The sequence below is a fragment of the Rhodococcus sp. TAF43 genome (assembly GCF_052113525.1).
Lineage (GTDB): Bacteria > Actinomycetota > Actinomycetes > Mycobacteriales > Mycobacteriaceae > Prescottella.
In genome coordinates this window covers 1-53,349 of sequence record NZ_JBFRDL010000032.1, presented here as the reverse complement: position 1 = coordinate 53,349, position 53,349 = coordinate 1, and the positions used below count along the sequence as shown (strand labels likewise).

Below are 53,349 nucleotides of genomic sequence, written 5' to 3'. Positions count from 1 at the left end.
GTCGCTACGGCCCTCGAAGCCGCACCTTTCTCGAACAACACTACTGCTGCGATGCGCTGCTCTTGCGTCAGCGAACTTCGTCTATCCAAAACACTGACCCCCGGGAGTCTGAACTGATTTCTCAGTCCAACTCCCGGGGGTCAGTTCAGCGAACGGTGGGGGCGCTTGTCGTCAGGCGACTACTTCTTGCGGCCCGGTGCCTTGGCGCCGGCCTTGAAGCCCAGCGCGCCGGGCTTGGCCTGCGGAGGCGGAGGCGTGTTCGACGCATCCTGCTGGGGCGCGGCCTCGGCCTGCGGCTCGGCAGGTGCCTCGGGCTCAGGCTCCGCGACTGGCTCCGGGGCAGCAGGTGCCGCCGGTGCCGGTGCGGCGGCCGGGGCGGCCTTGCGGGCGCCCGGTGCCTTCGCGCCGGCCTTGAAGCCCAGTCCGCCCGCCTTGGGCTGCGGTGCCGGCTTGGCCTCGGCAGCCGGTGCGGCCGGAGCCTCGGGTGCGGTAGCCGCGGGAGCCTCGGCTACGGGCGCAGCCGGTGCCGGTGTGGCGGCCTTGGCGCCGGGAGCCTTGGCGGCGCCCTTCATCTGCAGGCCCTTGCCGCCGGGCGCCTTGGCGCCGGACTTCATGCCGAGTCCGCCGGGCTTGGCGGTCGGTGCGGTGGGAGCCGCCGGTGCCGCCGGTGCCTCCGCAGCCGGAGAAGCCGGAGAAGCCGGAGAAGCCGGAGCGGCCGAATCGGCAGGAGCGGAGGGTGCCGGTGCGGCAGCCTTCGCGCCGGGTGCCTTCGCGGCGCCCTTCATCTGCAGGCCCTTGCCGCCCGGTGCCTTGGCCCCGCCCTTCATGCCCAGGCCGCCGGGCTTGGCGACCGGCGCCGCAGGTGCCTCGGCAGCCGGTGCAGCAGCCTCGGCGGCCGGAGCGGCGGCCTCGGCCTTGGCGCCGGGTGCCTTGGCGGCGCCCTTCATCTGCAGACCCTTGCCGCCGGGAGCCTTCGCGCCCGGTGCCTTACCGAGACCCTTCATCTGCAGGCCCTTACCGGCCGCGGGAGCGGCGGCGGCAGCAGCGGCCGGTGCCGTCTCGGCGGCTGGAGCCTCGGGTTCGGCGGCGGGAGCAGCAGCGGCGGCCGCGGGTACAGCGACAGCCTCGGCGGCGACCGGCATCTTCTCGCGCGGCTCGACCTTGATGTTCGCGGTGAGCTGTGCGGGATCGAGTCGCGTGACCGAGCTCAGCATCAGCTGTGCGACGTCGACGACCTCGACGCCCTCGCCCTGGCCCTGCTCCTGTCGGGCGGTGACGCCGTCGGTGAGCATGACGCGGCAGAACGGGCAGCCCGTCGCGATCTTCTTGGGCGAGGTGGTGAGGGCCTCGTCGACGCGATCGATGTTGATGCGCTTGCCGAGCTGCTCCTCCATCCACATGCGGGCACCACCGGCGCCACAGCACATGGACCGCTCGCCGTGACGCGGCATCTCCTTGAGATTCGCGCCCGACGCCTCCATCAGCTCACGCGGTGCGTCGTACACCTTGTTGTGACGGCCCAAGTAGCACGGGTCGTGGTAGGTGACGTCCTCGTCGAGCTTGGCGACGGGGATCAGCTTCTTCGCGCGCACCAGGCGGTTGAGCAGCTGCGTGTGGTGGACCACCTCGTAGACGCCGCCGACCTGCGGGTACTCGTTACCCAGCGCGTTGAAGCAGTGCGCACACGTGACGACGATCTTGCGCTTGTTGTCCGGGGTGCCGTCGAAGACCGTGTTCAGCAGCTCGATGTTCTGCATCGCGAGCTGCTGGAACAGGAACTCGTTGCCCGCGCGGCGAGCCGAGTCGCCGGTGCAGGTCTCCTCGGCGCCGAGGACCATGAACTTCACGCCGGCGGTCGCGAGCAGCTCGGCGACGGCCTTGGTGGTCTTCTTCGCGCGGTCCTCGTAGGCGCCGGCGCAGCCGACCCAGAACAGGTACTCGTAGTCCTCGAAGGAGTCCGCGTCCTGGCCGTAGACCGGGATCTCGAAGTCCATCTCGTTGATCCAGTTGAGCCGGTCCTTGGAGTTCTGGCCCCACGGGTTGCCCTTGTTCTCGAGGTTCTTGAACAGACCCGCGAGCTCGGACGGGAACTCCGACTCGATCAGCACCTGGTAGCGGCGCATGTCGATGATGTGGTCGACGTGCTCGATGTCCACCGGGCACTGCTCGACGCACGCGCCACACGTGGTGCACGACCACAGGGTCTCGGGGTCGATGATGCCGCCCAGTTCACCCTCGACCGTCTCGCCGACGAGCGGGCGCTCGGCCTCGGCACGCGCGGCTTCGGGGATCTTCGCGAGGGCAGCCTCGTTCGGCTTGCCGTCGGCGTCGACCAGGCCGACCTCGTCGCCACCCATGTCCTTGCGGCCACCGGCCAGCAGGTACGGGGCCTTGGTGTAGCCGTGGTCGCGCAGCGACATGATCAGCAGCTTCGGCGAGAGCGGCTTGCCGGTGTTCCACGCGGGGCACTGGCTCTGGCAGCGGCCACACTCGGTACAGGTCGTGAAATCCAGCCAGCCCTTCCAGGAGAAGTCCTCGATCCGGCCGGCGCCGAGGGTGTCGGTGTCCGGGTCGACGTTCTCCATGTCCAGGGCGCGACCCTTCGACATCATCGGCTTGGCGGCACCGAGAGCGACGTCGCCGTCGTCCTCACGCTTGAAGTAGATGTTCGGGAAGGCCGAGAAGCGGTGCCAGGCGACGCCCCACGTGATGTTGCGGCCGACCACGAAGAGCCAGATCATGCCGGACATCAGCTTGACGAACGCGAAGATCGAGACCATGACGGCGCTCGCGGGCAGCAGCTTGGCGACGTTCATGGTGAAGAAGTCGGTCCACGGGTTGGCATGCCCGTAGGTGGCGATCTTGCCGGCCTTCACCATGATCATGCCGAGGCCCTCGACCAGGACGACGATCTCGACGAAATAGGCGGGGCCGAACTTGGAGCCACTGAAACGGGAGAGGCGCGCCGGGATCCGCGGGTGGTTGAGCTGGCGGATCACGATCAGCGTCAGGATGCCGACGACGGTGCCGATGCCCAGGATCTCGTCCCACAGGTGCCACACCCAGGTGTTGCCGAACAGCGGCCAGTGGAACTCGGGGTTGAACGTCTGGCCGTAGGCCTCGAACCACAGCAGCGCACCGCCGAGGAAGCCGATCATCACCAGCCAGTGCGCCCAGCCCACGGTGCGGAACTTCTGCATCCGGGTGTGCGCGATGAACTCGACGATCATCTGCTTGAAGCGAGGGAAGAAGGGTCGCCAGCGGTCGGGCGCCGGCTGACCGATCTGCACGGTCTTCGCCATGGTCCAGGCCCCACTCAGGAATGAGGCCCAGCAGACAAGGCTCAGCAGCGCGCCGACGGTGCCCAACGTAATCGTCAGGGCATTCATGTCGATGCCTTTCGTTTCGGGGCAGCACGCGTGCCGCCTGGGGTCAGCCCACAGATCCTAGCGCCCGACAAGTTACCCGCTGGTAACTTGCGAGTACTACCTGTCGGTAACATAGCGCGTACCGTCGTTTCCTGCATCTTTGTCCGTGAAGAACCTTCCCGGGGGCACGCAGACGTCCGGCTCGAAGGGGTGCGGGGCGGGCTGGGCCCCGCCCGTTCGGGTCGGATTCAGTTAACGGTATGCGGTGCCGGTGTGACGTATGTCGTGTAGGTAGACCTAACTCGCGCGGGTGGGTGTGAATCCCAAAAGCAATTTGGACGTTTGTTCATTTAATATTCGATATGAATTAGTGACAATTCCGTGTTGTGTCGGGTTATGATTCGCCGCGAATCGGAGGGCTTCTCGCGGCTCATTTGCGCAGGTGGGAGAGCGCCGGGAGCGCTTCGAGGGTTCGAATACCTATTCGGTCGGAGAGCCACTCGTGGCAGTCACAGAACGGAAATGACAGCCTTATGAAGTTCACGAAGCTTGCCGCAACGTCGGCATTGGTGATCGCCGCAATGGGCGTCGGTGCGGGCACGTCGTACGCCGCACCTGCGCAGGACGCGGTCGGGTACGAGGCACACATCGATGGCCGCTCTGTCGTCACCGTCCTCGACGCCGGCGGATTCCACGTGACGTCCGACGGAAAGTTCGTCGAGATCAAGAACGACGCCGGCACCGTCCTGCAGGCGCTGCCGCTGTCGTACCGGATCGGCGATCGCGAGTTCTCGATCGCACCCGTGATCGAGGGCCGGCAGTTGRCCCTCACTCCCGAGACCGATCCGGCGAAGTCCACGCCGGTCGATGTCGCGGGTCCGGCACTGCCGCCGATGCCGATCGACCTCTCGATACTCGACAAGTTGGCTGACGGAGTCGACTCGGCGGTCACCGTCGGCACCTTGGTCGGCACGATCGTCGGGGCGCTTGTCGGATGCGTCGCGGGCGGCTCCACCGGTCCGGCCGCGTGTTTCGCCGGCCTCGCGACGGGCGCCGGTGTCGGCGGGGTCATCGGCACGATCCTCGCCGCCGGGCCCGTACTCGCCTACAACGGATGGCAGGTGTTCCAGACGATGAACCCCGCTCCGGCGCCGGCGGCGTGACCTGACGCACCGGGACAGAGGAGAAGGAGCCCACTTCCGTGAGGAAGTGGGCTCCTTCTCTATGTGCGTTCGGACGGGCTACGACGTCCGGATGCGGAGGCCGGGGTTGTCGCGGAGGATCGCGTTGATCGGGGTGGCGAACAGTTCCGGGGTCTGGCCCATGACGGAGCTGACGAAGCCCGCGACCTCGCACAGGCCGTACTCGCCGACGGTCGACGCGCTCGAGATGCCGAGGGCGAGAGTGCCGGTGACGATGGTGCCGCCGCTGTCACCCTGGAGTGCGCAGAGGTTGGTGGCGAACCCGCCGGCGAGCATGCGGGCACCGACCTTGACGTTCTGGTTGGTTTCGGTGACGACCCCGCAGTTGAAGCCCGAGGTGTTGCCGGCCTTGCAGACGGGGGCGCCGACGACCGGGTCGGCGGTGCCGGTGATGGCGACCGGGGCCGCTCCGGGAACCCGCACGCCGTTGTTCTCGAACCGCTGCGCGGATTCGGGGGTGGGGCGGATCACCGAGTAGTCGAGGCGGTCGAGGCTGGTCTTCTCGAAGGTTCCGATCATGGGCCCGGCCGAACCGCCCGCCGACGCATACGCCGTCGACGCGTCCGCCGTTCCGGCGACGTCGCGGCTGGGGTCGCAGTGTCCGGCGCTGATGTTGACGGGTGCACCGTTGCGGTCGATCGCGTTGAATCCGAGCGAGCAACGCAGCCCGATGCCGCCGCCGGCCGCCACATACGGGTCGCCGCCGAGGAAGGCGTCGGGCGCGTACTGGCCAGCGGCCGGTCCCGGTGCCGGCGGCTGCAGCGAACCCAGTGCGGGACCGAGCGCGACCCGTGCAGCACCCTGCAGGAACGGGGGCAGGAGGTCGAACAGGTCGCCTGCGGCGTCATCGGCGCGCAGCACCAGGGTGTTGCCGGCGATGTCCACGGTGATACCGCGCACCAGATCGGCGATCTCCTGCGGCAGCGTGTCGATCCACTTGCTCAGCGCGGCGCGGTCGGACTGCAGTTGGATCTCGCTGCGGTCGACGTCCCTGCTCGTGAACCCGGCCTGCTCGACGGCTGCCCGCGCGGCGTCGCGGCCCTCGCCGGCGAGTCCGACGATCGGAGTGCCGGACGGGTCGATCCACGCGCCCGCGAACGCGTCGGGGAACTCGTAGCGGGCGAGCGCGGCGAACTCCGCGAGCTTCTGCCCGAGCTCGGACCGGTCGAGGTACTGATCCGGGGTGAGCTGCAGATCTCGCTGCAGCGCGTCGACGAGTTCGATCGGGAGATGCGCCGCCTGATCCGATACGCCCGACGTGGACGACGATTCGGCTGGATCGGCCTGGGCGGCCGCGGTTGCGGGGCCGAGGAGTAGGAGCGCGGCAGAACCGAACACCGCGGCGCGACGTGCGAGCGAGCTTCGCATGTGGGCCTTTCTATTGTGTGCCCTGCGCGCAGGATCCAGACGCGCGCAGAGATGAGCGCCCGGTGTCAGTGGATGCCCCCGAGCCGCGTACGACTATATGGGTTCGGTACTGCCGTGCCCATACGATCTGCGTAATTCGTGGTGGGTCGTTCGTCAGTGGTCGGCGGCGCCGGTGCGCACGGACAGCCCCGCGCCGAGACCTCCGCCCGAGGACGCATTCGCCGAGTCGAGCACGTTCCGAATCGGAATCCCGAGGTTCGATGTGCCGCCGTCGAATGCGAGGACGAGGTTGGCCTCGGCGCAGTTCGGGGCGTCGGTGCTGTTGGATCCGCTCGTGATGCCCAGTGCGAGCGTGCCGGTGACGATTGCTCCGCCGCTGTCACCCGCGAGTGTGCAGGCGGTGCCGGCGAAGCCGCGCACGATCCGACTGTCGTTGGTATCTGTCACCAGCTCGGCCTGGACGTGGTCGGCCGAGACGACGCCGCACGTGAACGACGACGTCTGCCCGGACTTGCAGATCGGCGCGCCCACGACGGGGACGGCTGTGCCGGTCACGGTGAGGGTGCTGCCGCCGGCGCCGCGGACGACCGGGCGGTCCAGTCCGGCCTTGACGCCGGCGTCGTTGATGCGGATCAGGGAGTAGTCGAGTGCGTCCGCGTTCCCGACCTCGGAGCGCGCGAAGTCGCCTACCCGAAGGCTGTCCTTCATGTTCGCGCGGTTCGGCAGGTACACGCCCGCTCCGGCGCCCGGTGCCGGGTCGCAGTGGCCTGCGCTGATGTTGATCGCGTTGCCGTTCCGGTCGACACCGTTGAATCCGAAGGAGCAGACCCCGATTTCGCCCGGCCCCGCGTTCGCGAGCGGCCCGGAAGATGTCACGTAGGTGTCGCCACCCATCGGTGCGCGCTCGACCGGAACGGGTCCGAATGCCTTGAGTTGGACCTTGACGTTCGCGATGTGGGTCGGCAGGTCGAGGGCCCGCCCGGCGGGGCTGTTCGCGATGTCGACGACGATCTGGTTGTTCAGGACATCGATCGACGCGGCACCGATCTGCGACGCGATCTCGCGGGGCAGATCCGAGACCCACCGGTTGAAGTCGGCGAGGGAACTCTCGAGCCCCTCTGCGGAGACGGGTGCCAGGCGTGTGCGATAGCCGTCGCGCGCCGCGATCTGCGCCGCCTCGGTCGTGGTGACGGCGAGGATGGGGTGGCCGTCGAGTCCCATCCATGCGCCCGCGAAGTCGTGGGGACGCTCGGCGCGGAAGTCCTCGGCATACGAACCGAGTTCCTGCGCGCGGGCGGCGCGGTCCAGGTACTCCTGCGGGCTGATCTTCAGGTCTCGTGTGATCGCCTCGACCAGTTCGGCGGGCAGTTCGTCGGCCGACAACTGTGTCACCGAGGACGTGGGGGAGGCCGCCCCGGGGGCGGCCTGCGCGGCCGCGGTGAAGGGTCCGAGAAGCAGTAGCGCAGACGATCCTGCGACGGCGACGCGGCGGGCCAACGAATGGACTGCGGCGCGCGGCGCCAGCGAGGTACGCATTGAATTCCTTCGGGGTCTTCGGGATCAGCCACCAACAATAGGGCAAGTTGCGGTGGGAGCGCCCGGGAACAAAGTCCCGAAGTTCACGATCCCGACGACTCGGAGACTCCGTGGCCGAGTGCACGCAACATCGACAGCAGCTCCGAGCGGGAGTGGGCCCCGAGCCGCCGCCGGATCCGCGCCACGTGGTGTTCCACAGTCTTGGGGGCGATGTAGAGGCGCGCCCCGATCTCGCGGTGGGTCAGCCCCAGCAGCAGCAGTTCGGCCACGTCGGCCTCGCGATCGGTGAGGGCACCGGTGGCGGGCTCGGGGGTGCTCGGCTCGGCGCCGACGGGTGGCGCCGCCGACGCGTCCCGGAGCGACCGGGCCACCTGCAGCAGCGTCGTCGCCCCCCGGGTGTCCGAGACCCGCAGCGCGGCTTCGCCCGCCAGCCGTGCGCCGTCCCACGGCAGCCCGATCCGCTCGAGCGCCCGCGCCGCGGATTCGACCTCCGCCGCCTCTGCCTCTTCGCGGAGCACGCGGAGCCAGACGCGCCCTGCCGCCGCGAGTCCCGCGGCGTACGAACTCACCTCGGCCGACGCGGCGAGGGCCCGCGCGTGCGGCAGCAGCTTCGCCGGGTTCTCGCCGAGAATCGCGGCCTGCACGCCGTACCAGTGCAGCGCCGCTCCCCACAGTGCGGGCTCTCCGAGGCGGGCCAGTAGTTCCTGTGCTTGTTCGACGAGGTGCGTGATGCGCGGCTCGTCGCCGAGTCGTACTGCCGCGAGCCAGAGTTCACCGAGCGGCAGAAGGCTCAACAGGTCCACCGAGTATCCCGCCACGACCGGCTGGGCGTCCGCCCACTGACGTTGCAGCGCACCGAGATCGCCGTGTCGCCGGGCGAGTCCCACTCGGAGTCCGTGGACGAACAGGGCCTCCCGATGGTGCAGGGGCCGGTCGGTCGGCAGCGTGTCGACGAGCGCGGCGGCACCGGCGAGATCGCCTCCGACCATCGCCGTCCACGCGGCCAGCACACGATGCCGGAGTTGGGTGACACTGCCCGGCGGATCGGACTCCAGGGCCCGACCGAGTACGGACTCCGCGTGTGCGAGTTCGCCGGAGTGCAGGCACAGCAGGGCGGTGACCGCGGTCGCGCTGTCGGGCAGCAGTCGGGTGTGCGCGCTGGTGGACAGCAGCGACATCGCGCGGGTCAACGAGTTCATCGCGACCGCACCGGAACCCGCGATCGACTGCGCGAGCCCCTCCGCGACAAGGGCGATGCCCGCGGCTCCCGACGTGGGCGGACCCTGCGACCCGACGGCGAGGGCGGCGGCGGCCGCGTCGGGTCGCCCGGCCGCGAGGAGCACCGCCGCGGAGACCGCGGTGTCGGCGCCGACCCGCGTCGGCCCCAACCATTCGTAGAGGTCGGCGCTGCGGCCGATCGCACCACGGTAGGCGGCGACGCTGGCGGAGATGCGAACGGCAGCAGTCAGTTCCGGAGGATCGAGGGAATCGGCGCGGGTCAGCAGCGAGTCCGCGATCCGTTCCGCGGTGTCGAGGTCTCCGCTCAGGGCACTGACCTCGCAGTGGCGCACCGCGAGGCGGCCGGCGTCGGCGCCGGCTCTGACGGCGGCGGTGTACAGGTCGGCCGCCGCGGTCGGCTCCGCGGCATCGGCACAGGTGCACACGAACTCGGCCAGTCGTAGATCCTCGAGCCCGGCCTCGACGAGGGCCACGGCGGTCTCCGCGTCCAGCGTCCCGGCGTCCAGTCGGGTGGCGAGCAGACGCAGCTGCAGATCGCGCACCCGGGTGACCCCGGTCGCGATGGCGATGTGTGGGCGCACGAAGGGCAGTACGGAGCCGGCCCGGGTGACGAAGGCGCTCGCTCGGATGCGGTCGGCAAGGTCCTGTCCCCGCCGCGGATCGACCTCGAGGGCGGTGCCGATGTCGCTCGCGTCGATCCCGGAACTGTACGAACACAGGGCAAGTGCGGCGAGCATTTCGGCATCGAGGTGGCGCAGTGTGGTCTGCAGGTGTGTGGCCGCTGCGGCGCGGACGACGTCGTCGTCGCCCGGGGCGGTTGCCGCGGCGGACAACCCGGCGTCGACGCCCGCGAGCACGCCGCCTGTCGAATCGTCCAGCGTTCGGGTGAGCGTCGGGGTGGGCGAGATGCCTCGCCGTCGGGCGCGTTCGGAGATCTCGAACGTGGTCAGTGCGCGCAGGTCGACCACCGCACCGAGGGACTGCACAGCCGTGACGAGCGAGCGCAGGATCGGGTCGTGGGGGCGCGGTTCGGTCGCGACGACGATGGTGCGGTCGCCGCGTCGCACGAGCTCGAGCAGGGCGGCGCGCTCGTCGTCGGGCAGCATGTGCGCACCGTCGAGCAGTAATGYGCCGCTGTGAAGTTCGGCTGCGGCCACGGTGGCATGCACGTCACCGCCGCGGGTGTCCAGCAGTGTTCGGGCTGCGGCGAGGAGGAGCGACTTTCCGCTGCCCGAGTTACCTCGGAGCAGGACGCAGCCGGGAGCCGCGACATCGACGGCGTCGAGGAATTCGCGGGCGCCGGGGACACCCGCGACGAGGTCGTCCGGCGCCGTGTCGACGGCCTGTACGGTCCGCATCGACTACTTTCCGATCAGTGTGCCGGTCAACGGATCGACGACCGCTCCGACGAGGCCGCCCACGCCGGTCCCGATGCCGGTCACGGCAGCGCCGAGTCCTTGTCCGATTCCATTGGCCGCCTTGGCGAATCCCTCGCCCACCTCGCCGGGGGTGGGGGCGTTGATTCCGGGATTCGGCGGGACGAATTCGGGAGCGGGGGGTGTGTAGGCGGGCGGAGCCGCGGTGTCTCCGGTGCCGGTGTTTTCCGGAGCAGGGGTTCCCGGTGCTGCCGCCGGTGAGTTAGGGGCCGAGGACCGGGCGGCGGGCTGCCCGTCGGTGGCGCCGCCGACGACGCCGGCTCGATTCGCACTGGCGGTTGCCGTTGTCGCACCGCCGTTCCCGCCGCCGATGGCGCTGACGGTCGACACCTCCGATGGGGTTCCGCCGTTCGCCACGCCGTCCGCTGTCAGGGCGCCACCGTTCGGCGTGGACGCCGGTGCGCCCGGGGTGGACGTCACCACTGGCGTCGGCGACGTGTTCGCCGCCGTGCCGATCGACAGGCCGCCGGCGGTGAGGATTCCCACCGCGGCTGCCGCCGATGCGATGATCGCGATGCGGCGTCGGGTGCTCGATCCGTTGGGGGCGGAGTGCATTCGCGACGGGAAGCTCGCCGTGACGGGTGCGCGGTAGACGCCGTCGGCGGCACGATTGTCCCGGTCCACGGGGGTCGGAACGGTTGCGGCACCCGACGACGCGGTGTCGCCTGCCAGATACGCGGCACCGATCGCCGCGGTGAGCGCGGGGACCGGGGCGGCGACCACGGTGAGCCCCAGCTCGGACGACACGAGTTCCGCCGCCAGCGGGATCGCGCCACCGCCACCCGCGAGCAGGACGTGGGTGACGTCGGAGACCTCGATCTCGGCCGAGCGGAGGGCCTCCCGGATCAGCTCGACCGAACTCGACAGGGGTCGGCGGATCAGATCCTCGAGCTCGGACCGGACGAGTCGTACGTCGGTCGTGACGCCGGGCAGGGCGACCGGGATGGCCGTCTCGGTGTCGGTGGACAGCTTTTCCTTGGCCGTGGCGCAGTCGGCCCGCAGCACCGACAGGGCGGCGATGGTCGCGGGGTCGAAGGGGTCGAGGTCGCCCGTCTTGTCCGCGATCGCGTCGAGCACGTAGCGGGTGATCAGCTGGTCGAAGTGGGCGCAGCTGAAGTCTTCCGAGCGGAGCGGCTTGCCGAGGATCGCCGACTCGGCGCCGGTGCGCACCACCGTGATGTCGAGCGCGGAGGCGCCCAGGTCGAAGACGACGATCACTCCGTCGTCCGGGCGCCCACGTGAGGCTTCGAGCCACCGCGCGCAGGCTGCGGCCTCCGAGACCAGTCCGGCCGTGGACAGCCCGGAACGGTCGAGCGCCGATTCGAGGGCCCGGACGGTGTACTTACTCCATGCCGTCGGATGGGTGACCACCACCGTCGCGGGGGATTCCGGTGCGGCCAGGCACGCCACGGCGGACGCGAAGAGATCCGCCCCGGCATGGATGCGGCCGGCATCGTCGAGCAGCCCGACCGGGTCGCCGACCCGCTCGACGAAACCCGACAGATGTGCTCGTCCGGCGTCGTCGCCCGGCTCCGGGAACACGGCCGTTCCGTCCGACAACAGGTGCAGGATCGTCGGTCGGGACGACGTGACGGCGTCCGCCTCATCGGTGAAGGTTCCGTCCGCTGTGATCGATGCAGTGCCCGAATTGGTCGTTCCGACAGCAATTCCGAGCACGGCGCCCATGCGCTTCTCCCATACGTTCGGGGCGGATTGCGGCACCGCCGGTGGTATGGCGATTGTCGGCGCGAGCACGACGATCGTTACGGGAACCCCGCGATCTCGCCCCAGGTCGAGGGCGATCCCCCTAATCGTCCACAATCCCCTAGGGTGGGCTGTTCGAATCCCCCTGTCCGCGTTCGGGGGGATGCGCCCCGTTCCCGTTCGTCTCCCGGATTCGTAGCGTGTTAACCAATCTCGCCGCAGTGTCCGTTCCGGAACCGCGGTGGCCGGCCTACCGACCGTCAGGAGTTACCTCATGGCCAGCAACGCAGTTCTCGACTTCATCCTCCGGCTTCTCCGCGACGAGGACGCCGCCGCCGCCTACTGCGCGAACCCCCAGGCCGCGCTCAGTGCGGCGGGACTCGGCGATGTGTGCCACGCCGACATCGTCGCCGTCGCCCCGATGGCGGCCGAGTCCGGTCTGTTCGGCAGTGCGGGCGCCGATCTGGGTGCGATCCTGGCGGCCGGAACGGGCGCGGCGGGCTCGCTCGGCGCGGCCGCCGGCGGCGGACTAGGCCCGGGAGGTGGTCTGGGTCTGGGTGGTGGCGCGGGCCTCGGTCTCGGCGCCGGTGCGGGACTGGGCCTCGGCGCGGCGGTGGGCGGCGGATTCGCCGGTGACCTCGACCTCGGCGGCGACCTGGTGGCGGCGCTGGGTGCCGCCCTTGCCGTCGGCGGATCGATCGGCGCGCAGCTCGGTGCGGCTCTCGGCGCCGCGTTGGAAGCCGCCGTCGGCCTCGGTGGCGGGCTGGGCGGCGGTCTGGACCTCGGCAGCCTGACGAATGTCGGCGGCTCGCTGGATCTGGGTGGTGCGCTGGCGGCCGCTCTGAATGGGGCGCTCGGTGGCGTCGTGGATGTGAACGGGTCGCTGGTGACCGACCTCGGTGCGGCCCTGGGTGCCGCGCTCGAGGGCGTGACCAGCTTCGACCTCGGTGGACTCCTGTCGGTGGACGGCGGGTTGAGCGCCGCGCTGGAGAGTGCTTTCGCGATCGGCGGCGAGCTCGGTGGGGAGCTGGGTGCCGCCCTCGGCGGACTCTTCGGTGCGGCAATCGAGGCCGGTGCCGAGCTCGGTGGGGGGCTCGGTGCCGGCTTCGAGAGCGCGCTCGAGGCGGCGCTGTCGCTCGGCGGCAGCCTGGGCGGCGCACTGGACGGTGACATCGCCGGCCAGTTGGGCGCGGCGCTGAGCGGACTGCTCGAGTCGGCCCTGTCGATCGGGGGATCCGTCGGCGGCGACCTGGGAGCGGCCCTGGGCGGTGCGCTGGAACTCGGCGGCGCGCTGGATATCGCGAGCGCCCTGAATCTCGACAGCTTCCTCGATCTCGGCGCGTCGCTCGGCAGCGTGATCGGTGGCTCGCTGGGCGTGGACGGTGCGCTGACCGCGGACCTCGGTGCCGCGCTGGGCGCCGCGCTGGCCGGTGCCGGCAGCGTGGACCTCGGTGGTCCGCTCGAGGTCGGCGGCCTGACGGCGGCGCTCGAGAGTGCCTTCGGGATCGGTGGAGCGATCGGTGCCGACCTGGGTGCCGCCCTCGGCGGGGCCCTCGACGGTGGACTCGGCGGCGGCATCGACCTCGGCAGCCTGATCGGGTCCGGTGGGGACCTGGGTGCCGCGATCAGCGGGGCCCTGGGCGGTGCGCTCGACGTCGACGGTGCCCTCACCGCGGCGCTCGGGACCGCGCTCAACAGTGCCCTGGCCCTCGGCGGCAGCCTGGAAATCGGCGCCGAGGCGGACCTCGGTGGGCTGCTCGAGGGCGCGTTCGGTGYCGGCGGCTCGGCGGGCGCCGATCTCGGTGCAGCGCTCGGTGGTCTGCTCGGCGGTGGGCTCGAGTCGGGCGGCTCGCTCGAGGGTTTGCTAGGTGCCGGAAGCTCGGCCGGTGGCGATCTGGGTGCGGACCTCGGAGCTGGGCTCGGTGCCGGCCTCGGGGGTGACCTGGGGGCGAGCCTGTCGGGCGCGCTCGGATCGGTTTCGGATCTGGGTGAGCAGGTCGGTTCCGGTCTCGGCGCCACGGGACAGATCGACGGCGGCTTCGGCTCGACCGGTAACGCCGACGGTGGACTCGGTGCCGGTCTTGCCGGCGCCTCCGACATCGCGGGCAATCTCACGACGGACCTCGACTCGGCACTGCAGGGCGCGCTCGACGCGGCCGGCAGCCTCACCGGTGGTCTGTCCGAAGCGGTGACGGGCAATGCGTGGTCGTCGATCGACACCGACGCGTTCGGCTCGGCCCACTCGGATGCCGGACTGTTCGCGAACGGTGTCGGTGAGGTGGAGGGCCAGGCGGGCTCCGTCGCCGATCCGACACCCGCGCACGTCGATCTCGGAGACCATCTGCTGCCGTGACGCCCGGACACGACCTGTAACGAACGGGGCCCCGTACGCGCTAATGCGAACGGGGCCCCGGTTCGTATCCAGCGGAGCGGCGGATCAGTCAGCGCGTGCACAGCGGTGCGGGCGTAGGTCGGAACACAGAAGCGGGGCAGCGAAACCCATGGACAACGCGACCTCGGACACGGCGGAATCGGCGAAGTCGCCGACGCGGAACCGCGCGGTGCCGGCGCACGAGGCCGCGCTGACGGCACTGCTGGACCGCACCACCGGGATCGCGGCGGCCGCGGGCCGGACGGATCTGGTGGATCGTCTGGACCTGGTACGCACGCGGGTGGTCGACCCCCGGTTCCGCGTCGTGGTGGTGGGACAGCTCAAACAGGGCAAGAGCCAGTTCGTCAACTCGCTGCTCAACCTCGCGGTGTGCTCGGTGGGGGACGACGAGACCACCGCGGTACCGACGGTCGTGCAGAACTCCGAGCGGGCCTTCGCCGAGCTTGTCGTGGCCGAGCCCGGTGGCGAGCCGCGGCGGGTCGAGGTTCCACTCGCGGAACTGGATTCGGTCGGTCCGTCGACTCCGCGCGCGGAGGGACGTGAGGTGCTGCGTCTCGAGGTCAACGTGCCGAGCCCGCTGCTGGCGGACGGTCTGGTGTTCGTCGACACCCCCGGCGTCGGTGGGCACGGAAATCCGCACGCGGCAGCCACTCTGGGACTGTTGCCGGCCGCCGACGCGGTTCTCGTACTCTCCGACGCGAGCCAGGAGTTCACCGAGCCGGAGCTCGCGTTCCTGCGCCAGGTGACCGGGCTGTGTCCCGCGGTCGCGTGCCTGATCACCAAGACTGATCTGTATCCGCACTGGCGGCGGATCGTCGACGCCGACCGAGCGCACCTGCAGCGCGCGGGCATCGACGTCCCGCTGGTGCCGATCTCGTCGGTGCTGCGTTCGCACGCCCTGCGCCTCGACGACCGATCCCTGCACGACGAGTCCGGCTTCGACGCCCTGTACGCGTTCCTGCGGGGGCGGGTGATCGAGCACGCCGAGGGCGGGTTGCGTCGCGCGGTGTCTCACGACGTCCACTCCGTGGTCGAGCACCTCATGCTCGCACTCGGCAGCGAGCTTGCCGCGCTGCGTGATCCGGCGAAGGGCGCGGCCGCGGTGGCCGAACTGCAGCGAGCCAAGACGGCCACCGAGGAGCTGCACAAGAAGACGTCGCGATGGCAGCAGACCCTCGCCGACGGGATCGCGGATCTGGCGTCGGATATCGACCACGACCTGCGGGACCGGCTGCGGCAGGTGACCCGTGAGGCCGAACGTGCGGTCGACGAGGGCGATCCCGGCAAGGAGTGGGGCGAGCTGGGCGAGTGGCTCGAGGAGCAGATCGCGCAGTCGGTGGGCGACAACTTCGTGTGGGCGCACGACCGTGCCCTGTGGCTCGCGGAGGTGGTGGCCGAGCACTTCGCGGACGCGGGTGCGGTGGAGATGCCGCAGCTCGACGTCGCCGATCTCGACGGTGTGCTCGAACCGGTGGTCGCGCTGTCGGACCTCGAGTCGGGCCGGAKCGGCATCACCCAGAAGGTGCTGGTCGGAATGCGCGGATCGTACGGTGGCGTACTGATGTTCGGCCTCATCACGACGCTGATGGGGATGACGCTGCTCAACCCCATCTCGGTGGGTGCCGGAGTTCTGCTCGGCACCAAGGCATATCGCGACGACCGTGACGCCCGGGTCGTCAAGCGCCGCGCCGACGCGAAGGTGGCGATCCGACGGTTCACCGACGACGTCAGCTTCCAGGTGGGTAAGGAGTCGAAGGATCGGCTCCGGCTGATCCAGCGGTTGCTGCGTGACCACTTCACGGCGATCGCGGAGCAGACGCTGCGGTCGCTCGGTGATTCGTTGCGCGCGGCACAGGACGCGGACACCGTCGAGTCGACCGAGCGGGCCGGCCGCGCCGCCGAGGTGGAGCGGCAGATGCAGGTGCTCGCCGAGCTGAAGGATCGTGCGGCACAGTTGCTTCCCGTCGAGGCCGGGGTGGACGAGGAGGTGCCGGCGTGACGGCGTCGATGTCGTTCGAGCGGGCGCGCGCCCTCATCGTGTCGGCACGCGAGATCTACGCAGACAACCCCGTCGCGCGGGCGCAACTGAACGAGTGCGCGTCCCGGCTCGAGCAGCCGTTGCGCGTCGCGCTCGCCGGTTCCGTCAAGGCGGGCAAGTCCACGCTGCTCAATGCGTTTGTCGGACAGGACATCGCCCCGACCGACGCGACGGAGTGCACCCGCGTCGTCACCTGGTATCGCGGCGGCACGACGCCGACGGTCACCGCCCGCTACGACGGCGCCGAATCCGCCAATGTGGCCGTGCAGCGGCACGCGGGACGCCTGACGTTCGACCTCGGCGACCTCACGGCGGACCGTGTCGACCGCCTCGACGTGGAATGGCCGGCCAGCGCGCTCGCCCAGACGACGATCATCGACACCCCAGGTACGTCGTCGCTGTCGAAGGACGTCTCAGCCCGCACCCTCGAGATGCTGACCCCCGAGAACGCGGTGTCCGGCGCCGACGCGGTGGTGTACCTGCTGCGCAGCCTCAGTGCGTCGGATGTCCAGTTCCTGGGCCGGATCGGTGCCCACGTGGGCGGCGAGTCCGGGCCGCTCGGCGTCGTCGGGGTGGTCTCGCGCGCCGACGAGGTGGGGGCGGGCCGGGCCGACGCGATGCTGTCCGCGAAGGAGATGGCGGCCCGGTTCACGGCGGAACTCGAGCTCACCGGACTGTGTCAGGCGGTCGTTCCGGTGGCGGGCCTCTTGGCGCTGGGCGCGCGGACGTTGCGGCAGAGCGAGTTCGCGGCATTCGAGGCGCTCGCGCGGGTGCCGGGGGAGGATCTGCAGCTGGCGATGCTGTCCGCCGACCGGTTCGTCCGCGACGACGCCCCGCTGCCCGTGGACGCGGCGATGCGCCGTCAGCTCGCGGACCGGTTCGGCCTGTTCGGGATTCGGCTCGCGGTGATGCTGATCCGGCTCGGGGTGCAGGATTCGCCCAGCCTCGCCGCCGAGTTGGTGGCCCGCAGCGGGCTCGACGAACTGCGACAGGTGATCGACGTGCAGTTCGGCCAGCGAGCCGATCAACTCAAGACGCACTCCGCGCTCGTCGCGCTCGAACGGGTCCTCGAAGCGCACCCCACCCCGCAGACCCCGCGCATGATCGACGAGGCCGGACGGCTGCTCGCGGACGTCCACGGCTTCCAGGAGTTGCGCATGCTCGGCCGGCTCCGCAGCGCCGAAACCGGCCTGTCGGGCGACGATCTGACCGAACTGCAGCGGCTCATCGGTGGTTTCGGCATCGATCCCGCAACGCGGCTCGGGCTGGCGGCCGACGCCTCGATCGAGGAGGCGCGGGTCGTGGCGCTCGCAGCGGTGCACAAGTGGCGTGAGCGGGCGGCGCATCCCCTGGTCGACCAGTTCACCGCCCGGGCCTGTCGCGTCGCCGCCCGCAGTGCGGAGGGAGTGCTGACCGAACTGGGCGGGACCGGCGGGGTCGGTGGATTCGCCGGGGCGATGCGGCTCGACATCGACGCGGGGGCGGTGCGCGTGGCGCCTGTTGCGTCTACTCCTCGTCGCTGATCGGTCGCAGGAAGCTGCCGGCGATGTCGAGCGCGGGGCCGGAACTCTCGCCCGAGACCACCAGCACCGCGAACGCGACGTTGCCGCGGATCCCGACGAACCATCCGTGGGCGTGCGTGCCGTCGCCGAATTCGGCGGTCCCGGTCTTGCCCATGAGCCCGGAGATGTCGGAGAGGCTCGTGGCGGTGCCGCTGCGCACCGTCTCGGTCATCATTGATTTCAGGTCCCGCACATGGTCGGGGTCGAGCGGCCCCGGTGTGTGGTCGGCGGTCGCGGGCTCCCCGCCGATCAACTGGGGTAGAGGGGCCCGGCCCCCGGCGATCGCCGCCGCGACCATCGCCATCCCGAAGGGACTCGCCAGGTCCTCGCCCTGGCCGATCGCGGCCTCGACGCGCTGCGCGGGCGTCTGCGCCGACGGCACCGAACCGGTGACGGTCGTCAGTCCCGGTGTCAGGTAGTCGACGCCCAGCCCGAACTCGCGTGCCTGCACCTGAAGCGCGTCGGCGGGCAGTCCGACGGCCAGTCTGCCCATCGTCGTGTTGCACGAGTGGGCGAACGCCGAGTGCAGCGGGACGCGGCCCAGGTCGAACTCGTTCTCGTTGGGGATGACGCGGCCCTCGATATTCGCGGTGCCCGGGCAGTCGACGGTGCTGTCGGCGTTGACCGCGCCGCTCTGCAACGCAGCCATCGTCGTGACGGTCTTGAATGTCGAGCCCGGCGGATACAGGCCGGTCAGGGCGATGGGGCCGGACTTGTCGGCGGCCCCGTTCTGCGCGACCGCCAGCACCTGGCCGTTCGTGGCATCGAGCGCGACCAGCGCGGCCGCGCGGGGTTCGGTGTTCACGGCCTGCTGGGCGAGATGCTGGATGCGGGGATCCAGCGTCGTGCGCAGCGCCGTGCCGTCCGGCGGGTCGCCGCCGGTGAGGGTGCCGGCGACGTCGCCGTCGCGCTCGACGGCCTGCACCCGCCAGCCCGCCGAATCCTGTTGTCGCGATTCCCAGGTCGCCCGCAGCTCGGCGACCACCGGTGACGTCAGCGCCCGGTCGACGGTGAGTAGCCGCATCTGATCGGAGAGATGGATGCCGGGGATCTTCCCGAGTTCGGCGCGGATCGGCGCGGCGTCCTGCTGCCGCAGGCTCACCAGGTTCACCCGCTCGCCCGGCTTCGCCGCCGCGCCGGGATTCGGTGGGGCGACTTCGAACCCCGGTACCGCGCGCGACAGCAGACGCGACAGTTGCGCCCGCACCGCAGAATCGGTTGCCAGCGTGTTCGATTCGATGTCGACGACCGTGACCGTCTGCGGCTCCAGCAGTGCCATCCCGTTGGCGTCGAGGACGGCCCGTGTGTCGGCGACCGGTGTGTACTGCAGGGCCTGGCCGGGCTGGAGTCGTTCGTTGACCACCGCGGAGGACCACGACACCCGGCGGGTGCCGTCGGTGTACGTCAACGGCACCGCCGTGGTGTAACTCCAGGACCGTCCGCCGCCGAAATCCCAGTCCGACCGGTAGGTGAACCTTGAGTCGTCGGCGCGTTCGACGGTGAACTCGGCCTCGGCGCCGTCGCCCACACCGTCGAAGGTGCGGCGCAGCACGTCGCTCGCGCCGTCGGGGTCGTCGGTGAGCGATGCGGCGGTCGCCACGTCCCCGCTGCCGAGGGCGTCGACGAACTTGCGCGCCACCTTCTCGCCGGAGTCGGGACCACCCAGCACGCCGCACGACGTCAGCGCCACCGCCGCCGCGAGTGTCAGTGCGCCGCGCTTCCACAACTCCCGCTTGGTCCCGTCGGCCATCATCACTCCGCTCGTTCGATTGGATGTCGATTGGCAGCGAAGCATCGAGGACTCAGGCGAGTCCAATATGCTATTGACGTGAGACCGATACTCGATACGAATAAGGCCAGTTCAAGGCCGTCGTGAACCTTCTGCTGCACCTCGAATTCTTCATCGCCGTGGCCGAGGAACAGCACTTCGGCCGCGCTGCCGCCCGCCTCGGGATGACCCAGCCGCCGCTGAGTCAGGGCGTGAAGAAGCTCGAGCGTGAACTCGGCGTCACGCTGTTCCACCGCGGATCGAAGGGCGTCGTGCTCACCGCGAGCGGGCAGGCGCTGCTGCCGGACGCGATCGACCTGATCGGACAGGCCCAGCGCTTCACCGACACCGCGCGCCGGCGGCAGGCGCACGAGCGCACCCTCCGCGTCGGCGTCATGCCGAAGGTGCCGACCGCGCTGGTCGCGGACCTCGCGGCGACGGTCCGGTCGTTCGCCGGGTCGGGCCGCGTCGAGGTGAGCATCGCCCCGAGTGCCGATCTCGTCGACCAATTGGGTTCCGGCGCACTCGATCTCGGTGTCATCGAGCATCCCGCGCTGGTGGACCCGCTCACCGGCACCGACGTGGTGCCACTGCCGCTGACCCTGCTGGTGCCGGCCTCGCACCCGGCGGCGGCGCAGGACCCGTGCGGGCTGTCCCGCCTGACCGGTCTGCGGTTCGCGTCGCCGCCACGCTCCGACGGCCCGGCGGCGTACGACCTGCTGGGCGACGCATTTGCCCGGGTCGGGACCGACCTGGACGTCATCAACGCACCTGACGACCGGTGGGCCCTCGCGCTCGTGGCGGCCGGCCAGGCCTTCGCCCTCACCGCGGACCACACGCTGTCGGCTCCCGGGGTGGGCCGGGTCCGGCCGGGCGACGAGTCGATCCGCCTGCGCCTGCGGTGCCTGCGGTCGGCGTCGGCCGACGTGCCGGACCGGGTACTCGACGCGATGGCCGCGCGGATCGCCGGCTACGCGGCGGCCGGGCAGGTGACGTCGTGACGGGTACGACTGGACTGTCGGACGTGTTCGTCGACGCCGCCGTGCGCGGATGTCTGCACGCGATCCCGGTGTCGGACCGACGCGCGGGTATCGAGGTCGGGGCATCGCCGGACCAGCCGGTGGTCATGGCCTCGGTGTACAAACTGCCGCTGCTCGTCACGTTCTGCCGCCTCGTCGACGCCGGTGATCTGGACCCGCGCCGGCAGGTGACCCTCGACCCGTCCACCCGCACCACCGGGCCGACCGGTGTCTCGCAGATGTCGGATCCGGTACGAATGTCGCTGCGCGACATGGCGCGCTCGATGATGGCGGTGTCCGACAACGCCGCCGCCGACGAACTGCTCCGGCGCGTGGGTGTGGACCGGGTGAACGAGACGATGGGCGGCCTGGGGCTCTCGTCGACGCGGATCGTCGGTGGCACCGCGGACAGCCTGGAATCGCTGGTGGCGGACACGGGCACGCGCTCGCCCGCCGAGGCGTTCGCCCGGATCGGCGACAACGACACCGTCGTGTTCCCGAGCGGCTACGACCCGGTGCTGTCGAGCGCGACCACCCCGCGGGACATGACGACGCTGCTGTCGGCGGTGTGGACCGGGGCCGTCCTGTCCGCGGATCAGACGGCATTCGTCCGCGCCCTGATGTCGAGCCAGGTCTTCACCGCGCGCTTGCGCTCGGGATTCCCGTTCGCAGACGTCGTCGTCGCCGGGAAGACCGGAACGCTCGGTGCGGTACGCAACGAGGTGGGAGTGATCGAGTTTCCCGACGGTGACGCGTTCGCGGTCGCGGTCTTCACCCGGGCGGCGCGCGCGGATGCGCTGTTGCCCAGGGCGGATGCGGCGATCGGTCTCGCCGCGCGTGCGGCGATCGCGGACTTGCGCCGGCTGGGCTGATCCGGCCGTTCCGTCGGTTCCGTGCACCGCCCGCGGGTGTCGGCGATACTCGAAGGAGGTGTCGGTGCTCCGACGCCACGAGGACCGAGGGGGCCCTTCGTGCTTCTCCGATTACCCGGTGTTTATCGTCCGCAAACCGACAGTTTCCTTCTGGCGCAGGCCCTGAGCTCCGAGCCCGTGGGTGCCCGCACTCGGATCCTGGACCTGTGCGCGGGCACCGGGATGCTCAGCGCGCGTGCCGCGGCGGCGGGCTCGGAGGACATCACGGCAGTCGACATCGGCCGTAGAGCGGTGGTGAACACGCGAATCAACGCGTGGCTCAACCGCGCTCACGTACGGGTGGTGCGGGGTGATCTCACGGTGCCGGTGGACGGCGAGCGGTTCGACCTCGTGCTGTCCAATCCGCCCTACGTGCCTTCGGCGACCGACCGGTTGCCGGCACGCGGCGCGGCCCGCGCGTGGGATGCGGGATCGAACGGTCGATCGCTGCTCGATCGCATCTGCACCGAGGTGCCCGACGTCCTGACCGACGGGGGAGTGATGTTGCTGCTGCAATCCGCACTGAGCGGTCTCGAGAAGACGCAGGTGATGCTCGAGGAGCGGGGGTTGGAAGTCGACATCGTTCGCAGCGTGGACATACCGTTCGGTCCGATAACCGCTGCGCGCGAGGGCATGCTTCGGCGTCGCGGGTTGGTCGAGGCGGGGCAGGACCGCGAAAGGCTGGTCGTGTTCCGTGCCGGGTGGAGGGAGGCGGTCCGTCGTGGCTGACGGCGCGGGAGCCGAGGTGGTCGTCACGGTGTGCCCCGACGGGCCGCTGCTGATCCGCGGCCCGGTGAGTCTCGTCGACGGCGCCGGTGTCCCGATCGTCAACGAACGCGCGACGATTGCGTTGTGCCGCTGCGGGAGGACGGGCCGGTCGCCCTTCTGTGACAGCTCGCACAAACGGAAGAAACAGCAGAATCCGTGAAATCTTCTCTGCGTCAACTCGAGTGACCTAGCGGTTCTCGAGTCATCGTCGAGTCCGCCCCTGGCGGTGAATCATTCACAGGGCTGTCCACAGGTGTGAGTTCTTTCCTCCACAGGTGGCGTGGCCGAAATCCTGTCCAGCAGAACGATCCGGACACGGGCAGTATGAGAGTCAGTGCCCGGAAACCTTGCGAACGACGACAAGACGGAAACGGGGTTGAGAACGGATGACAACTGGAGGAACAGCCGGTCGAACCGATGCGGACCGACAGAAGCTGAACGAGATCGCCGCCAATCTGGACGCGATGATCGGAAGCGGTGTGAGCCCGAAGACGTCGGGTCCCTCGCGCGCCGAGTTGGGGCGCGACTTCGGTCTGGTGCACAAGTTCCTGACCGCACTGGACATCGGACAGCCCGGCCTGGTCGACAGCGAGGAGTTCGACCGGCTCGTGGCGCAGTACACCTAGGCGCTGCACGGAGCGGAACGGAGGAACGAGACGAATGACCACCGCAGGTGACCGCTACTGATCGGGGAAGCCGATGCCGATGCCGATTCCCGAACCACGCGGTCCCGTGAGCGCCGCAGTCGTCGCGGTGCTGTCCGGCGCGGACGACCCGGCGACCGTGAACACCGCGGCCCGTGGATACAGGTCGGAGTCGTCGAACGGCATGATCGACGACGACGACGCGCAGCTGGCCTTGGCGCTGTTGTACGAGCTGCATCTACACGGCGTCGACGGAGCGGACGACCGGCTCGAGTGGGCCCCGGAGCTGATCGCCGCGCGTGCCGAGCTGGAGGCACCGTTCGAGGCGGCGGTCCGCGAGCTCGCGCGCCCGCGGGTGGAGGACGTCGACCCGTCCGATGTCGTGGCAGCGCTCTGGGAGATGACCGCGCCCACGGTGGGTCCCGGGTTGGCGGGCTTCATGGCCACGGACGCGACCGCGGACCAGTTCCGGGAGCTGCTGATCCACCGATCGCTCAACCAGCTGCGCGAGGCCGACGTCCACACGATCGGCATCCCGAGACTCGTCGGGCGGCCGAAGGCGGCGCTCGTCGAGGTGCAGGCCGACGAGTACGGCGGCGGGCGTCTCGAGCGGATGCACTCGCAGCTGTTCGCGACGACGATGCGCGAGCTGGGGCTGTCCGACGGGTACGCCCACTATCTCGACGACGTCCCGGCGGTCACGCTCGCATCGCTCAACGCGCTGTCCCTCTTCGGGCTGCACCGCCGTCTGCGGGCCGCGCTCGCCGGACACCTGTGCGCGGTGGAGACCACCTCCGCGCTGCCGAGCAAGAAGTACGCCGCCGGGCTGCGTCGGCTCGGCTTCGGCGCCGCGGCCACCCTGTTCTTCGACGAACACGTCGAGGCCGACTCCGTGCACGAGCAGATCGTCGTCCGCGACCTCGCGGGCGGTCTGGTCGCGCAGCGCCCGGACTGTGCCGGCGACGTCCTGTTCGGCGCGGCCGCGTGCCTCGCGTTCGACGACCTGGTGGGCGAGCACATGGCGAACTCGTGGGCCCGCGGCGCGAGTTCGCTGCGATCCCGCGCGGGCTGAGATCTGGACAGGCGGGCGCGACACCGACCGACACTGACGCGTATGGGTCTGCTGTGGGCGATGACGCTTCCCGGCCTGGCGTGCTTGCTGATACTGCTGGCATTCGTCGAGGTGGTGTTCAGCCGGATCACCGGTCGAGGCCTGCTGCCGTTGATCCGGGTGGATCTGGCGTCCGGGTCCATCCGTGTCGATCGACCGGAATCCGGATCCGACGCCTGACCTTTGCGGGCAATGACCCGGCCGGCGGCCCGGGAGATCACCCGATGTGCGATCGATCGGTTGTCGAGGGGCGCTGTGGAAGCGATCGTGCCGCACGGTGCAATTCGTCGCTCACGGCGGCGAATGGCGGCCGGAACCGACTTCCGAGCCGGTAGGCGATCCGGGTCCGCCTGTGGATCGGGAGAGTCGTGAGCACTACCCCCTCCGGGACGTCGGTCGCTCCGAGTTGGGGAACCAACGCCACGCCGTCTCCCGCGGCGACGAGTCGCAGGACCGTCGCGAAGTCATCGACCCGATGGGCTATGTGCGGTTCGAAGCCCTGGGACTGACAGGTACGTACGGCCATCGTGTGGCAGAGGGTGCCGGTGTTGCCGACTATCCAGCGGCTTCCGGCGTGCCGGCGGACCACCGTCATGTCGACCCCCTCCGCCGGTTCCGTTGACGCGAGGTACACGACCTCGTCGAGGATCGGTTCGGTCTCGATGCCTGGCCCCATGGTGGAGGGCACGTTGTCGTATTCATGAACCAACGCGATGTCCAGTCGACCGCCGCGAAGAAGATCCGGCACGGCGGCGGGATCCACCTCGGTCACCGTCAGTTCCAAACCCTTCTCGGCGCGGCCGATCTCCAGCATTGCGGGCAGCACGATCGTCCGTAGGGCAGTCGGAAACGCCCCCAGGCGAACCGAACCCGACAGGCCCTTCTCGCTCGCGGCGAGCGCGGCCTCGGCTCGTTCCAGGTCGGCGAGCACGACCTCCGTGTGCTCGACCAGCATCGTCCCGGCCGGCGTGAGACTCACCCGACGGCCCGTGCGTGTCAACAGCGGGCGACCGGCCTCGCGCTCGAGGGCCGCAAGCTGCTGTGACACCGCCGAGGGCGTGTACGACAGTGCCTCTGCGACCGACGCGATGGTGCCTCGGTGGGCGAGTTCGCGCAGAAGTCTGAGCTTGCGGATGTCGAGCATCAGTTCAGCTTACGGATAGCGCCATGAACAGTAACTGGATCTTGATTATGTGCGCGGTGAGACTGGGTGCATGACCTTCCACCCGTCAGGAATTCTCGTCCCGCTCGTCACTCCGTTCGCGGACGACGGTGAGCTCGCCGCTGCCGAGCTGGAACTCCTCGCGCACGCCGTGATCGACGAGGGAGCGGCCGGGATCGTCGCGTTGGGGACCACCGCGGAGCCGGCGACGCTGAGCCCACCGGAACGCCGCGATGTCGTGCGGATCTGCGGCAGGGTGTGCCGCGAGCGCGGGGTTCCTCTGCTCGTCGGGGCCGGCTCCAACGACACGGTCGGCACCGTGCGGGCGATCGAGGCGCTGAATGCGGAAGCCGATGTCACGGGCGTATTGGTAGTGGTCCCGTACTACACGCGACCGTCCGAGGCGGGGGTCGTGGCGCACTTCGAGTACGTCGCCGATCGGAGTCCGCTTCCGCTCGTTCTGTACAACGTTCCGTACCGCACCGGCCAGTATCTGGGTTGGGAGTCCGTTGTGCGCCTGGCGAAGCATCCGCGGATCGTCGGCATCAAGCAGGCAGTCGGCTCGGTGGATACCGACACCGCGCGGCTTCTCGCGGAGTCTGCGTCGTCGGGTCGCGCCGCGGGGTCTGCTCCTGTGGACGCGTTCTCGGTTCTTGCGGGGGAGGACACGCTCGTCTCGCCGCTGCTCGCGATGGGCGCGGCGGGCGCGATCGCGGCGACCGCGAATGTGTGTGCGAGGGAATTCGTCGAACTGTACGACCTCTGGCGCAGCGGACGACCCGTGCCCGCACGGGCGCTGGCGCACCAATTGGTGGGGCCCACATCCGCACTGATATCCGAGCCCAATCCCACCGTCATCAAGGCCGTTCTCCATGCCCAGGGTCGGATATCCACCCCGAACGTCCGGCTTCCGTTGCTGCCGGCCGGTGAGCCCGGGGCGATCGTCGACGCGCTCCGACACCTTCGCCTTGCGCTCTCGCGATGATCGATCCCAACGTGCCGTGGTCCGGTGCGGCGTCCGAAACCTAACGCTCGATTCGCCGCAGTGCCGACCTGGCTGCGTTGTATCCGCCCATCCCGTGCGCGCCGCCGCCGGGCGGGGTCGCGGCGGAGCAGATGTAGACGCCCGGGATGCCTGTCGAATAGGGGTCGATGGCCACCCGCGGGCGCGTCAACAACTGCACCGGATCGTTCGCGCCGGTCGCGATGTCGCCGCCCACGTAATTGGGGTTGTAGGCGGGCATCTCGACGGCGGACCGGGTGAAGCTGCCGACGATGCGGTCCCGGGTGTGGGGTGCGAAGCGCTCGATCTGGCGCAGGATCGCCTCCGTCGCGTCGCCGGTGTATCCGTGCGGCACATGGGCGTACGCCCACACCGGGTGCACGTCACCGGCCGATCGTGAGGGGTCCGCCAGGTACTGCTGTCCGATCAGGACGAACGGACGCTCGGGCATTCGGCCGCGGTGCAGGTCCCGCTCAGTCGCGACCACCTCCTCGAAGGTCCCGCCGAGGTGGACGGTGCCGGCGCGGCGGCATGCGTCGTCACGCCACGGAATGCCGCCCTCGACGGCCAGATCCAGCTTGAACGCCGCCGGACCGTACCGGTACCGGCGGTACGCGCGGGCCACCCGGGCCGGCAGCAGGTTGCCGGCCACCTCGGCGACGCCGGTGGGCGACAGGTCGAGCATCGTGATGTCGGCGCGCGGCAACTCGCCCAGCGAGCGGACACGTCGTCCGGTCTCGATCCGACCGCCGTGGGCGAGTAACAGTGAGGCCAGCGCATCGGTGATCGCGCGGGACCCGCCCTTCGCGACCGGCCAGCCGTAGCGGTGCCCGGCGGCGAGCATCATCAGGCCCGCCGCCGACGTCGTGGGCCGGGACAACGGGTAGTAGGCGTGCGCGGCCACACCGCCGAACAGCGCCCGCGCCTGCGCGGTGCGCCATCGCCTCGCCGTCAGCGTGGCGGGGGCGAGCGCATGGATCCCGAAGCGCACCATCGGGATCGGGTGCCTGGGCAGGTGTACGACGGGACGCAGCAGTTCGCCGGCTAGTTCGTCGAAGTGCTCGGACAGCGGCGCGAACAGCCGTCGCCACGCGGGTCCGTCGGGCCCCAGTCGGCTCGCGGTCTGCTCGATCGACCGTGTGAACACGCCCGACACGGCATCGTCGAGCGGATGCGCGAGATCGATCTCCGGATACCGCCATTCGAGTCCGTGCGCGGAGAGGTCGAGCGAGCGGAAGAACGGTGACGCCACGCCCATCGGGTGCACCGCCGAGCAGTCGTCGTGCAGCAGTCCGGGCACGAGGCGCTCGGAGGTGCGGGTGCCGCCGCCGATCGTGTCCGCGGCCTCGTACACGGTCACGGAGATGCCGCGCAGCGCGAGCGCCACACCCGCGGCCAGCCCGTTGGGGCCGGAGCCGACGACGACGGCGTCCGTCATGGCGTGCCGCCGGCCGGGCGGTCGAGCCACGCCGAGACGGCGGGTGCGAACAGCAACGCCGTGCCGACCACGACCAACCCGGCCTGCAGCAGCGGCGCCCACGTGAGGGCGCGGACGGAGGTGTCCCACGCGCCCGACAACAGATTCCAGGTGGCGACGGCCGCGACGATCGTCGGTAGTGCGGCGACGGCCAGCCCGGTTCGGCCGCCGCGACGACGCCTGCGGAGCCGAAGGATCGCGAACACCGCGGTGAGCATGACCAGCAGCCCGATGCCGACGACGGCCGGCACGGTGAGGCTGACGACCCCGGAGACGTCGCCCGCGGCGGCGGTCGGATTCCGATCGGCGAGGTCGGACTCGAGGGCGTCGCGCACCCTTCCGTCCAACGCGAGGGCTCCGAGGAGTCCGACGAAAACGACGAAGGAGGCCGTCCACGCGGCCAGTGCCGCGGCGAGCGCGTGCGGGGGAGTGACCGCGGTCGGGGTGTGCAGCGGAGCGACGACGACATCGGGCCGGGGCGGCCGGGGCCGGTGCGGCTGCGCCGGCACCGCCGTTGCCTCGTGTTCGTCGGTGGTGTCCACGTCCGAATCGTATCCGCGCCCGCGGTCCGGTCAGCCCGGTCGGGAAAATCCCGCAGTCGGGAACAAACCCGTGAGGCGGCCCGTTGACCATTTCGAGAACCTGAGCGTCGAGGACTCAAGTTTCGGATTGACTTCGACCGGAGTCGCATGCAAACTTGAGCCGGATACGCTCACCTGAGGTTCATCAGCTCAGTGTCGAGAAGATAACCGCAGCTCGAGAGGCTGCGAAGAAGGAAAGTGAGGGATCACTATGGCTCGTGCGGTCGGAATCGACCTCGGGACCACCAACTCGGTCGTGTCTGTGCTCGAAGGCGGCGAGCCGGTAGTGGTCGCCAACTCCGAGGGCTCGCGCACCACCCCGTCCGTCGTGGCCTTCGCCAAGAACGGTGAAGTGCTCGTCGGTCAGCCCGCCAAGAACCAGGCGGTCACCAACGTCGACCGCACCATCCGCTCGGTCAAGCGCCACATCGGCACCGACTGGAACGTGGAGATCGACGACAAGAAGTACACGCCGCAGGAGATCAGCGCCCGCACGCTGATGAAGCTGAAGCGTGACGCGGAGGCGTACCTCGGTGAGGAGATCACCGACGCCGTCATCACCGTCCCCGCCTACTTCGAGGACGCGCAGCGCCAGGCCACCAAGGAAGCCGGACAGATCGCGGGCCTCAACGTCCTGCGCATCGTCAACGAGCCCACCGCGGCCGCGCTGGCGTACGGCCTCGACAAGGGCGAGAAGGAACAGACCATCCTGGTCTTCGACCTCGGCGGCGGCACCTTCGACGTGTCCCTGCTCGAGATCGGCGACGGCGTCGTCGAGGTCCGCGCGACCTCCGGTGACAACCACCTCGGTGGCGACGACTGGGACGAGCGCATCGTCAGCTGGCTGGTCGACAAGTTCAAGGCTCAGAACGGCATCGATCTGACCAAGGACAAGATGGCCCTGCAGCGTCTGCGTGAGGCTGCGGAGAAGGCGAAGATCGAGCTGTCCAGCTCGCAGAGCACCTCCATCAACCTGCCGTACATCACCGTCGACGCGGACAAGAACCCGCTGTTCCTCGACGAGCAGCTCACCCGCAGCGAGTTCCAGAAGATCACCTCCGACCTGCTGGACCGCACCCGCGCGCCGTTCCAGGCCGTGGTCAAGGACTCGGGCATCGCCGTCAAGGACATCGACCACGTCGTGCTCGTCGGTGGCTCCACCCGTATGCCGGCCGTCTCCGACCTGGTTCGTGAGCTTACCGGTGGCCGTGAGCCCAACAAGGGCGTGAACCCGGACGAAGTGGTTGCAGTCGGAGCGGCGCTTCAGGCCGGCGTCCTCAAGGGCGAGGTCAAGGACGTTCTGCTGCTCGACGTCACCCCGCTGTCTCTCGGTATCGAGACCAAGGGTGGCGTGATGACCAAGCTCATCGAGCGCAACACGACGATCCCGACCAAGCGCTCCGAGACCTTCACCACGGCGGACGACAACCAGCCGTCGGTGCAGATCCAGGTGTTCCAGGGTGAGCGCGAGATCGCCTCGCACAACAAGCTCCTCGGATCGTTCGAGCTGTCCGGTATCCCGCCGGCCCCGCGCGGCGTGCCGCAGATCGAGGTCACCTTCGACATCGACGCCAACGGCATCGTGCACGTGACCGCGAAGGACAAGGGCACGGGCAAGGAGAACACGATCAAGATCCAGGACGGCTCCGGTCTGTCCAAGGACGAGATCGATCGGATGATCAAGGACGCCGAGGCGCACGCGGAGGAGGACAAGAACCGCCGCGAGGAGGCCGAGGTCCGCAACCAGGCCGATTCGCTGGTGCACCAGACCGAGAAGTTCATCAAGGACAACGAGGACAAGGTGCCCGCCGACGTCAAGGAGAAGGTCGAGGCCGCGGTCACCGAGGTCAAGACCGCTCTCGCCGGCTCGGACATCGCCGCCGTCAAGGCTGCAGTGGAGAAGCTGTCCACCGAGTCGCAGGCACTGGGCCAGGCGATCTACGACGCGCAGGCCGCCGACGCCGCCGCGTCGGGTGACGGCTCCGGCCCCGCCGCTGACGACGTCGTCGACGCCGAGGTTGTCGACGAGCCGACCGATCAGGACAAGAAGTGACGGCGGAAAACCCCGAGCGCGAACCGGTGACGGCCGACGATCAGGTCGACGCCACCACCACCCCGGCTGCCTCCGAGGAGGCGGCCGGGGCCGGTGCGGCCGAGACGGACGATCTGACCGCGATCACCTCCGAACTCGAGAAGGCCAGCACCGAGCTGGGCTACGCGAAGGCGGAGATCGCCAACATCCGCCGCAACGCGTTGGCCCGGATCGATCGGGCCGTCGAGGACGAGAGGGTCGCGGTGGTCGGGAAGTTCCTCGACCTCGTCGACGATCTCGACCGGGCACGCGCCCACGGGGATCTGGAGTCGGGACCGCTGAAGGCGCTGTCCGACAAGCTCGCCGGTGTGCTCGACGGTCTCGGCCTCGAGGGGTTCGGCGCCGAGGGCGATGCCTTCTCCGCGGAACTGCACGAGGCCGTGCAGATGGAGGGTGACGGTGACAACCCCGTCCTCGGGGCAGTGCTGCGCAAGGGCTACCGCCTGGGCGAACGAGTGCTCCGCACGGCGATGGTGACCGTCACCGACGGCGCGCCTGCAGCCGATGCGGCAGCCGAGTAGATAGACAGACAACAGTGAAAGGAGGAGACGCCCAGTGAGCCAACGGGAGTGGATCGAAAAGGACTTCTACAAGGAACTGGGTGTCTCTTCCGACGCCTCCGCCGACGAGATCAAGAAGGCGTACCGCAAGCTGGCCCGGGATCTGCATCCCGACGCCAACCCCGGTGACACCAAGGCGGAGGAGCGTTTCAAGACGGTCAGTGAGGCGCATGCCGTCCTGTCCGACCCCGCGAAGCGCAAGGAGTACGACGAGGCCCGCCGCTTGTTCGCGAGCGGCGGCTTCGGCCCCGGAGCCGGATACAGCACCGGCGGTGGCGGTTTCGGCGGCGGCGGCTTCGACATCAACGACCTGTTCGGTGGTGGCGGCGGCGGTGCCGCCGGCGGCGACGGTGGCCTCGGTGACCTGTTCGGCGGGCTGTTCAACCGCGGTGGCGGTGGCCGCACCACGGCGTCGCGTCCGCACCGCGGCAGCGACGTCGAGACGGAGACCACGCTCGAGTTCCGCGAGGCCGCCCAGGGCGTGACGGTTCCGCTGCGCCTGACCAGCAGGTCGGCGTGCACCACATGCCACGGCAGCGGTGCCGAGCCGGGTACCAGCCCGCGGGTGTGCCCGCGCTGCAACGGAACCGGCGTGGTCAGCCGCAACCAGGGTGCGTTCGGTTTCAGTGAGCCGTGCGACGACTGCCGCGGCACCGGGTCGATCATCGACGATCCGTGCGCCGACTGCCACGGAAACGGCGTCACCAACCGCACCCGCACCATCACCGTCCGGGTTCCCTCGGGCGTGAGTGACGGCCAGCGGATCCGCCTGGCGGGTCAGGGTGAGGCCGGGCTGCGGGGTGCACCGTCCGGCGACCTGTACGTCACCGTCCACGTGCGTCCCGACAAGGTGTTCGGGCGCAACAACGACGATCTGACGCTGGTGGTGCCGGTCAGTTATGGCGAATTGGTGCTCGGTACGACCCTGTCGGTGCCGACACTGGACGGCCGTGTGGGCGTGAAGGTTCCGGCCGGAACCGCGGACGGACGGATTCTCAGGGTGCGAGGGCGCGGTGTGCCCAAGCGCGGCGGAGGCGCCGGCGATCTGTTGGTCACCGTGAAGGTTGCGGTGCCGCAGAAGCTCGACGACCCCGCCACCGAGGCGCTCCAGACCTACCTGGAGGCAGAGAAGGCCAGCGGATTCGATCCGCGGGCAGGATGGGCCGGCGCCTGACCGGCGCGAACCGATCGAACAGGTGAACCATCATGAGCGACAAGCAACGCAAGGCGTCGGAGGTCCCAGCGGACCCCGATGCGCGGGTGTTCGTCATCTCGGTGGCCGCCGAACTGGCCGGGATGCACGCACAGACGTTGCGTAACTACGACCGGCTCGGCCTGGTCACCCCGCACCGCACCACCGGTGGCGGCCGCCGGTACTCGCCGCGGGACGTGGCTCTGCTGCGTGAAGTGCAGCGCCTGTCCCAGGACGAGGGCGTCAACCTCGCCGGCATCAAGCGGATCATCGAGCTGACCAACCAGGTCGAGGCGCTGCAGCACCGCGTCGACGAGATGGCCGCCGAGGTCGCCCGCGTCCACGCCAGTTACCGCCGGGACCTGGTGCCCATCCCGCGCAGCAACGCGCTCGTCGTCTGGAAGCCGCGCAACCAGCGCTGACCCACAGCTCAACCCCTGAACGGGAGTTCACCGCACACCTTCGTGTTCGAAGCGTGCCGTGAACTCCCGTTCGCCGTTTACACGGGTGCACCGGCGTCACACAGGACACGGGTGATCTGTGCGATGAGGGTCGGTCGGCCGTGGATCAGCTGCCGGGCCTTGACGGTGTCGACCTCGATGTCGTTGTGCAGGTAGGTGTCGGGGTAGATGCGCGTGTAGTGGCGTCGGAGTCGACGCCTGCTCACCAGGTCCCGATCGAGGGCGGCCCTGCCGTGGAACGGTACGAGAATTCCAGTCATGCCGGCACGCTCGCGGCGTGCCCCGACACGGAATGCGCCCAGCGCGCCGCGGCGTCGTCGCCTGTGGGCGGTGCCGGTGCTGTGGACAACCCCTGATCGACCCTGACCAACCCCGGAACGGGAGTTCACGGCACGCTTTCGGCCCCGGGAACGTGCCGTGAATTCCCGTTCAGCGGTATCGCGGGGCATCGCCCTCCCATCCCATGGTCGAGTCGGTTGACGTTACCCACGTCACACCCTTATGCTCCCACTCGAGCAAGTGCTTGGTGAATCAAGCAAGTGCTTGATGGGAAGAGCTCGGTGGGTGTTGATGCAGGGTGACGTGTCTAGGCGTCGCCCAGCTGGGGCTCGCCGAGCTCTTCCGTGTCCAAACGCGCCAAGCGAGCGCTTGGTTCTGTAGGTACGTAGCGGGTGTCCTAGGAGGGCAGTCATGAAGAATCGGCGTCCAGTGTTCGTCGCGGCGGTTGCCGCGTCGGTCTTGACGATTGCGGGGTGCGGTGGCACGGACTCCGCCGAGGCCGGCGGCGCCGATGCGCCGTACCGGGTCCTCGTGACCGGCGGTATCAGCGCCCAGGGTGTCCTCGCGGCCAACGCGCAGACCTCGATCCTCGCGACCAAGGCCGGTGTCGAGGTGCAGAACCAGGCCGGTGGCATCGGTGGTCGCCAGATCGAACTGACGGTCGTCGACGACGCCGGTGACGCCACGATCGCGGTCACCAAGGTGCGCGAGGCCATCAACAAGCAGAAGCCGGACCTCGTCCTCAACTCCGGACCGTCGTCCGTCGGCGCCGCGGTGCTGCCGATCCTCGAGCAGAACGACATCCTCTCGTTCAACGTTGCGCCCACGCCGGATTCGACGGATCCGTCGAAGTTCCCGCTGAACTTCGACCTGGCGCCCGGCGCCGGCGACAACGCCCGCGGCATCGTCGGCCACGTGAAGGAGAAGGGCTACGACAACATCGGTGTCATCCACGGCAGCACCGCGTACGGCGAGCTGTTCGGCAAGGAGATGACCTCCGAGCTGGAGAAGGCCGGGCTGAAGCAGGCCGGCAACGAGGAGTACGAGGCCACCGCGCTGGATATGACCGCGCAGCTGCAGTCGCTCAAGAACGCCGGCGCCAAGGCGATCGCGCTGGACGCGTACGGCGCGCCGCTGGGGTACGTCCTGCAGAGCATGCAGCGTCTGGGCTGGGACGTGCCGCTGATCGGCAACACCTCGGTGTCGAGCACCAACCTCGTCGCCAACGAGCCGCCGAACGGCGTCCTCGGTACGCCTGAGGTGAAGAACCTTGTCTCGCAGGTCTTCACGAGCACCGTGTACGACCCGAACAACGAGGCCGTCAACAAGATGGTCGACACGATGGCCTCGATGGGCACCATCTCGTCGACGCTGATCATCGCCGACAACTACGACGCGTTCCCGCTCGTGGCCGCCGCTGCCGAGAAGGCCGGCACCACCACCGATTCCGAGAAGCTGGCGCAGGCGCTCGAGACCGAAGAGGTCCAGAAGAACGCGAAGACGGCCTTCCTGTCCCGCTACAACTTCACTGCCGACAACCACGGCCCGAACCCGACGCAGGACGAGATGAAGTTCATCGCGCCCACCAAGGTCGTCAACGGCCAGTTCGGCAATCCGGCCGCATGACGTTCATGAACTCTGATTCCCATACGACGCGAAGGAGGTTCTCGCTGTGACGATTCTGTGGTCGGGGCTCGCCCTCGGCGCTGTCTACGTGCTCGTCGCGATCGGGTACAACATCGTGTTCGTCTCGTCGAACACCTTCAACTTCGCGCAGGCGCAGTTGATGATGGTCGGCACCTTCGTGGCCTACACGGGCCTGGTGACGCTGAAGCTTCCGGTGCTGGTGGTTGCCGTGATGGCCACCGTGACGGTGATGATCCTCGCGGCCGTCGAGGAGTTGGTCGCGATCAGACCGGTCGCCGATCACCAGAACCAATTGGTGACGACATTGGGTGCGGCAACGTTGCTCAACGGTGCGACGCAGTTGATCTGGGGCAGTGAGCCGCTGACGGTTCCGTTCTTCGGGTCGAACGACCCGATCACCATCCTGGGCGGCCGGACGTATCCGGTCGAGATCGCGCTGCTGGTCCTGTCGATCGTGCTCGTGATCGGCCTCGGTCAGCTGAGCAAGCGGACCATGACCGGTCTGGCTCTCATGGGTGTCTCCGAGGACCGCGAGGCCGCGATGCTGCGTGGTGTCAATGTGCGGCGCATCGCGATGGGCGCGTTCGCGTTCTCCGGTGCGATCGCCGGTGTGCTCGGACTGTTCGTGGGCCCCAAGACGTTCGCGGTCGCGACGCTCGGTGCCGCGCTGGCGCTCAAGGGCTTCGTGGCCCTGGCGATCGGCGGCTTCGGTTCGCTGCCGGGCGCACTGATCGGTGGTCTGACGGTCGGTCTGGTCGAATCGTTCACCGCACTGTGGGCGGGTAGCCAGTACAGCAACATTGCGGTGTTCGTCGTGCTGATCGTCGTCCTGATGGTCAAACCTGCCGGACTGTTCGGCACGGTGAAAGAACGGGTGGTGTGACCATGCAGATCTGGCGCACTCTGCGCGGTGTCCCGAGCTGGATCTTCGCGCTCGCATTCGGCCTGATCGTGTTCTTCGCACCGATGCTGGGCATGGACGCGACGAACACGCGTCAGCTCCAGCTGGCGTGCATCCTGGCCCTGGTGGTCAGCGGCCTGAACCTGAGCCTCGGCTATGCCGGTGAGCTCGCACTGGGCCAGGCCGCGATGTACGCGGCCGGCGCGTACACGGCCGGTCTGATGTCCCAGGCCGGGCACACCGAGATCCTGGTGCAGTTGGCGGCCGCGGGCGCGGTCGCACTCATCGTCGGCATCATCACCGGCATTCCCGGTCTGCGACTGGGTAGTTGGTCGCTGGCGATGACGTCGTTCTTCCTGATCCTGTTGGTGCCCGACATCCTCGCGATCTTCGGCGGCAAGACCGGTGGCCGTAACGGCCTGTCCGGGATGGAACCGCCGACGCTGTTCGGCCAGGACATCGACAAGAACTTCTACTACGTCGTGGTCGGCGTGACGATCCTGTGGTTCGTGGTGATGCGCAACCTCGTGGTCTCGCGTCACGGCATCGCGTTCCGCACGCTCAAGCAGTCTCCGGTTCTCGCGCAGTCCCAGGGTGTGTCCGTGTTCCGGATGAAGCTGTTGGGCTACGCGATCGGCGCCCTGCCCGCAGGCCTCGCGGGCGCCCTGTTCGCGAACACCGACCTGTTCATCGCCCCCGAGGCGTTCGGTTTCACGTTCGCCACCGCGGTGCTCGCGGCGTCGATCCTCGGTGGTTCGGCGAGCGTCTACGGTGCGGTGATCGGTGCGGCCATCATGCAGTTCGGGCCGAATCAGTCGACCGCGTTCCAGGAGTACTCGCTGATCTTCTACGGCGGCTTCCTGATCATCGGCGGCGTCCTGCTCTCGGGCGGACTCACGAAGGTGTTCCGCAGCCTGGCAACCAGGCTCGACCGCAAGGCCGGTATCGGCGCCCTCGAACGGCCGGAACCGCGGGACCCGGAGGCGATTCCGCATGTCGATCCCATCGCGGGTGCCACGCTCGAGGTCGACGGCATCTCGAAGGCGTTCGGCGGGAACCAGGCGCTCGAGGCGGCGACCCTGCGGGCCGAGCCGGGCCGGGTGACCGCGCTGATCGGGCCCAACGGTTCCGGCAAGACCACGATGCTCAACATGATCTGTGGCTTCTACACCGCGGACTCCGGTCGAATCGTCATCGGTGACACCGAGGTCCAGAAGTTCTCGTCGAACCGGGTGGCCCGTGAGGGTGTGGCCCGCACGTTCCAGACCCCGAACATCCCCGAGAACGTCACGGTCCTCGAGGCGGTCGCCTCGGGCCGGTACATGACGAACCGTGCCTCGATGCTCTCGGCCGTGTTCCGGCTGCCGAGCTTCCGCAAGGTCGCCAAGGCCGACATCACCGAGGCCGAGCGGGTCCTCGAACTGGTCGGAATGTCGCACCTGCAGGGCGAGGTTGCCACCTCGCTGCCGCTGGGAATGCGACGGATGCTCGAGGTCGCGCGCGCCGTGATCGCCGAGCCGCGGGTCCTGCTGCTCGACGAGATCGCGTCCGGCATGGACGAGGACGAACTCGTGCGGCTGTCGGTGCTCATCCGCGCCCTGCGGGACGCCGGCGCCACCGTGCTGCTGGTGGAGCACAACTTCCGCCTCGTCCTCTCCCTCGCCGACACCATCGTCGTGCTGGCGCAGGGACAGGTCATCGCGTCGGGCCCGCCCGCGGAGATCGAGCACCACCCCCGCGTGCTCAGCGAGTACCTCGGCGTGGACCCCGACAGCGGCACGGCTACCGAGCTGGAGAAGGTGGAGTGATGAAACCGGTTCTGAGCGTTCGGAATCTGCAGTCCGGTTACGGTGACCTGCGCGTGGTCTGGGACGTCTCCTTCGACGTCTACCCCGGCCAGGTGACGGCCCTGCTCGGACGCAACGGTGCCGGCAAGACCAGCACCCTGCGTGCGATCTCCGGTCTCAACAAGGTTCACGGCGGCACCATCGAGATGGACGGCCAGGACATCTCCGGTGTTCCCGCCCACCAGCGGGTGCGCCGCGGCATGGCGTACGTGCAGGAGGGCAAGCGCGTCTTCCACAAGCAGACCATCGAGCAGAACCTGCTGCTCGGCGGCTACACCACGAAGAAGCGTCGCACCGCCCTCAAGTCCGAGGTCGAGCGCATCTACGAGATGTTCCCGATCCTCGGTGAGAAGCGGAACCTGTTGGCCGGCTCGATGTCCGGTGGTCAGCAGCAGATGCTGGCGATCGGTGCGGCACTGATGGCAGAACCGAAGCTGCTGCTGCTCGACGAGCCGTCGGGCGGCCTGGCCCCCGTCATCGTCAACGAGGTCATGGAGCGCGTCCAACTGCTCAAGGAAACCGGCCTGGCCGTGCTCCTCGTCGAGCAGGCCGTCGAGGCGGCGATGAGCGTCGCCGACCACGTCACCGTCCTCGACATCGGCAAGGTCGTCATGGACTCGCCGGCGTCGGAGATCGACGACCTCGCAGTCCTCAAGGACGCGTACTTCGGGCGCGTCTGACCGGCACTGCAAACCCCTCAACGGGAGTTCACGGCACACTTCGACAGCGAATGCGTGCCGTGAACTCCCGTTTCGGTGCTTTCTGAAGGAAGAGGACAAGGACCCACGAGGATCGGACTGGACGTCTTCGGTGCGGAGCGACTCTACGACGGCGACCACCGTGGACTGCTCGACCTGGCGGCGGAGGCCGACCGGCGCGGCATCGACCTGATCACGACCTCGGACCACCTGGGCTTCTCGCGGGAGGCTCACGAAGAGCGAGTGCGTGCCAACGGTTTTCCGTTCGAGCTCGAGCATCCGTGGCTCGAACCGATGTCGTTGCTGTCCGCGGTGGCCGCGGTGACCGAACGGGTGGAGCTGGGCCTGTACGTGCTCGTTGCGCCGCTGCGGCCGGCGCTGTTGCTCGCCAAGCCGATCGCGACGCTGGACGTGCTGTCGCGGGGCCGGACGCGGATCGGGATGGGCGTCGGCTGGCAGCAGGCCGAGTACGAGGCGGCGGGGATTCCGTTCGAGCGCCGCTTCGGTCGGTTGGAGGAGACGGTGGCCGCGTGCCGCGAACTGTGGGGTCCGCCGCCGGCGTCGTTCACCGGAACGGGCTTCCGTTCTCCGACTTCTACAGCCTGCCGCGTCCCGTGCAGTCACGGGTGCCGGTGATCTTCGGGATGGCGCCGTCGAAGCGGAATTTCGACCGGATCGCGCGCGTCGGCGACGGCTGGACCGCCGCCCCGGCGGACATGCCCCGCCTCGCCGAGAGCATCACGCTGCTGCGCAACTGTTTCGAGGAGCATGGCCGCGACCCGGCATCCGCCGAGGTACAGATCATGCTGCCGGCAATCGACGACGGATCCGGTGGCGTCGACTTCGACGCGATGGCGGCATCGGCCGACCAGGCGCGGGAACTGGGCGTCGACACCGTGCTGGTGCGTCCGTCGGCGCTGGCAATCGGGGCAGATCACGTCGATGCTTTCCTGACCTGGGCGGTCGGGCTCGGTGGGAATGCGTAGCCCAGCGGACCCCTGAGCGGGAGTTCGCGGCACACCTTCGCCGTCGAAGTGTGCCGTGAACTCCCCTCCAGTGCTTCAGGAGCCGGCGATGGCCTGGTCGGCGAAACGGCGGACGGCGTCGAGGCGGGCCCGCGGATCGGACGGATCGGCGCCGTAGAGTCGCCACGGGGAGACCCGGACACGGGTGACGCCGATGTCGGCGAGCGCGCGGTGTCCGTCGATGTCCGAGACGTCGGTGGGGGAGGCGTCGATCTCGAACGGCTCGTCGGCGCGCCCGAACTCGGCGCGCAGTTCGCCCAGACGCTCGATCGCGGAGGTCAGTTCTGCGACCCCGGTGTTGACGGAGATCCAGCCGTCCGCGAAGCGTGCCGCGCGGCGCAGGCCGGCCTCGCTGTGCCCACCGCCGTAGACAGGCACCGGCAGATCCGGTGCGGGACTGATCATCAGCCGGTCGAAGTCGTAGTGGTTGCCGTGGAACTCGACCCATTCGGGACCACGCCCGGCGCACACGGCCTGCAGGATCTCGATGGCCTCGTCGGTGCGGGCACCGCGGGTCCGCATCTCGGTGCCGGTGAAGGTGAACTCCTCCGGGATCCACGACAGCCCGACGCCGACGGCGATCCGGTTGCCTGACATCACGGCCATCGTCGCGACCTGCTTCGCCGTCAGCAGCGGATCACGAAGCGGCAGCTTCAGCACGTTGGTGTAGAAGCCGATTCGCTCGGTGACGGCGGCCATCGCGCCCGGCAATGCCCACTTCATGGTTCGAACGTAGGGGACGCATCGGTGTGCGTGCCTGGGCGATCCCGGTGGCAGAGACCGGGACCGCCGTCGGATCACTCGAGGCGGCCGGGCACCGGGTAGCTGCGCAGGGACAGGCCGAGCTGTCCGGAGATCGTGAGATCGTCGATGGACTCGCGCAGCTTGTGGCACGTGGGCGTCCACGGACGTCCGACCTCGGTGCGGGCCTCGGCGAACTCGGGGCAGGCCCGGTCGGCATCCTCGAGCCACTGGATGCTGGTGTGGGCCTCGCTGTACTTCTCGACGAGGACTCGGTTGCCGCAGCTGTTGCAGCTGACGCTTTCCATGAACGGACCTCCTGACTCCATGCGTGACGGTAGTCACTGTCGTGTCGTACGTCTGCAGTTCTCCCACGGAGCGGGAGGTGCGCTCCCGGTGAGCGGACACTTGCTACCGGGCTGTAACCACCTTCTACCTGGGCTGTTAGGCTTCGGCCATGCCCGAAACCGAGCCCGCCAACGACGCTGTCGACGCCGGCTACCCGTCGCTGCCCGCCACCAGTTGGGCGGTTCTGGGCATGCTGACCCTCGGCGAGGGGCTCACCGGATACGACCTCAAGAAGTGGGCCGACTGGAGTATCGGCTACTTCTACTGGAGCCCGTCGATCAGCCAGGTGTACGGGGAACTCAAGAAGCTCGAGGCGGCGGGCCTGGTGGAGTCCGAGATGGTCTCCGAGCCCGGCGAGCGCGGCCGGCGCGTCTACCGGATCACCGAGCGTGGGACGCATGCGGCGCGGAACTGGTCCCGGGACGCGCCCGTCGACCAGCCCGTGCTCAAGCACGGTTTAATGCTCCGGCTGTGGATGGGACACCTCAACGACCCCGAGCACCTCAAGGCGCTCGTCGAGGCCCACATCGAGAACATGGAGGCGCTGCGCCAGCGCRCCGAGTTGCACGCCGACCACGCCACGCGCGAGCCGTCGTGGGCGTTCTCGAAGATGAGCCTGAAGTGGGCCGAGCGCTACTACCGGGCCGAGATGGACCTCGCGCGGCAGATGCTCGACGATATCGACGAGGCCGCAGAGACTTTCGCGCACGTGCGCGAGCGGGACGAACTTGGCAATCCGATTCCCGAGGTGGCTGGTTCCTGGCGTGATGTCGAGGACTTCGTCGAGGGCTTGGAGAAGGGTGGGCAGCGCTGAGCGCCCACCCCTCCCGCTGACGCTCAGTTCGACGCGGTCCCCAGGATCGACTGGAGGTCCGCCCACAACTGCTTGCGCGCCACCTGGGTGATCGACAGTGCCGGAATCGTCAGGAATCCGTGGAACAGCCCCTCGTACACGCGGTGGATCGTGGGCACACCGTCGGCCGCGAGCCGTGCGGCGTAGGCGTCGCCCTCGCTGCACAGCGGGTCGCGGGTCGCGGTGATGACGACGGCGGGCGCGACGCCGGACAGGCTCTCGGCGCGGTTGGGGGAGATCAGCGCGCTGTCCGCGCCGCCGGGTGCGTACTGCTTCCAGTACCACTGCATCGCCGCACGGGTGTTGAAGTGACCCTCGGAATAGGTTCGGTAGGAGTCGGTTTCGAAGTCGTCGTCGATGACGGGGTAGAGCAGTGCCTGGGCGGCGACGGCCGGGCCACGACGATCGCGGGACGCCAGCGCGACGGTGGCCGCGAGGTTGCCGCCGGCGCTGTCCCCGGCGACGATCAGTCGGGCCGGATCTGCGTTCAGGTCGGCGCAGTTGTCCGCGGCCCAGACGAGCGCCGCGTAGACGTCCTCGAGTGCGGCCGGGGCCGGATGCTCCGGGGCGAGTCGGTAGTCCACCGAGATCACCACGGCGCCCAGTCCGTTCGCGGCCGCACGGCAGATTCCGTCGTGGGTGTCGAGGTCGCAGAACACGAAGCCGCCACCGTGCGCGAAGACGACCACGGGCCGCGGCTGCGTGGAGTTCGCGGCCGGCTCGTAGACGCGGACCGGGATCGGTCCGGCGGGTCCGGCGATCTCGAGGTTCCGGACCGACGCCACCTCCTCGGGATTCGCGACGGGCTGTAGACGGGCCCGGATCGCGGCCCGCGCATCGGCGCCGGTCATCTCCTCGACGGGGGGAAACCCTGCGTCGAGCAGGGTGAGCATCGACTCGACCTCGGGATCGATCTGCATGGTGCTCCTAGAAGTCTGGGGTCAGGAGTGTCTGGGGATCAGGCGTACTGGAGGCGGGCGCGGGGCGCCGCGGTGGGCATGCTCTGCAGGCGGTTGCGGTGCGCGATCGGCGCCGCGCCGTGGCTGCGTCCGGTGAGGGACTGCAGGATCGCGTTGGCGGCCATGCGGACCGGCGCGGAGTGACGGTGGTCGAACTTGAGGTGACTGGTGGGTCCGCAGATCGACAGCGCGGCGGTGACGCCCCCGACCGGACCGATCGGGACGGCGATGATGCCGATGCCGCCGGAGATCTGGCTGACCTCGTAGGCGACGCCCATCTCGCGGACCTTGTGCAGTTCGGGCGTGAACTCGGCGAGGCTGTCGGTGCCGTTCGGCGTGTACGCGAGCAGGGCCTTGCCGATCGCGGAGTTGCGGGCCGGGTAGCGGCTGCCCACGCGGGTGGGCAGCTCGGCGGCGAGCCGTCCGCCGACCTTGTCGAGGTAGAGAACGTCGGTGCCGTCGAGGACGCCGAGGTGTACGACGTAGCCGGTGACGCGGTGCAGTTCCTGCAGGATCGGTGCCGCAGCGGAGTGCAGGCGATTCTGGTGGACGGCGATCGAGCCGAGTTCCATCAGCCGGGTGCCGAGCTCGTAGTCGCGGCCGTCGCGGCGCAGCCAGCGCATCTCGACGAGACGCTCGAGCATGCGATGCGCCGACGACCGGGGCAGCCCGGTGCGCTTGACGACCTGGGCGAGGGTGAGGCGGCCGGGGCCGTCGAAGGTGTCCAGGACGAGCGAAACCCGTTCGAGGATCGCGGTCGGGGTGGAGTCTGCAGTCGCTGGTGCGGTCATCGATGTCTCCCTCACTTCTGTCGAGCATCGCCGTGAGACCCATCTGACGTGGGTATTTCGATTAGAAATAATGACACAGGATCCACATTTTGTGAAGTGGATCACCAAGATCGACATACGCCGAAAGGGGGAACCCGATCGTCCCTGGTAGGACGGGGTTCCCCCTGACGGCGGATTGTTCGGTTGGAGTGGGTCCCGCTGCTACATCGCGGCGAGCGGCTCGCTGCCGGACCAGTCGTGGCCCCAGTAGCTGTCGGCGGTGATCTCCTCGGCGGAGTAGTACCGCTCGTCGACCTTCTGGCCCTCGGTGCCGAACTCGATGTCCCAGCCGCCGGGTGCACGGACGTAGAAGGACACCATCTTGTCGTTGGTGTGGCGGCCCAGCGTCGAGGACACCGAGAAGCCGTCCTTGACGACGCGATCGAGGGCCTGGCCGACGGCGTCGAGCGTGTCGACCTCGACCATGATGTGCACCAGGCCCGGGGCGCCGCTGTGCGGTGCCGGGCACAGCGCGAGGCTGTGGTGGCGCTCGTTCACGCCCAGGAAGCGCACCCGCAGCGGGCCGAACTCCGGCGGGGCCGGGATCCGGAACGCGCCGCGCGGCAGGAAGCCGAGGACGTCGGTGTAGAACTCGAACGTGCCGTTCGGATCCATCGTCGGCAGCACGACGTGGCCGAGGCCCTGCGCACCGGTGACGAACTTGGATCCGAACGGGGTGACGACCGGGCTGTGGTCGAGGACCGCGCCGTGGAATATCTCGAGCGTCGCGCCGGCGGGATCCTGGAAGGTCACCACCTCCTCGACACGGCGGGCGTCGGCCTCCTCGACCGAGAGCGGCTTGACGGCGATGCCGGCCCGCTCGACGGCCTCGGTCACGCGCACCAGGGCGTTGTGGTCGCGGACCTCCCAGCCGATGGTGACAACCTCGTCGGTCTCGCCGGGGACGACGATGATGCGTGCCGCGCGCTCGTCCATCCGCAGGTAAAGGGCGTTCTCGTCGGGTCCGCTGCCCTTCGCGAAGCCGAGCACGTCGAAGGCGAACGTGCGCCAGCGGTCCATGTCGTTGGTCTGGACCTTCACGTAGCCCAGGCCGCGGATGTCGGTGCCGAAGCCGCCGACATTGGGGTTCGTCATGTTGTCTCCGTTGTGATTTCGAATGGTGGTCAGATCATCGCGCGCAGCGGACCCTGCGGGTCGACGCCCAGACCGCTCAGCGTCGCCGCGTGGTACACCGTGCCCGGCACATGGATCGCGTGGTGCAGGCCGGCGTGCGCGTCACGCCAGAAGCGCTGCATCGGCTTGTCCATGCGCAGGGCGTTGCCGCCGCAGCGGGCGTACACCGCGTCGATGGCCTGGACGGCCTGCCAGGCGGCGTTGACCTGGGTCTCGCGGCCGAGGGCGCGCTGCTCGAACGTCGGCGTCTTGCCGGCATCGACCAGGTCCCACATACGATCGACGTTGGCCAGCAGCGAATCCCGGGCCGACTGCAGCTTCGCGGTGGCCTCGCCGATGGCGAACATCGAGTACGGGTCGTCCTTGACGGCGGTGCCCTGCGGGTTGATCCGCTCACGCTGGTACTCGTTGGCGTGGTGCAGCAGGCCCTCGCAGATGCCGATCGTGGCCGACGTGATGCCCAGCGGGAACATGTTGGACCACGGCATCAGGTACAGCGTCTCGGTGCGCCCGTACTTGCGGACCGCGGTGCCGTCGATGACCTCGTCGCAGTCCATGACCCGGTAGTCCGGCACGAAGGCGTCCTTGACGACGACGTCCTTCGAACCCGTGCCGCGCAGGCCCACGACGTCCCACGAGTCCTCGATGATCTCGTAGTCGCTGCGCGGGATGATGACGTGGAGCATGCGGGGCGGCATCTCCATGCTGCCGTCCGGGTTGCACGCCATCGCGCCGAGGAAGGCCCAGTCGCAGTGGTCGGTTCCGGAGGAGAACGACCACTTGCCGGCGAACTTGTAGCCGCCGTCGACCGGGATACACATGCCGCCCGGCATGTAGGGCGACGCCATCCAGGTGTCCTGGTCGTTGCCCCAGACCTCCTGCTGCACCTTGGGGTCGGCGAACGCGAGCTGCCACGGGTGCACGCCGACGATGCCGTGGACCCAGCCCGCGGACGGGTTCAGCGACGCCATCCGCATCACGGTCTCGGCGAACTCGCGCGGGTGGACCTCGAGGCCGCCGTGCTCCTTGGGCTGGAGCATCCGGATGGACCCGGCGTCCTTCATCCGCTTGGCGGTGGCGTCGGCGACCTTGCCGATCCGCTCCGCCTCGATGCCCTCGACGAAGATGTCGTCGGCGGCTGCCTCGATGCGGGCCAGGACTTCGTAACTCATGTGTATTTCCTCTTCGAGTCGGGGTGTTCTATGAAGCGGAGACTAGGAGGTCGGGGCCGAGTTCTCGGCCTTTTTCGCGATGTTCTCCGCGACTTCCTGCTGCCAGCTCACGACCGCCCGGGTGGTGTCGATCTCGAACTCGAAGCGCTTGGTCATGTCGTCGGTGATGTCCTCGACGTCGACGTAGAACTGCTGGTACCAGCGGCGCAGCTGGTAGACCGGGCCGTCCTCCTCGGACAGCAGCGGGTTGTCGATGGGCGCCTTGTTCTTCCAGATCTCGACGTCCTGCTCGAAGCCCATCTCGACGCCCTCGGCGAACTTCGCGGCCATGTCGGCGGCGTCCTCGTCCGACAGTCCCGGGAGCTTCTTGACGATCGCGCCGTACTGCAGCACGAACTCGTTGTTGCTCACCGGGTAGTGGCAGTTGATGAGGACCGTCTCGATCGTCTGACCGTTGGCGTCGGACTCGAGCCAGTCGATCATGTACGACGGGCCGAAGTACGTGGCCTCCGAGCGCAGTTCGGCGTTCGGGTCGTCGTAGTTGGTACCGCTCACGATGTCCTCGCGGCCCGTGGACTTCATGAACTGCGTCGCGGTGTGGCCCTCGAAGACGTTCTTGAAGTAGCGCGGGAACGAGTAGTGGATGTAGAAGAAGTGCGCCATGTCGACGACGTTGTCCACGATCTCGCGGCAGTGCGAACCCTTGATGCGCAGGGTCTTCCAGCTCCAGTCGGTCCACTCGTCGGATCCGTACCCCGCGATGTCCGGGATGGTCACGTCGGCCGGCGGCTTGTTGCCCTGCGGGTCGTTCCAGACGTAGAGCTGGCCGTTCTTCTCGAGCGTCGTCCACGCGCGGGTCTTCGCGAGCGGGGGCACGCGCCGGGCGTAGGGAATGTCGGTGCACTTGCCGTTTCCGCCCCAGCGCCAGTCGTGGAACGGACAGGCGATCGAGTCGCCCTTGATCTCGCCCTGGCTCAGGTCACCGCCCATGTGGCGGCAGTACGCGTCGAGGACCTTCAGATCGCCCTTGCTGTCGGCGAACACGACGAGCTTGGTACCGAATGCCTCGATGGGGTGCGGCTYGCCGTCCTTGAAGTCCCGGGTGAGACCGATGCAGTGCCAGCCGCGCGCGAAGCGGGTGGGCGCTGCGGCGGCCTCGATCTCGCGGATCTCGTCGGTGTCGGTCGTCGAGCCGTTGGTGGGCGCCGTGTCGAGTGACATGTGTTCCTCCGTGCCGTCAGGGGGCTGTCCTGTGATGCGCCTCATAGAACTCGGCGGCGTGTCGAGCGGGAAGGGGTTCTCCCGCTGGATGGAACACCCCGGAGGTCGTGGTATAGCGGCAGGTCGGAGCGGTCGTCGTGCGGTTTCGACGGTGCCGGCACCCGGCCGGCCGGGTCCTCCCACCACGCGGGAGGACTACTGCCGGGTCGCCGGATCGGCTGGCTAGCGTCGCCTCACGGTGAAAGGAATGATCATGATGCGGATGGCCGGTAAGACGGTGCTCGTGACGGGCGCCGGCAAGGGGATGGGGCGCGTGCACGCGGTCCGCCTGGCCGAGGAGGGGGCCGACATCGTCGCGCTCGACCTGCCCGGACGCGAGTCGGAGACGGACCTCGCCGAGACCGCGCGCCTGGTCGAGCAACAGGGCCGACGCGTCGTCACCGGCACCGCCGACATCCGGGACTTCGACGCGCTCACCGCCGCGGTGCGGGCCGGTGCGCGCGAACTCGGACCGCTCGACGTCGTCGTCGCGAACGCCGGCATCAGCGACAACCCCGGCCCGTCGTGGGAGATCGACGACGCCGTGTGGAACCGGTCCATCGACGTCAACGTGACCGGCACGTGGCACACCGTCAAGGCCGGTGTCGCGGAGATGGATCCGTCCGGTGGTTCGGTGGTCATCGTCAGTTCGACGGCCGCGATCAAGGCGGTGCCCGGCGCGTCGCACTACTCCGCGGCCAAGCACGCGATCACCGGTCTGGCCAAGACCCTCGCGAACGAACTCGGTCCGAGAGCGATCCGCGTCAACACCGTTCATCCCGGTGCCGTCGCCACCGCGATGACCCTCAATCCCGCCACGTTCGCGCGGCTGCGGCCCGATCTCGAGAATCCCACCGCCGCCGACGTCGCCGAGGTGCTGGCCACCAAGATGCTGCTGCCGGTGCCGTGGGTGGAGTCGATCGACGTGAGCAACGCGGTGCTGTTCCTGGCATCGGACGAATCCCGGTACGTCACGGGCCTGCAGATGGTCATCGACGCCGGCCAGACCCAGAAGGTGGCGTGATGAGCGGACGTCTCGAAGGCAGGGTCGCGCTGATCACCGGCGCGGCGCGGGGCATGGGCCGGGCCCAGGCGGTGCGGTTCGCGCAGGAGGGTGCCGACATCATCGCCGTCGACGTGTGCGCGCCCGTCGAACATTCGACCACGCCCGGTGCGTCGCCCGAGGATCTGGCAGAGACGGTCCGGCTGGTGGAGTCGCTCGGCCGCAAGATCTGTGCGTTCGAGGCCGACGTGCGTGACCAGCAGGCGCTCTCGGCCGCGGTCGACGCCGGTGTGGAGGCACTCGGACGTCTCGACGTCATCTGCGCGACCGCCGGGATCAGCTCGTCCGGTGCGGCCGTCGAGATGGGCTCCGAGCGCTGGCAGACGATGCTGGATGTCAACCTCACCGGGGTGTGGCGCACGTGCAAGGCCGGCATCCCACACATCATCGACGGTGGCCGCGGCGGCTCGATCGTGCTGATCAGCTCCATCGCGGGCCTGCGCGGCCTGGTGAGCGTCGGGCACTACACCGCGGCCAAGCACGGCGTCGTCGGGCTGATGAAGTCGCTCGCGAACGAGCTTGCGCCGCACAGTGTGCGGGTCAACACGATCCACCCGGCGAACACGCGGACCCCGATGATCCAGAACCCGTCCACGATGCGGACGTTCTGCCCGGGCGTCGAGGAACCGACGCAGGAGCAGTTCGAGGCGGGAACGCAGTCGATGCACCTGCTGCCGGTTGCGATGATCGAGCCCGAGGACATCGCCAACGCGAGTCTGTTCCTCGCGTCCGGCGAGGCCCGCTACATCACCGGTGTCACACTGCCCGTCGACGCCGGCCACTGCGTCAAGTAGAACCGCGGAAAGCAGGGACAGCACCATGCGATTCGAAGAACTGAAGGGCGGCACCGTCGTCGTGACCGGCGCCGGCAGCGGGATCGGGGAGAGTACGGCCCGGTACGCGGCGTCGCTCGGGATGAACGTGGTCCTCGCCGACATCTCGGCCGAGCGCATCGACGCGGTCGCCGGCGACCTGCGCGCCGACGGTCACGCGGTGCTCGCGGTGCCCACCGACGTCACCGATGCGGCCGCCGTGGACGCCCTCGCCGCCGCCGCGTACGACGAGTTCGGTTCGGTGACAGTGCTGCTGAACAACGCCGGACTCGAGTCGCTGGGCTACACGTGGGACATCCCCGCCGCCGAGTGGCAGCGCGTGATCGACGTGAATCTCAACGGGGTGTTCCACGGCATCCGCTCGTTCGTGCCGCGGATGGGCGCCGATCCGCGGCCGTCGCACATCGTCAACACCTGCTCGGTGGGCGGTATCGCGATCACCCCGCGGATGACGGCGTACGCAGCGACGAAGCACGGTGTGCAGGCACTCACCGAGTGCGTCTACCTCGAATGCGCGGAGGCGTTCCCGCAGATCCGGGTGTCGGTGTTCAGTCCGGGGCAGGTCGCGACGCGGATCTTCGAKGACGCCCCGGTGCACGACGCGACCGCGGCGGACGCCGGCTTCTGGCGTGACCAGATCCGGGAGGGGATGACCCCGGACGAGGCCGCGAAACTACTGTTCGACGGGATCGCGCGGGACGAGTTCTGGATCCTCACGCACCCCGACGCGTTCGAACGGCTCGCGTCCAAGCGCGCCCGGGTGCTGAGCGAGAAGCTGCGGCCCGACGCGCTGTTCGACGGGCGGAACTGACCGATCCTCTGGGTGTAACAGGTTCCAGTTCTGCGCAAATCCGGTTATCGTGTCGGTGACCCGGACCACACTGGCCGACCGTGGCGCGACCGGCGCTCGTAGCGCCGTGTCCGTGTCCGCGTCCGCGCGCGTAGAAGGAACACACATGACCGACGAGTTCACCGACGTTCTCCACCGCCCCCGCTTCCTGGCGGACCTGCTCATCACCGCGCTGGATCGCAACGCCGACCGGCCGGCGCTCTACCTCGGCGACGTCGTGCTGACCGGCGGCCAGATGCGCGACCAGATCAGCTGTTTCATCCAGGCGCTCGAGTCGCTCGGCATCGGCAAGGGTTCCACCGTCGCGATGCTGTCGAAGAACCGCCCCGAGGTCCTCATCAGCGTCGGCGCGCAGATGATCCAGGGCTGCCGCAACACCGCGCTGGCGCCGATGGGCTCGGTCGACGACCACAGCTACATCTTGGGCGACGCCGAGATCGAGACCCTGATCTTCGACCCGACCGCGTTCGAGGGCCGTGCGGCCGACCTGAAGGCCGCGGTGCCGTCGCTGAAGAATCTGTTCTCCCTCGGGCCGTCCGAGGTGGGCGTCGACGTGCTCGCGCTGGCGGCGACGTTCACGCCGGAACCGCTGGTGGCCGCGGACGTCGACGGCGACGATCCGTCGAGCATGGTCTACACGGGCGGCACCACCGGCAAGCCGAAGGGCGTGGTCAACACCTTCCGATCGGGTGTGACGCTGCCGCAGATCCAGATGGCGGAGTGGCAGTTCCCCGACGAGATGCGGTTCCTGGCATGCACCCCGCTCTCGCACGCGGGCATGGCTTTCTTCGTGCCGACGCTGATGCGCGGCGGTTCGCTCGTGGTGCTGCCGGCGTTCGAGCCGGGTGCGGTGCTCGAGGCGATCGAGAAGTACAAGATCACCTCGACGATGCTGGTGCCCACCATGATCTACATGCTGCTCGACCATCCGGACCTGAAGACCCGCGACGTCTCCAGTCTGGAGACGCTGTTCTACGGCGCCGCCGCGATGTCTCCGACCCGGCTCCAGGAGGGCATCGCCAAGCTCGGCCCGATCTTCTTCCAGTACTTCGGCCAGAGCGAGTGCGGCATGACGATCACCGTCATGCGCAAGGAGGAGCACGACCCGGAGAACATCGAGCGGCTCGCGTCGTGCGGGCGCCCCGTGCCGTGGCTCGACGTGCGCCTGCTCGACGACGACCTCGACGAGGTGCCGCGCGGTGAACTCGGCGAGATCTGCGTTCGTGGACCCTTGGTGATGAAGGAGTACTGGAAGAAGCCGGACGAGACCGCCGAGGCGCTGCGCGGTGGCTGGCTGCACACCGGCGACATCGCCCGCGCCGACAAGGACGGATTCCTGTTCATCGTCGATCGCAAGAAGGACATGATCGTCACGGGTGGGTTCAACGTCTTCCCGCGCGAGATCGAGGACGTCATCTCGGGGCACCCGGCCGTCGCGAGCGTCGCGGTCGTCGGAGTGCCCGACGAGAAGTGGGGTGAGGCCGTCAAGGCATGCGTCGTGCTGCGTGACGGCCAAACGGTGGAGGCGGCCGAGTTGGCCGAACGAGTCCGCGCCGCAAAGGGTTCGGTGCACGCACCCAAGTCGGTCGACTTCGTCGACGCGCTGCCGCTCACCCCGCTCGGCAAGCTCGACAAGAAGGCCCTGCGCGCGCAGTTCTGGGCAGGGGCCGCGCGCTCGGTGTGACAAGAACGCCCGGCCGACGAGAATCCGTCGGCCGGGCGTTTCCGTGTCGGTGTTCGTCGGTCAGCTACCGGCCACCGCGCCGAAGATCTTGACGAAGTCGATGCCGTTGATCACGTCGCTGACGGACCCGGTCGGATTGGTCAGCGACCCGAACATCGAGGTACTGGCCGTGCTGACCGAGCCGAGGCCGGCGGAATCCAGGCTGCCGTTCGCCGACTCGACCGGGTTCTTGGCCCGCACCTTCACGCAGGCGCCGGTCGTCGGCCATTCCTGACTGGTGCTCCAGCCGAGGGGCTTGGCCTGCACGCCGCTGACCAGTTCACTACCGGCCTGGGCGTCGTCGGCGACGCGGTAGGTCATTTCGAGGACCGCGTAGTTGCCGCCGGTCATGTCCCAGCCGCTGCCGCTCTCCCAGTACAGATTCTTTGCGGGGTCGTTGTTCAGGTGGGTGGCGCCCCACTTCTGGCCTCCGGCCAGGTACCAGACGTTCAGCTTGGAGCTGTCCAGCGTCAGTGCCGGGTCGTGGAACTGCCCGATTTCCTTGAGCATCCAGATTCCGCTGCCGCGGCTCACCTTGGTCTGGTAAGTGACGGTGCCGCCGGGTGCGACCTYGGCCTTGTCGGCGGTCTGCTCGACGACGATGCCGTCACTGTTGAAGTTCTTGGTCGGCTGGCAGGCGGACTCCTGGGCAGCGGCGGTTCCGGCGCCGAGAGAGACGGTCATGCCGGTGGCGATCATGGCGGCACTGGCGCCGGCGGCGGCAACTCGTCGTAGCGTCGTACGGTTCACGGAAGAGCTCCATTCGGTCGGAAGTGGTGTCGGCTACTGCAGCCATCAGGACGCGTACCGCACCGCATCACCTGGAGCCGTACCCCCGAACGCGTCCTCGCTGACTATATGGACGCCCGTCCAGACCTGCAGGAGATTCGTTCATTTCATGCCCGGCGGACCCGACGAACTGCTAGTCGAGCGGGTCGAACCGGATGGCGTCGGCGGGGGTTCCGGTGGCGATCAACCGATCCCGGGTGGTTCGCACCATGGCAGGGGAACCGCACACGAGGACCTGGTGGTCGACGAACGCGCCATGCGCCGCGACGACGTCGCCGAGCGTGCCCTCGAGCAGGTGGTCGTCGCCGAAGCCGGCCAGCGCACTGTCGCCCACGTGGTCGCGGATGCGCTCGTACCAATCGTCGGGGGCGCCGGGGTCGGTCACGTCCTCGACGACGGGAATCGTGGTGAGCCACGGCAACTGCTGCGTGAGCAGCCACAGCATGTCCGACGCGTACAGGTCCGCGACCGTCCGCCCGCCGACGAACAGATACACCTGCGGCGGGTTCGGCACCTGCACCAGGTCGAGAATGATCGAGCGCAGCGGGGCGAGGCCGGTGCCGCCGCCGACCATGACGACCGTCGGTCCCTCCTCGTCGACCGTGAGATCACCGCGCGGAGCGGAGATCTGCCACCGATCGCCGGGGCGTGTGTCCTCGACGATGCTGCGGCTCACCCAGCCGCCGGGGACGGTGCGGACGTGGAACTCGAGCTTGCCGTCGAGCGACGGCGGCAGCGCGGGGGAGAGGCGCCGGGGCAGGCGCGGATGCCCCGGCACGCTCACATCCACGTACTGGCCGGCGCGGAACGGCACGGCCTCACCGATCAGGCGCACCACCGCGACATCGCGGCGCAGGCGGTGGTGTTCGACGACGGTCGCGGTCCAGGAATCCTGCTGTTGCATACGACCATTGTTCCCGGTGATCGGGTCCGCCGCTGCTATCGCGCCGCGCCGAACGTGCTACCGGCCCAATCCGCGAACGACGTCCACCCCACGTCCGGGAACCTGGAATGCAGCCGCTCGAGGTCGACCCGGTAGCCGGGGCCGCGGCCATGGTGTCGGGAGTGGGTGCGTCACTTGCCAGTTCGATCCGCTCGCCGGCGAAGCGCTCGGGGGAGAGCAGGACGTGGGCCGCGAACGCCCCGAGATCCCTGCGATCGAGTTGTTGCAGTGGGCGATCCCGCGGCAGCGGCAGGTCGAGCACGCCCTCCGTGCGGATCCGATCGGCGCCGCCGAGTGCATTGTCGAAGAAGTACGTCGGCCCCAGGATCGTGTGGGCGAGCCCGCTGGACGTCAGCTCGGCCTCGATGACGGCCTTGCTCTCGAAGTGCGGAACACCGCTGTGCTGGTCGGCGCCGGCCACCGAGCTGAACACCAGGTGCGGTACCCGGGCCCGACCGGCGGCCGCGACGATCGTGCGGCTCTGGGTGATCTCCTCCTCGACCCCGCCCTCGAACGGCGTCGTCATGGCGAAGACGGCCGCCACGTCGCGCATGGCCGCCGCCAACGACTCTCCGTCGTCCAGCGATCCGGTGACGATGTCGGCGCCCCGGTCGGCGAGGGATCGTGCCCCGGCCGACGTCGGGTTGCGCACCAGGGCACGCACCGGCGCGCCCCGGTCGAGGAGGGCCGTGCTGACCGCTCGCCCCTGTCCGCCCGTGGCGGCGAGAACCAGTATCGGATGGGTGGCCATCGGATCTCCTCCGGTCGGTGACACGGGGTGCTTCCCGCCGCGAGCGTACCCCCGGAAACGGCGTGGACACGACGGACCGGGGCCGTGTCCGGGCGAAGCGCCCGAACAC

At 69.1% G+C, this 53,349-nt stretch carries 44 protein-coding genes and 2 pseudogenes; 26 read left to right on the top strand and 20 right to left on the bottom strand.

The annotated features are described in order from the left end of the window. Nucleotides 1–179: 179 nt before the first annotated feature. On the bottom strand, nucleotides 180–3,389 hold the full coding sequence (locus tag AB4Z09_RS19060; RefSeq protein ID WP_442240461.1) for a (Fe-S)-binding protein: 3,210 nt from the start codon (nucleotides 3,387–3,389) through the stop codon (nucleotides 180–182). 512 nt (nucleotides 3,390–3,901) lie between these two features. Between AB4Z09_RS19060 and AB4Z09_RS19055 the strand changes: the two genes are divergently transcribed. Continuing rightward, nucleotides 3,902–4,531, top strand: a complete 630-nt coding sequence (locus AB4Z09_RS19055; RefSeq protein WP_442240460.1) for a hypothetical protein — start codon at nucleotides 3,902–3,904, stop codon at nucleotides 4,529–4,531. 78 nt (nucleotides 4,532–4,609) lie between these two features. Here the strand turns inward: AB4Z09_RS19055 and AB4Z09_RS19050 are convergent, their stop codons facing one another. The 4 genes from AB4Z09_RS19050 to AB4Z09_RS19035 form a co-directional block, all read right to left on the bottom strand. Further along, nucleotides 4,610–5,938, bottom strand: coding sequence for a S1 family peptidase (locus AB4Z09_RS19050; RefSeq protein WP_442240459.1), 1,329 nt, complete (start codon nucleotides 5,936–5,938; stop codon nucleotides 4,610–4,612). 153 nt (nucleotides 5,939–6,091) lie between these two features. Further along, entirely contained in the window at nucleotides 6,092–7,474 is a 1,383-nt protein-coding gene (locus tag AB4Z09_RS19045) for a S1 family peptidase (protein ID WP_442240458.1), read from the bottom strand. Between the two features lie 83 nt (nucleotides 7,475–7,557). Beyond that, on the bottom strand, nucleotides 7,558–10,071 hold the full coding sequence (locus tag AB4Z09_RS19040) for a LuxR C-terminal-related transcriptional regulator (RefSeq protein ID WP_442240457.1): 2,514 nt from the start codon (nucleotides 10,069–10,071) through the stop codon (nucleotides 7,558–7,560). 3 nt (nucleotides 10,072–10,074) lie between these two features. Next, entirely contained in the window at nucleotides 10,075–11,835 is a 1,761-nt protein-coding gene (locus AB4Z09_RS19035) for an Hsp70 family protein (protein ID WP_442240456.1), read from the bottom strand. Nucleotides 11,836–12,127: 292 nt separating this feature from the next. Between AB4Z09_RS19035 and AB4Z09_RS19030 the strand changes: the two genes are divergently transcribed. The 3 genes from AB4Z09_RS19030 to AB4Z09_RS19020 all read left to right on the top strand — a co-directional run bounded on the left by AB4Z09_RS19030 (nucleotide 12,128) and on the right by AB4Z09_RS19020 (nucleotide 17,806). After that, nucleotides 12,128–14,206, top strand: coding sequence for an IniB N-terminal domain-containing protein (locus AB4Z09_RS19030; RefSeq protein WP_442240455.1), 2,079 nt, complete (start codon nucleotides 12,128–12,130; stop codon nucleotides 14,204–14,206). Between the two features lie 148 nt (nucleotides 14,207–14,354). Continuing rightward, nucleotides 14,355–16,244, top strand: a complete 1,890-nt coding sequence (locus AB4Z09_RS19025) for a dynamin family protein (RefSeq protein ID WP_442240454.1) — start codon at nucleotides 14,355–14,357, stop codon at nucleotides 16,242–16,244. Nucleotides 16,245–16,252: 8 nt separating this feature from the next. Next, nucleotides 16,253–17,806 (top strand): dynamin family protein, encoded by a 1,554-nt coding sequence (locus tag AB4Z09_RS19020; protein ID WP_174914974.1) that lies wholly within the window; start codon nucleotides 16,253–16,255, stop codon nucleotides 17,804–17,806. Here AB4Z09_RS19020 and AB4Z09_RS19015 read toward each other — a convergent pair. Beyond that, on the bottom strand, nucleotides 17,790–19,598 hold the full coding sequence (locus AB4Z09_RS19015) for a penicillin-binding transpeptidase domain-containing protein (protein ID WP_442240453.1): 1,809 nt from the start codon (nucleotides 19,596–19,598) through the stop codon (nucleotides 17,790–17,792). The genes AB4Z09_RS19020 and AB4Z09_RS19015 overlap by 17 nt on opposite strands. A 119-nt stretch (nucleotides 19,599–19,717) precedes the next feature. On the opposite strand from AB4Z09_RS19015, the gene AB4Z09_RS19010 reads away from it, so the two are divergent. From AB4Z09_RS19010 to AB4Z09_RS18980, 7 genes are all read left to right on the top strand, one after another. Continuing rightward, entirely contained in the window at nucleotides 19,718–20,614 is an 897-nt protein-coding gene (locus AB4Z09_RS19010; RefSeq protein ID WP_442240452.1) for a LysR family transcriptional regulator, read from the top strand. Next, on the top strand, nucleotides 20,611–21,504 hold the full coding sequence (locus AB4Z09_RS19005) for a serine hydrolase (RefSeq protein ID WP_442240451.1): 894 nt from the start codon (nucleotides 20,611–20,613) through the stop codon (nucleotides 21,502–21,504). The genes AB4Z09_RS19010 and AB4Z09_RS19005 overlap by 4 nt, the downstream gene beginning before the upstream one ends. A gap of 99 nt (nucleotides 21,505–21,603) precedes the next feature. Further along, the gene (locus tag AB4Z09_RS19000) at nucleotides 21,604–22,272 is read left to right on the top strand and encodes a HemK2/MTQ2 family protein methyltransferase (RefSeq protein WP_442240450.1); all 669 of its coding nucleotides are present in this window, start codon (nucleotides 21,604–21,606) and stop codon (nucleotides 22,270–22,272) included. Next, complete coding sequence (locus AB4Z09_RS18995; protein ID WP_309473096.1) at nucleotides 22,265–22,471, top strand: CDGSH iron-sulfur domain-containing protein; 207 nt, start codon at nucleotides 22,265–22,267, stop codon at nucleotides 22,469–22,471. Before AB4Z09_RS19000 ends, AB4Z09_RS18995 begins: the two co-directional genes overlap by 8 nt. 226 nt (nucleotides 22,472–22,697) lie before the next feature. Continuing rightward, the gene (locus AB4Z09_RS18990) at nucleotides 22,698–22,937 is read left to right on the top strand and encodes a hypothetical protein (protein ID WP_174913090.1); all 240 of its coding nucleotides are present in this window, start codon (nucleotides 22,698–22,700) and stop codon (nucleotides 22,935–22,937) included. Nucleotides 22,938–23,016: 79 nt separating this feature from the next. Then, on the top strand, nucleotides 23,017–24,027 hold the full coding sequence (locus AB4Z09_RS18985) for an iron-containing redox enzyme family protein (RefSeq protein ID WP_174913087.1): 1,011 nt from the start codon (nucleotides 23,017–23,019) through the stop codon (nucleotides 24,025–24,027). A 42-nt stretch (nucleotides 24,028–24,069) separates the two neighbouring features. Continuing rightward, on the top strand, nucleotides 24,070–24,246 hold the full coding sequence (locus tag AB4Z09_RS18980) for a hypothetical protein (RefSeq protein ID WP_181818759.1): 177 nt from the start codon (nucleotides 24,070–24,072) through the stop codon (nucleotides 24,244–24,246). A 37-nt stretch (nucleotides 24,247–24,283) separates the two neighbouring features. Here AB4Z09_RS18980 and AB4Z09_RS18975 read toward each other — a convergent pair whose 3' ends face one another. After that, nucleotides 24,284–25,210, bottom strand: a complete 927-nt coding sequence (locus tag AB4Z09_RS18975) for a LysR family transcriptional regulator (RefSeq protein WP_442240449.1) — start codon at nucleotides 25,208–25,210, stop codon at nucleotides 24,284–24,286. A 70-nt stretch (nucleotides 25,211–25,280) separates the two neighbouring features. On the opposite strand from AB4Z09_RS18975, the gene dapA reads away from it, so the two are divergent. Continuing rightward, a complete protein-coding gene (gene dapA / locus AB4Z09_RS18970; protein ID WP_174913078.1) occupies nucleotides 25,281–26,213 on the top strand; it encodes a 4-hydroxy-tetrahydrodipicolinate synthase in 933 nt (310 codons plus the stop codon). Between the two features lie 40 nt (nucleotides 26,214–26,253). Here the strand turns inward: dapA and AB4Z09_RS18965 are convergent, their stop codons facing one another. Together AB4Z09_RS18965 and AB4Z09_RS18960 are read right to left on the bottom strand one after the other, a co-directional pair. After that, nucleotides 26,254–27,669: a phytoene desaturase family protein gene (locus AB4Z09_RS18965; protein WP_174913075.1), complete on the bottom strand. Its 1,416-nt coding sequence runs from the start codon at nucleotides 27,667–27,669 to the stop codon at nucleotides 26,254–26,256. After that, nucleotides 27,666–28,250 carry a hypothetical protein gene (locus AB4Z09_RS18960; protein ID WP_442240448.1) on the bottom strand — a complete coding sequence of 195 codons (585 nt, stop codon included), beginning with the start codon at nucleotides 28,248–28,250 and terminating at the stop codon, nucleotides 27,666–27,668. The genes AB4Z09_RS18965 and AB4Z09_RS18960 overlap by 4 nt, the downstream gene beginning before the upstream one ends. A gap of 250 nt (nucleotides 28,251–28,500) precedes the next feature. On the opposite strand from AB4Z09_RS18960, the gene dnaK reads away from it, so the two are divergent. From dnaK to AB4Z09_RS18940, 4 genes are read left to right on the top strand one after another with little or no spacing between them, the layout of a single operon-like run. Further along, a complete protein-coding gene (dnaK, locus tag AB4Z09_RS18955) occupies nucleotides 28,501–30,342 on the top strand; it encodes a molecular chaperone DnaK (protein WP_114721535.1) in 1,842 nt (613 codons plus the stop codon). Next, a complete protein-coding gene (grpE, locus tag AB4Z09_RS18950; protein WP_174913070.1) occupies nucleotides 30,339–30,902 on the top strand; it encodes a nucleotide exchange factor GrpE in 564 nt (187 codons plus the stop codon). Before dnaK ends, grpE begins: the two co-directional genes overlap by 4 nt. Before the next feature lie 34 nt (nucleotides 30,903–30,936). Further along, a complete protein-coding gene (gene dnaJ, locus AB4Z09_RS18945) occupies nucleotides 30,937–32,115 on the top strand; it encodes a molecular chaperone DnaJ (RefSeq protein WP_114721539.1) in 1,179 nt (392 codons plus the stop codon). A 32-nt stretch (nucleotides 32,116–32,147) separates the two neighbouring features. Then, entirely contained in the window at nucleotides 32,148–32,555 is a 408-nt protein-coding gene (locus AB4Z09_RS18940) for a heat shock protein transcriptional repressor HspR (protein ID WP_442240447.1), read from the top strand. A 77-nt stretch (nucleotides 32,556–32,632) separates the two neighbouring features. Here the strand turns inward: AB4Z09_RS18940 and AB4Z09_RS18935 are convergent, their stop codons facing one another. After that, a complete protein-coding gene (locus AB4Z09_RS18935) occupies nucleotides 32,633–32,854 on the bottom strand; it encodes a hypothetical protein (RefSeq protein ID WP_442240446.1) in 222 nt (73 codons plus the stop codon). 430 nt (nucleotides 32,855–33,284) lie between these two features. Here AB4Z09_RS18935 and AB4Z09_RS18930 point away from each other — a divergent pair, with 430 nt between their 5' ends. From AB4Z09_RS18930 to AB4Z09_RS18910, 5 genes and pseudogenes are all read left to right on the top strand, one after another. Continuing rightward, a complete protein-coding gene (locus AB4Z09_RS18930; protein WP_442240445.1) occupies nucleotides 33,285–34,499 on the top strand; it encodes an ABC transporter substrate-binding protein in 1,215 nt (404 codons plus the stop codon). A 46-nt stretch (nucleotides 34,500–34,545) separates the two neighbouring features. Then, a complete protein-coding gene (locus tag AB4Z09_RS18925; protein WP_114721551.1) occupies nucleotides 34,546–35,403 on the top strand; it encodes a branched-chain amino acid ABC transporter permease in 858 nt (285 codons plus the stop codon). Between the two features lie 2 nt (nucleotides 35,404–35,405). Next, nucleotides 35,406–37,229 carry a branched-chain amino acid ABC transporter ATP-binding protein/permease gene (locus AB4Z09_RS18920; protein ID WP_442240462.1) on the top strand — a complete coding sequence of 608 codons (1,824 nt, stop codon included), beginning with the start codon at nucleotides 35,406–35,408 and terminating at the stop codon, nucleotides 37,227–37,229. Further along, on the top strand, nucleotides 37,229–37,948 hold the full coding sequence (locus AB4Z09_RS18915; protein WP_174913060.1) for an ABC transporter ATP-binding protein: 720 nt from the start codon (nucleotides 37,229–37,231) through the stop codon (nucleotides 37,946–37,948). The genes AB4Z09_RS18920 and AB4Z09_RS18915 overlap by 1 nt, the downstream gene beginning before the upstream one ends. A gap of 75 nt (nucleotides 37,949–38,023) precedes the next feature. Further along, nucleotides 38,024–38,952, top strand: a pseudogene (locus tag AB4Z09_RS18910) (TIGR03619 family F420-dependent LLM class oxidoreductase). Nucleotides 38,953–39,027: 75 nt separating this feature from the next. Here the strand turns inward: AB4Z09_RS18910 and AB4Z09_RS18905 are convergent. Together AB4Z09_RS18905 and AB4Z09_RS18900 are read right to left on the bottom strand one after the other, a co-directional pair. Beyond that, nucleotides 39,028–39,714 (bottom strand): LLM class flavin-dependent oxidoreductase, encoded by a 687-nt coding sequence (locus AB4Z09_RS18905; protein WP_442240444.1) that lies wholly within the window; start codon nucleotides 39,712–39,714, stop codon nucleotides 39,028–39,030. Nucleotides 39,715–39,788: 74 nt separating this feature from the next. Beyond that, on the bottom strand, nucleotides 39,789–40,040 hold the full coding sequence (locus tag AB4Z09_RS18900; RefSeq protein WP_114721756.1) for a hypothetical protein: 252 nt from the start codon (nucleotides 40,038–40,040) through the stop codon (nucleotides 39,789–39,791). 149 nt (nucleotides 40,041–40,189) lie between these two features. On the opposite strand from AB4Z09_RS18900, the gene AB4Z09_RS18895 reads away from it, so the two are divergent. After that, complete coding sequence (locus AB4Z09_RS18895; RefSeq protein WP_442240443.1) at nucleotides 40,190–40,894, top strand: PadR family transcriptional regulator; 705 nt, start codon at nucleotides 40,190–40,192, stop codon at nucleotides 40,892–40,894. A gap of 23 nt (nucleotides 40,895–40,917) precedes the next feature. Here AB4Z09_RS18895 and AB4Z09_RS18890 read toward each other — a convergent pair whose 3' ends face one another. The 5 genes from AB4Z09_RS18890 to AB4Z09_RS18870 all read right to left on the bottom strand — a co-directional run bounded on the left by AB4Z09_RS18890 (nucleotide 40,918) and on the right by AB4Z09_RS18870 (nucleotide 46,249). After that, entirely contained in the window at nucleotides 40,918–41,853 is a 936-nt protein-coding gene (locus AB4Z09_RS18890) for an alpha/beta hydrolase (protein WP_442240442.1), read from the bottom strand. 38 nt (nucleotides 41,854–41,891) lie between these two features. After that, nucleotides 41,892–42,683 carry an IclR family transcriptional regulator gene (locus AB4Z09_RS18885; protein WP_114721558.1) on the bottom strand — a complete coding sequence of 264 codons (792 nt, stop codon included), beginning with the start codon at nucleotides 42,681–42,683 and terminating at the stop codon, nucleotides 41,892–41,894. 201 nt (nucleotides 42,684–42,884) lie between these two features. After that, on the bottom strand, nucleotides 42,885–43,817 hold the full coding sequence (gene bphC / locus AB4Z09_RS18880; RefSeq protein WP_114721559.1) for a biphenyl-2,3-diol 1,2-dioxygenase: 933 nt from the start codon (nucleotides 43,815–43,817) through the stop codon (nucleotides 42,885–42,887). 29 nt (nucleotides 43,818–43,846) lie between these two features. Further along, on the bottom strand, nucleotides 43,847–45,028 hold the full coding sequence (locus AB4Z09_RS18875) for a hydroxylase (RefSeq protein WP_114721560.1): 1,182 nt from the start codon (nucleotides 45,026–45,028) through the stop codon (nucleotides 43,847–43,849). Between the two features lie 42 nt (nucleotides 45,029–45,070). After that, nucleotides 45,071–46,249 carry a Rieske 2Fe-2S domain-containing protein gene (locus AB4Z09_RS18870; protein ID WP_442240441.1) on the bottom strand — a complete coding sequence of 393 codons (1,179 nt, stop codon included), beginning with the start codon at nucleotides 46,247–46,249 and terminating at the stop codon, nucleotides 45,071–45,073. A 253-nt stretch (nucleotides 46,250–46,502) separates the two neighbouring features. Between AB4Z09_RS18870 and AB4Z09_RS18865 the strand changes: the two genes are divergently transcribed. From AB4Z09_RS18865 to AB4Z09_RS18850, 4 genes are all read left to right on the top strand, one after another. Beyond that, complete coding sequence (locus AB4Z09_RS18865) at nucleotides 46,503–47,312, top strand: mycofactocin-coupled SDR family oxidoreductase (RefSeq protein ID WP_114721758.1); 810 nt, start codon at nucleotides 46,503–46,505, stop codon at nucleotides 47,310–47,312. Continuing rightward, nucleotides 47,312–48,145, top strand: coding sequence for a mycofactocin-coupled SDR family oxidoreductase (locus AB4Z09_RS18860; protein ID WP_442240440.1), 834 nt, complete (start codon nucleotides 47,312–47,314; stop codon nucleotides 48,143–48,145). Before AB4Z09_RS18865 ends, AB4Z09_RS18860 begins: the two co-directional genes overlap by 1 nt. A gap of 25 nt (nucleotides 48,146–48,170) precedes the next feature. Continuing rightward, entirely contained in the window at nucleotides 48,171–48,995 is an 825-nt protein-coding gene (locus AB4Z09_RS18855; RefSeq protein WP_442240439.1) for an SDR family NAD(P)-dependent oxidoreductase, read from the top strand. A 145-nt stretch (nucleotides 48,996–49,140) separates the two neighbouring features. Continuing rightward, nucleotides 49,141–50,718: an AMP-binding protein gene (locus tag AB4Z09_RS18850; RefSeq protein WP_442240438.1), complete on the top strand. Its 1,578-nt coding sequence runs from the start codon at nucleotides 49,141–49,143 to the stop codon at nucleotides 50,716–50,718. 60 nt (nucleotides 50,719–50,778) lie between these two features. Here the strand turns inward: AB4Z09_RS18850 and AB4Z09_RS18845 are convergent, their stop codons facing one another. The 3 genes and pseudogenes from AB4Z09_RS18845 to AB4Z09_RS18835 form a co-directional block, all read right to left on the bottom strand. Further along, on the bottom strand, nucleotides 50,779–51,507 hold the full coding sequence (locus tag AB4Z09_RS18845) for a hypothetical protein (RefSeq protein ID WP_442240437.1): 729 nt from the start codon (nucleotides 51,505–51,507) through the stop codon (nucleotides 50,779–50,781). Nucleotides 51,508–51,679: 172 nt separating this feature from the next. Next, nucleotides 51,680–52,450 (bottom strand): FAD-binding oxidoreductase, encoded by a 771-nt coding sequence (locus AB4Z09_RS18840; protein ID WP_442240436.1) that lies wholly within the window; start codon nucleotides 52,448–52,450, stop codon nucleotides 51,680–51,682. A gap of 35 nt (nucleotides 52,451–52,485) precedes the next feature. Beyond that, a pseudogene (locus AB4Z09_RS18835) lies at nucleotides 52,486–53,240 on the bottom strand (NmrA/HSCARG family protein). Nucleotides 53,241–53,349: the final 109 nt, after the last annotated feature.

Excerpts from the sequence above, each read along its gene's own strand:
- AB4Z09_RS19060 (WP_442240461.1), bottom strand. The coding sequence starts at position 3,389 with ATGAATGCCCTGACGATTACGTTGGGCACCGTCGGCGCGCTGCTGAGC.
- AB4Z09_RS19050 (WP_442240459.1), bottom strand. The coding sequence starts at position 5,938 with ATGCGAAGCTCGCTCGCACGTCGCGCCGCGGTGTTCGGTTCTGCCGCG.
- AB4Z09_RS19045 (WP_442240458.1), bottom strand. The coding sequence starts at position 7,474 with ATGCGTACCTCGCTGGCGCCGCGCGCCGCAGTCCATTCGTTGGCCCGC.
- AB4Z09_RS19035 (WP_442240456.1), bottom strand. The coding sequence starts at position 11,835 with ATGGGCGCCGTGCTCGGAATTGCTGTCGGAACGACCAATTCGGGCACT.
- AB4Z09_RS19020 (WP_174914974.1), top strand. The coding sequence starts at position 16,253 with ATGTCGTTCGAGCGGGCGCGCGCCCTCATCGTGTCGGCACGCGAGATC.
- AB4Z09_RS19015 (WP_442240453.1), bottom strand. The coding sequence starts at position 19,598 with ATGATGGCCGACGGGACCAAGCGGGAGTTGTGGAAGCGCGGCGCACTG.
- AB4Z09_RS18990 (WP_174913090.1), top strand. The coding sequence starts at position 22,698 with ATGACAACTGGAGGAACAGCCGGTCGAACCGATGCGGACCGACAGAAG.
- AB4Z09_RS18985 (WP_174913087.1), top strand. The coding sequence starts at position 23,017 with ATGCCGATTCCCGAACCACGCGGTCCCGTGAGCGCCGCAGTCGTCGCG.
- AB4Z09_RS18980 (WP_181818759.1), top strand. The coding sequence starts at position 24,070 with ATGGGTCTGCTGTGGGCGATGACGCTTCCCGGCCTGGCGTGCTTGCTG.
- AB4Z09_RS18975 (WP_442240449.1), bottom strand. The coding sequence starts at position 25,210 with ATGCTCGACATCCGCAAGCTCAGACTTCTGCGCGAACTCGCCCACCGA.
- dapA (WP_174913078.1), top strand. The coding sequence starts at position 25,281 with ATGACCTTCCACCCGTCAGGAATTCTCGTCCCGCTCGTCACTCCGTTC.
- AB4Z09_RS18965 (WP_174913075.1), bottom strand. The coding sequence starts at position 27,669 with ATGACGGACGCCGTCGTCGTCGGCTCCGGCCCCAACGGGCTGGCCGCG.
- dnaK (WP_114721535.1), top strand. The coding sequence starts at position 28,501 with ATGGCTCGTGCGGTCGGAATCGACCTCGGGACCACCAACTCGGTCGTG.
- AB4Z09_RS18940 (WP_442240447.1), top strand. The coding sequence starts at position 32,148 with ATGAGCGACAAGCAACGCAAGGCGTCGGAGGTCCCAGCGGACCCCGAT.
- AB4Z09_RS18935 (WP_442240446.1), bottom strand. The coding sequence starts at position 32,854 with ATGACTGGAATTCTCGTACCGTTCCACGGCAGGGCCGCCCTCGATCGG.
- AB4Z09_RS18930 (WP_442240445.1), top strand. The coding sequence starts at position 33,285 with ATGAAGAATCGGCGTCCAGTGTTCGTCGCGGCGGTTGCCGCGTCGGTC.
- AB4Z09_RS18920 (WP_442240462.1), top strand. The coding sequence starts at position 35,406 with ATGCAGATCTGGCGCACTCTGCGCGGTGTCCCGAGCTGGATCTTCGCG.
- AB4Z09_RS18915 (WP_174913060.1), top strand. The coding sequence starts at position 37,229 with ATGAAACCGGTTCTGAGCGTTCGGAATCTGCAGTCCGGTTACGGTGAC.
- AB4Z09_RS18905 (WP_442240444.1), bottom strand. The coding sequence starts at position 39,714 with ATGAAGTGGGCATTGCCGGGCGCGATGGCCGCCGTCACCGAGCGAATC.
- AB4Z09_RS18900 (WP_114721756.1), bottom strand. The coding sequence starts at position 40,040 with ATGGAAAGCGTCAGCTGCAACAGCTGCGGCAACCGAGTCCTCGTCGAG.
- AB4Z09_RS18890 (WP_442240442.1), bottom strand. The coding sequence starts at position 41,853 with ATGCAGATCGATCCCGAGGTCGAGTCGATGCTCACCCTGCTCGACGCA.
- AB4Z09_RS18885 (WP_114721558.1), bottom strand. The coding sequence starts at position 42,683 with ATGACCGCACCAGCGACTGCAGACTCCACCCCGACCGCGATCCTCGAA.
- bphC (WP_114721559.1), bottom strand. The coding sequence starts at position 43,817 with ATGACGAACCCCAATGTCGGCGGCTTCGGCACCGACATCCGCGGCCTG.
- AB4Z09_RS18875 (WP_114721560.1), bottom strand. The coding sequence starts at position 45,028 with ATGAGTTACGAAGTCCTGGCCCGCATCGAGGCAGCCGCCGACGACATC.
- AB4Z09_RS18865 (WP_114721758.1), top strand. The coding sequence starts at position 46,503 with ATGATGCGGATGGCCGGTAAGACGGTGCTCGTGACGGGCGCCGGCAAG.
- AB4Z09_RS18860 (WP_442240440.1), top strand. The coding sequence starts at position 47,312 with ATGAGCGGACGTCTCGAAGGCAGGGTCGCGCTGATCACCGGCGCGGCG.
- AB4Z09_RS18850 (WP_442240438.1), top strand. The coding sequence starts at position 49,141 with ATGACCGACGAGTTCACCGACGTTCTCCACCGCCCCCGCTTCCTGGCG.
- AB4Z09_RS18840 (WP_442240436.1), bottom strand. The coding sequence starts at position 52,450 with ATGCAACAGCAGGATTCCTGGACCGCGACCGTCGTCGAACACCACCGC.